Origin of the sequence: Gordonia bronchialis DSM 43247 (assembly GCF_000024785.1) — a bacterium.
Lineage (GTDB): Bacteria > Actinomycetota > Actinomycetes > Mycobacteriales > Mycobacteriaceae > Gordonia > Gordonia bronchialis.
On record NC_013441.1, the window covers coordinates 401,308 to 458,978 of the forward strand.

Sequence of the window (57,671 nt, forward strand, 5' to 3'; positions counted from 1 at the left end):
TCCCGATCAAGCCGAGCTCGCACCCACGAAGCACCATCCGGATCCGGGCACGTGTCAGGTTTCGGAATATCGGCGCCGACACCAATGCCTCGCGGATTTCCGCATCGGTCGGCCAACGGCCCGACTCGGAATCGTTGTTCAGGAAGAACTCTCGGACAACCGGCGCATACGGCTGCTGACTGCGCTTCAACGCCTTCAGCAGCTCCAACAGCATGCGGTTGTAGTTCTTGCTGGTCGAACGCAGTACAGCGCGCCGAACGAGCCATGACTCAATGTAAATAAATGCTTCTGCGCGGTCGCTATCGCCGGCTTCTCGGTCCAGGTAGAGCACCACCGGCGACAACACGGTCGTGTCGAGCGTCTCGGCGGTTTTCAGGAGTCGAGTGTGCGCGTCATCGCCGAGGGGATCGATGATCGCGCGATACAAGTCGCTGCATTCGGCGACCTCTCGTGTCAGGGTCTCCAGCTCTGCCAGAGACATCTGTGCCGAGAGATCCTTGAAACGGTTGAAGAGTCCGGTGGCAAGCACCTCTTCCCCAGTCCGCATAGTGAGATAGTGTGCGAAGAAGGCGTCGACGCGGGTTCGAATGAGTCGACCTTGTCGGACTTCCGCTTGCCAGAACGAGGTCTCGAGTCGTCGCCAGTAGTCATCGAAAATCCGTTCAACGTCCGCGCCGGCGCGCTCCAGCTTTTGAAACAGTGAGTTCTTCACCAGATCGCTGGGCAGGAGAGGTGTCCCGCGGTCGTTGAGGCTCTCGAAGATCACTTGTGCGTTGTCATTTGCGGCGAGTTCGATCACGACCAACTGCAGCCCTATCCGTAGGGCGTGGACGAGCGATTGGATTCGGGCGCGGTCCTGATCGACGTCGGCGAGCCACTCCAGCGCAGCTTCGTAGAAGAACTGGTACGCGTCGAGGAGCCGCGAATCCTGATCTTCGTCGGGACTCCGGCGGTCGACGATCCCCGCGAACACACGTCTATCGCGAAGCGTCGGCCAGACCTTGTACGGAGCGAACTCGGCGGTCGAGAGTTGATCCTCGTTGGTGACGAGTCTGTTCAGCGCCTTGGTGAACGTCTCCTCCACCTCTGCGGTCTGGAACGCATCGCGAATTGCGCAGAGCGCGATCTGGAGCGTGGTGATCCGCTGTTGCCCGTCGATGACCTGGAGCACGCTGATGTCCGCCGCGTCCTTGTCCGTCGAGTCGAGGACAACCGCCCCCAGGAAGTGCGGCTCCGCGGTATGTCCGGCCGCGAACGACTCCGACATGGAGATCACGTCGGCCCACAAGGGCTCCCAGTTCTTCACCCTGTCCCACACGTACGGACGCTGGAACACCGGCACCACCAGACACTGCTCACCCTCGAACAACTCGCGGACAAGTTTGGCCTCGGCCTTCATGCGGTGAACCTCGTCGGTGTCGATTGATCTAATACTTGAAGATCAACGTAGCGGACGGCGACGACAGGGGTAACGGGACGATGCAGTCACTCGGCGAATCGGTGCTCGGCGAGCTCACCAGGGTAGGACCCTTGACCTCCGTCGAACTGGGAGAGCGCCTCTCCCAGCCCGTGACCGCTGTCCAAGAGGTACTGCTCGAGTGCGACCAGGTGTTCGTGCGGCCCCCCGAAGGGTCTGACAAGTGGAGTGTCGTCTCATCAGACGACATGGCGCAGCGACTGGGGATGAATCGTGGTCTGCGGCCGTGGCAGGTCGACGCCTTTCAACGGTGGCTGGTCGCCGGACGAGCAGGGGTCATCGAGGCCGTGACCGGCGCCGGAAAGACTGACGTGGGAGTGGCCGCCATCGCAGACGCGAGAAGACGGGGCGTCCCGACGCTGGTCCTCCTGCCCGATCGCGATTTGGCGGATCACTGGCGTGGCGTACTCGAAACAGCCTTCCCTGGCGTGAAGGTCGGTACACCGCATTCAACACGTGCTATCGCTGTCGCTGAACAGATGGTCGTTACCACAGTCGAGGGGTTGGGCAATAAGCGTCTGACTGCGTTTCGGGAAGCCGGCCTGTTGGTGGTCGACGAGATCCAACGATTCGGTGCCGCCACACTCACCGCGTCCGTATTTCCTCGCGAAGGTTTAACGGAGAAGCTCGGACTGACGGCATCGTACGAAGGGAGCAATGCGCAGATACAGCGGGTCCTGCGTCCCTACTTTGGTGAGCGAATCTCCGGCTGTTCGTACACCCGTGCGGTCGATGAAGGAATTCTGGGAAAGCCGTTGGTTTTGACCGTAGGGGTGAGCTTTTCATCCAAAGAGCGCGACGAGTACGAAGCGTTGTCGCGCCGGATCGAGAGTGCGGAACGCAAGCTTCGCGACACAGGAGCAGATCTGAGTGCCGGGATCTACGAGACCGCGCGGGATATCGACTCTGGGTCGCTTGTGGGTGAGATCAGTTTCTTGGCACATGAGTATCTTGAGGCGGTGGACGCGCGGCGTCGCGTAACGGCAATGTGTCAGTCGAAAATTCAGGCTGTTGCTGAGATTGCAAGAGGTGTTGCCACAGCCCAACGGACAACGGTTTTCACAGACCCAGAGAGCATCTCGGAAAGCATCGCAGAAGTCGTTTCGACCCAGAGTGGTGTCACCGCTGACTTCATATCGTCGAGCAGCAATATCCCGTTTACCATCGGCCGGTTCAGTAGCGAAGCAGTGAAGGTCCTCGCTACCGCGCGATTAATGGACGAGGGCGTTCCGGTCCCCACATCTCAGGTGGGAATCGTGACCGCAGCAGCGAGATCCCGCGCGCAGATGCTACAGCGTATGGGTAGGGTGGTGCATCCTGCGGACTGGGCCCTACGCAGCGCGATCGTGGTGGTGTACGTAAACGCGACCATCGAGGACCCGGACGTGGGCTCGCTGGCCGAGACGCACCTTGACGAGCTTGTGCCGATTGCCGCGCAACGCCGCGACGTCGATCCTCAGGAGGCCGCTGATCGGCTCAAAGACTGGCTCTCCCCGAGGTCAGACGTCGAGGACATTGGTGCAAACGAGATTCCTGTTCCTGTCGTGGAGACGGAGATATGGGATCCCCGAGGCGCAATCCTCGACATCGTGGCTGAGCACGAGGGTCTGCTCACCTGGCGTGAACTACGCGACTTGCTTCCTGATCTCGAAGTCGAAGATGCACTGATGAACGGTCTCGATGAACTCAACTGGATGCGGGTGGGTGGTGTCCTGGCGGGTATTGGCGATGTCAAGGTCCGAGACAGCGATCGGCGAATAGTCGCTCTAGATGCCCTAGCCCGCGCTCGCGACGTGTTGGGCGAAATACCCACATCCGCGCCCCAGATCCGGGCGGAGTTGGGGTCGGCGGCCGAGATTCTGCGGACAGTCTCCAGCGAGCGCCTTGGTGAGTTCTGGCAATCCGTCGGCGGCCGAATCGAGCTCCCTGCCGCGGCCGGACCGGAGTCGCAGGACGCGGCTACCCCCCTGCCAGACACGGGCGACGTGCAGGTTGCCCCAGAAGCAGTGGAGCCGTTGCCAGAACCGCGGGCGCACGTCTCGATGAGTCCGGCGATACGGGCGGTGATTGAGCAGATCGGTGTCGAAGGCGGTGAAGCGTCTCTGGCCTCCGATCATGTGAGCGGGACGCTTGAGATCCGTGATCCAGCAGGACGAACCAAGCTGGTTCGCGTCCACAGCGGCATCGGTGGCAATTGGAGGGTCAGGACCACTGATGGTGATCTCGGAGAACGCACTGCTGAGCACGATGCGATCATCTTTCTGGATCGAGGCACCACGCCGCCCAAGTTTTACATTGCGCCAGTCGGACCTTATGCCAAGCGCGTCAAAGCAGTTGTTGAGGCACGGTGTCAGCGGTCATGTAATTCCCCAGGTTGGTGGGGTTGTCCGTCACGTAATTCCTCACCTGTCCGTCACGTAATTCCCCACCCTGGGGCGTGTCGGGCGGGGTTGGGGTGCTGCTACAGGTTCGCTCCTTGCAGGGCCCCTTCCCGGGCCCCTGGAAGGGGCCTGAGGTGGCACGGAGGACGTTGACGATGACCCAGCTGTTGGAGTTGTTTCGGCATTGGTATGCCGGACGCTCGCAGGTACAGATTTCCCAGGCGTTGGGCCTGGATCGCAAGACCATCCGCAAGTATCTCGCGCCGGCGCTGGCGGCGGGAATGAGCCCGGGCACCGGGGACAAGTTCGACGAGTCGGTGTGGCGGGAGTTGATCGGCGGCTGGTTCCCCGAAGTTGTCGATCCCTCGACGCGGGCGGTGACGTGGCCGCCGATCGCCAAGCATCATAAGTGGATCAGCGGCCAGCTCGATGCCACGGTGACGGTGGCCACGATCGCGCAACGTCTGCGCGACGACCACGGGGTTGATGTGTCGGAATCGTCGGTACGCCGTTATGTGACAGCACATTTCGCTGACAAGATCAACGAGAAACGCGCAACCCCACCACGACCCCCGGTACCTGCAGGCGAGGAAGCCCAAGTCGATTACGGCAAGCTCGGGATGTGGACCAACCCTGAGACCGGGAAGCGGGTGTCGGTGTGGGCGTTCGCGATCATCCTGTCGTGCTCGCGGTGGTTGTTTGTGCAGCCGGTCCTCAAGATGGACCAAACATCTTGGTGCGCTTCGCATGTGGATGCGTTCGAGTTTTTCGGCGGCGTGCCCGAGCGAATCGTTTGTGACAACCTCAAGACCGGGGTCAGCAAGCCTGATCTCTACGATCCGCAGATCAACCGGGCCTACGCCGAACTCGCCTCGTTCTACGAGGTGCTGATCGATCCGGCGCGCGCGTTCACTCCGAAAGACAAACCGCGCATCGAGCGCCCGATGCCCTACATTCGGGACTCGTTCTTCACGGGCCGCGAGTTCACCAGCCTGCCGCAGATGCAACAGGCCGCCCTCGACTGGTGTCTGAACGTGTACGGCCGCCACGCCCACCGCGGGATCGATGGGGTGCCGCCCGCCGAACTGTTCGCGCAGATCGAACGGGATGTGTTGACTCCGTTGCCGCCCAGACGATTTGAACGTGTCACCTACCACGTGGGCAAGGTCGCCCCCGACTGTCATGTCAAGGCGGGCACAGCGTTGTACTCGGTGCCGTGGCGGCTGATCGGCTCACACGTGCGGGTCCGCACGTGCGGGGATATGGTCCAGGTCTTCGCCGACGACCAGGTCGTGGCAACCCACGTACTGCACCTGAGCGGACGAGCAACCAACCTCGAGCACTATCCGCCGCACAAGGTCGCCTACCACTCCCGCCCGGTGGCGTGGTGCCGCAAGCAGGCCGAAGAGATCGGCGAGCACGCGGTCGCAGTCGTCGCTGAACTCTCCGAGGTCAATGCGATCCACCGCCTGCGCGCGATCCAGTCCATCGTCGGCTTGCGCACCAAGTATCCCGATGACCGCATCAACGCCGCCTGCGCCCGCGCGATCGCCGTCGGCGATGTCGGGCCACGCACCATCAAAGGCATCCTGATCGCCGGTACCGAATACGACGACACCATCACCACATCGCCGGTAGCGCCGACACCACCGGCATTTCTGCGTGGCCCGCACGCCTTCGCCGACGACCTCGACACGGCAGCCGGCCAGTAGACCTCACACCCAATCCCATTAACTACCAGCTTATTCCACTAAGGACGTTCTGATGACCATTCATGATCCCAGCCTGCGAGCCGCGTTGAAAACGTTGAAGTTGACCGGCATGCTCGACACCCTCGACGCCCGGCTGGCCCAAACCCGCGCCGGCGAACTGGGTCACCTGGAGTTCCTGCAGGTGTTGTGCGAAGACGAGATCGCCCGCCGTGAGTCCGCCGCCCTGGCGCGGCGCGTGCGCCGGGCCCGCTTCGAACAATCAGCAACCTTCGACGACTTCGACTTCACCGCCAACCCGAAACTGCCCGCCGCGATGCTGCGTGACCTCGCCGCCCTGCGCTGGCTCGACGCCGGCGAATCAGTCATCCTCTACGGACCCGTCGGAGTCGGCAAAACCCATGTGGCACAAGCACTCGGCCACCAAGTCGCGTTACGCGGACACGACATCCGATTCGTCAAATGCGCCCGCATGCTCGCCGACCTCGCCGGCGGCCACGCCGATCGCACCATCGGGCAACGCATGCGCGAATACACCCGCCCCGCCGTCCTGATCATCGACGACTTCGCCATGCGCGAACACACCACCACCGGCTCCGACGACCTCTACGACCTCGTCTCCGACCGCGCCATCGCAGCCAAACCCGTCATCCTCACCAGCAACCGCGCACCCAAAGACTGGTACCCCCTGTTCCCCAACCCCGTCGTCGCCGAATCACTACTCGACCGACTCATCAACACCAGCCACCAGATCCTCATGGACGGCCCGTCCTACCGACCACGCAAACGCCCCGGACGAACACCGAAAACCACCTAACCCACAACCCCAGCTACCCTCAACCCAGCACACCCGAACATGGGGAAATCCGTGACGGACACACCTGGGGAATTACGTGACCGTCGACAGGCACGGGCAAGATCCAATCCTCGAGATCGCCACGCTGATCACATCAACATAGAAGCGTGGGTCGTAGAGGACGGACTCGATCGCTGGGATTTACTTGGCCTTGGTGTTCCTCGGAAGAGGCCGATAGCCGCTGCTGCGTCCGATGAAGTGACAACGGCACAAACCGACATACGCGAAGAGAGGGTCACGGCCACAGCGCCACCAGACCTACAATGGTCAGCTGATAACGAATTGCGGGTCATTCTTGATTTCGACGGCCATCGGATCGTCGGCTTCTTCGACCCGGAAAGCACCAAACTCAGGATAGCCAGAGCGCCTGGAATCAGCTCACTAGCCGGCAAAGAATTCCGTAATCCCGCGGTGGCTGCCGGCACGATAAAGTCGAAGATCGCGAAACGAACGCTATTTGGGGTCGGCTACGATGACTGGGTTGTCGATGAAAACACAAGGGAGACGCTGGCTGGTTACCTGGAAACGACAAACTAGTTGATTTTGTCGGTCACTATGCTTCTCGTGTGGGAATGCAGCCAAACGATCCTGCCCAAGGTCGCCTGACCGCCGCATCGAGATCCCTCCTTTTGAACTCGCGCCCGAGAGCCGCAGCCAATATATGAACTCCCATGCGCGGCGGAATTGCGTTGCCTACCTGTTGAGCCTGATTGCTGCCGCGCCATGGATAGTCGTACGGGAAGGTCTGGAGGACGCCGGCTTCCTGAATGGTAAGACGCCCGTAGTCTTTGCCGCGTATCCCCCTTATCCTGTTTCTGTTTGCTTTGCCGGTGATGGTGTAGGCAGGTAGGGAAGAGTGACGAACGCCACGATTGGTTGAGACTCCACCCGATCCGTAGTTGGAGACGAGTTCAAACTGTTGTGGGCGGTTGTTCTTTGGTATCAAAGACAGTGCCTCACTCATCGATACACACCGCGGGTATGCCGGAGCCTCACTGCCCTGGGGAAGTCCCCGGCGAAAGCGAGCGTGTGATGGTTCGAGTGCAGCCAGACCACCCATGCTCTTGTGACGCGCGATGAGCACGGCGCGTCGACGAGTTTGGGGAACGCCATACTCTTCTGTCCACAGAACCTTTGGAATCGCACGGTATCCAATCTCTTCAAGAGCCTCTGCCATCTGCTCCCAAACTGGGAGGACAGACGGAACCTGTTCGAAGACAAGCGATCCGTAAGGTACACCTGCAGAATAGGCGGCGAATGCCCACTTCAGGGGTTCGAGGACCAAACCAGTACGTTCGTCATCGAACTCGCTCAACGACTTGGAAATGTCCTCCCCTCTTGCCACTTTCTTAACGAGCAAGAGAAGGGTGTTCAACGCCGAGCGTCCCCTGCCTGTGCCGGCGACGGTGAACGTCTGGCAAGGCGGCCCCGCCGTCAGAATGGTTGCCCGGAAGTCCGCAGGTGTGCATCTCTGAACGCTTCTATGATGTGACTTCAAACCGGCGGCGTGCCGGGTGGCAATCGCATCTGCGTCGAGCTCGACGCCGACAACAGGTAAGCCCAGCCAGTGAGCGGCAACGTCTAGGCCCCCAGGGCCGGCGAACAAATCAATTACCGTGTCCTTCGATGTGCTTGGGGTTCCGGCCACAGATGTAGGGTACCGCACTCGCATCACGTACCCAATGCACAGAGGACGGCGGCGTAGGCAGAGCTGAGAAGCGGGGATGCCTGGTGTGCAGAGTTCGCTAGACCGGCGAGCATACGCTTCTGGGTTTCGAGGATCTCTGCAGCGGTAACAGACTCGTGGTTCGCCTTATTGAGAGCGGATCTCGTAATTCTCTCGATCTCAGCCTTGGCGTCTTTGGTGGCCATGTTCGGGTCGTGGCCGTCCACCTCGTGAAGCAGCGCTGCTTCGGGGACGCGACCAGCGATGAAGCGGACGTTGTCCCGGCACCATCGAAGATTTCGGGCGATCTCTTGTATCTCGCGCACGTTCGATCTATGGCTGTCCCCGTCGCGGGTGTGTATGTCGAAGCGAACGCTCTCCCCGAATATTGATTCGACTACCGCGCGCCACCGTTCGACCAGCTCTTCAGCCTCTGCGTCTGACTCCGCCTCCGTGGGAATCTGATCCAGCTCTGACCAGTCCGGAACACTGTCGCGACAGGGGTATACGGGCTCTTCGAAGTTAGCCGGGCACTGCTCAGCAGTGGAATTGCTGGTTGTTGGCCCGCTGGGCGCGGGTGCAGTGGAATCGTATCCGGCGGCGTGAGTTTTCGGTGTTACGAAAGCCGCAGGCCACGCGTTTGACCTGTTTGACCAGCCGGTTGTAGCCCTCGGTGCGGGCGTTGGTCAGGCCGGTGTGCACGAATGCCAGGATCGCCGGCCACCACGTCTCGATGGTGGCGGCCAGGCGGGTGAGTTCGGGGATGTTCGCCTCGGCGCACCAGGTGTAGAAGCGGTACAGACGCCGGCGGACCTCGCTGTCGTCGGCGTCTTCGCGGGCGCAGGCCAGCAGTGCGCGAAGTTCCTCTTTCGCGATGTAGGCGGTGAGGATCTCACTGGTGGGGTCGTTGTCGATAAGAGCGTTCCACATCTTCGCAAATGATCTGTCCGACAATCGTTCTCGCGCAGTGAGCAGGCGCCGTCGGTTGGCCCATTCCGGGTCTTGTTTCCGGCCACGGCGACCGTGGGCATCGAAGGTGACCCGCCGCCGCACCCCAGTGACGGCGTCGTTGGCGAGCTTGATCAGATGGAAATGATCGACAACCAGAGTCGCATTCGCAAGCAGCTCGGTGGTGACCGCGGCCGCATACGCTGCGGACGGGTCGATCACCACATGGGTGATCTCGGTGCGGAACTGCTTACTTTGGGTGATGAGCCAGTCAGTGACCGCCTTGCTGGTGCGGCCCTCGACTTGGCCCAGCAGCTGAATCGCCCCGGGTTTGCTGGAGGCTCGGTTAGTTGGTTCCGGCCTCTGCTGGGACCGGGTTCTCACGGTAGCTGGTGACCGTGTGGGCCGCCCAGTAGGCGGCCTCGTACTCGACCGGCGGGACGTGTCCGATCTCGCCGTGCAGACGGCGGTGGTTGAACCACTCGATGTACTCGGCGACCGCGATCTCGACGTCGCCGACACCGCCCCACCCGCTCTTCGGGCGCATGATCGGGTTGCGGATACATTCCGCCTTGAATAACGAGTTGAACGCCTCGGCCATCGCGTTGTCATACGAATCACCCTTGGAGCCAACCGAAGTCACCGCTTCAGCTTCGGCGAGACGCTCGGTGTAACGAATCGCTCGATACTGCACTCCGCGGTCCGAGTGGTGAATCAGTCCGGCCACATCCTGGCCGGCACGATCACGCGCCCACAATCCCATGTCTAAGGCGTCCAATGCGAGGTCGGTGTGCATCGTGGTCGAGACCTGCCAGCCGACGACCACGCGCGAGTACACGTCGAGGATGAACGCCGCGTACACCCACCCGGAGTGGGTGCGGATGTAGGTCAGGTCCGCCACCCACAAGGTGTTCGGCGCCTCGGCGGTGAACTGCCGGCCGACTCGGTCGGCCGGTTGCGGGGTTTCGGCGCCATCGCTGCGGGTGGTCCTGCGTGTCTTCAACCTCGGTATCCCTTGCAGTCCATCGGCTTTCATCAATCGTTCGACAGTGCAGCGCGCCACGTCGATATCCTTTCTGCGTAGTTCGGCGTGGACCTTGCGGGCACCGTAGACGCCGAGATTGTCGGCGTGCACGGTGCGGATCTCGCCGAGCATCTCCCGGTCACGCACCGTGCGTGGCGCCTCGGTCTTGTTCGCACTCAGGTGGGCTCGTACCGTGGACGGAGCGATCTGGGCGGCCGTGTCGCGTAGGGCCGCGCAGATCGGATCGACTCCGTGTTCGTCGCGAGAAGCGGCGACGAACTCCACGATCAACGCTGTGGGCGGTCGATCTCCGCGGCAAAAAAAGCCGACGCCTGCTTCAAGATCGTGTTCGCCCGCCGCAGCTCGCGGTTCTCCCGCTCGAGCTGCGCGATCCGCTCGGAATCGCTGCTCGTGGTACCCGGCCGCTGCCCGCCATCGATTTCGGCTTGCTTGACCCAGGTGCGTAGCGCCTCCGGGTGCACACCGAGTTGATCGCCGATCCGTTTGAACGCTCCCGGCCGTGTGGCCGGGTCCTTGCGGGCTTCCACCGCCATCCGCGTCGCTCGCTCCTTCAGCTCAATGCTGTACTTCCGAGGTGCTGCCATGCTCTCCATCCTTCACAGGTTCGAGAGCCTCCGACGAACCCGGGGCGGTTCAAGCCCCTGATCACCGCTCAGATCGACGAACCCGGTGTCCCACGGATCGACACGCACCCACCGCCGCCCGTCGACGTCACGAGTCCATCGGGGCTTGCCACGGCGGGTTTCATCAATGCCGAGGACACGCACCGGTTTCGGCGTGGAGAGGACCTTGCTGGCGTGCTCAATGAACGCGGCATGCGCGGTCGGCCACGACACGCCCACGCTGGCGGCGACTTCGCTGACCGAGCGGGCAGCCTCACCGACATCACGGCCGATCTGAGTGCGCAACCGGGTGGTGGTTCGTCGCCGCGGCGGGATCTGCGGTATGAACCGCCCCGGGTTCGTCGGAGGCTCTCGAACCTGTGAAGGATGGAGAGCATGGCAGCACCTCGGAAGTACAGCATTGAGCTGAAGGAGCGAGCGACGCGGATGGCGGTGGAAGCCCGCAAGGACCCGGCCACACGGCCGGGAGCGTTCAAACGGATCGGCGATCAACTCGGTGTGCACCCGGAGGCGCTACGCACCTGGGTCAAGCAAGCCGAAATCGATGGCGGGCAGCGGCCGGGGACCACGAGCAGCGATTCCGAGCGGATCGCGCAGCTCGAGCGGGAGAACCGCGAGCTGCGGCGGGCGAACACGATCTTGAAGCAGGCGTCGGCTTTTTTTGCCGCGGAGATCGACCGCCCACAGCGTTGATCGTGGAGTTCGTCGCCGCTTCTCGCGACGAACACGGAGTCGATCCGATCTGCGCGGCCCTACGCGACACGGCCGCCCAGATCGCTCCGTCCACGGTACGAGCCCACCTGAGTGCGAACAAGACCGAGGCGCCACGCACGGTGCGTGACCGGGAGATGCTCGGCGAGATCCGCACCGTGCACGCCGACAATCTCGGCGTCTACGGTGCCCGCAAGGTCCACGCCGAACTACGCAGAAAGGATATCGACGTGGCGCGCTGCACTGTCGAACGATTGATGAAAGCCGATGGACTGCAAGGGATACCGAGGTTGAAGACACGCAGGACCACCCGCAGCGATGGCGCCGAAACCCCGCAACCGGCCGACCGAGTCGGCCGGCAGTTCACCGCCGAGGCGCCGAACACCTTGTGGGTGGCGGACCTGACCTACATCCGCACCCACTCCGGGTGGGTGTACGCGGCGTTCATCCTCGACGTGTACTCGCGCGTGGTCGTCGGCTGGCAGGTCTCGACCACGATGCACACCGACCTCGCATTGGACGCCTTAGACATGGGATTGTGGGCGCGTGATCGTGCCGGCCAGGATGTGGCCGGACTGATTCACCACTCGGACCGCGGAGTGCAGTATCGAGCGATTCGTTACACCGAGCGTCTCGCCGAAGCTGAAGCGGTGACTTCGGTTGGCTCCAAGGGTGATTCGTATGACAACGCGATGGCCGAGGCGTTCAACTCGTTATTCAAGGCGGAATGTATCCGCAACCCGATCATGCGCCCGAAGAGCGGGTGGGGCGGTGTCGGCGACGTCGAGATCGCGGTCGCCGAGTACATCGAGTGGTTCAACCACCGCCGTCTGCACGGCGAGATCGGACACGTCCCGCCGGTCGAGTACGAGGCCGCCTACTGGGCGGCCCACACGGTCACCAGCTACCGTGAGAACCCGGTCCCAGCAGAGGCCGGAACCAACTAACCGAGCCTCCAGCAAACCCGGGGCGATTCAGTATCGACTCAGTGAACGAACGCCGCTCACACGCCGGATTCACGCAGTAGTATCGGGTTTTGGTCCACCGCAACATGATTGGGTCATCCCCGTATCGGATATCGCGGGGCCGTGTCACCGCGTGGCCCTTCACTGATGACGAAGCAACCTTGCATTGCGGGCAATGTGCCGCCCGCCGATCCGCGGTCACCACATCGACAACCCGACTGCGATCGGTGCCCCTGGTCACCGCGGTGACCTCCAGGCCTTCCAACCCCAACAACAACGACGTAGGCTCGGCCATGCCCCTGGTACTCCTTCAAGAATTCTGATGCTTCGCAACATCCAGATTTCCGGAGACCAGGGGCGTCTCACCTCAACGACACGCCGCGGCCCTGACCAGGCATTGCCCGCTCAACTTCGAAGAGCCGGTTTCACGATCTGATTTCGTTTGACAGATTCTTCCGGTTAGGGTCAAATCGGCCTTTCGCAATGGTGCGATCGGTACCTGTTCGAAGGATGAACGATCGATGGTTTATCCATCCCCACCGCCCGCTGGGTCACAGCCGTTTCAGCCGCAGCTGCCGCGCAGATCCGGGCCTCCATGGTGGGCATGGTTGCTGATCGCCGGTGCGTCCGTCATGGCCTTTCTTATGATGGCTGGTTGCCTTGCCGTCGTGGCCAGCTCGGACTCCTCGACGGAATCGGAGCAGTCGACGAGCCGCTCGGGTATAACCTCGAAGCCGCAACAGTCGTCGGTGGAGAAACGTCCAGCAACGACACCGGGCATGAATGTCGCTGTGCCGGATGGCAGTTCCGCGCGATTCGAAGTGCTGGAATTGCGCACAGGACTGGCCTCGGTTGGCTCCGTCCTGACTGAGACGGCGCAGGGTGTGTTTAACGTGGTCGTCGTTCGAGTGGCGAACACATCGGAACATCCGATCGAGTTCACCACGTCGCAGCAGTTCGTTCGTGACTCCGGCGGTCGCGTCTTCGACGTTGATTCGTCGGCGACCGCGTACGCGAACGACGAGGCGTCCTGGTTCAACAAGATCAACCCCGGCAACGCGATCGTTGTGGAGCTGGTTTTCGACATGCCCACCGGAGTGCAGCCGGCAACGATCTCCCTTCGGGCCTCCGGGGGACGTCCTGTAACGGTGGCACTTCGCTGACGATCTATCGCTGGAGCATCGCGAAATGCGTTCGCCGTCAACGTGTGTGTGCAGAAATGGTTCTCGGTCCGGGCAGATGCGCCCGCACCGCGGTGAGAGAAAGAGTGGCAGATGACTGATCCGAATAATCCAGGACAGCAGTATCCGCAGCAGCCGGGACAGTACCCGCCTCCTGGCCCGTACGTACCGCCGCAGAAGAAGCGCAAGAAGTGGCCCTGGGTGCTTCTGGCGCTGGTCGTCGTCTTCCTAGTGCTCGTCGGAGGCTGCGTCGCACTGATCGGAGGAGCAGCAGAGTCGATCGACGACGAGGCCAAGCGGACTGTTGATGTCACCTATGAGATCACGGGCGACGGCCCGACAGGATCCGCTACCTACACCACCGGCAACCTGGAGACCGCTCAGGACACCGACATCACCATTCCGTGGAAGAAAGAGGTCCAGATCACCGGGCTGGGCAAGTCGGTGAGTCTGTTCGCGAGCAATGGACTTAATAGCAGTGGTTCGATCACCTGCACCATTCGGCAGGGCGACAAGGTGATCTCCACCAACACCTCGTCGGGTCCGGGTGCGAGCGCGAGTTGTTCGGGCACTGCTGACTGAGTGACCGGCGACGTGCACCTAGGTAGCGGCGCTACCTGTGTGTACATGTGCTCAACAACAGGTGACCCCGGTGTTGATCTCGAATCTGCATCGGGGTTACTGCTGTTGACAAATGCCGTCCTTTTTATGGGATCTACTGACCTTCTTGTGGGTGGATTACGACCACGGCAACTCCGGGCACGCGCCGCCGCGGGTGAGTTCGGCCATCGCGATCAGTGCTTCGGGAGTGTGGAATCCGTAGGCCCGCTTGGTCAATGCGCGTAGGTGGGTGTTGGTGGCCTCACTGCGCGCGTTAGAAATGTTGTGGCGCAGGGCGTTGCGGATACGTGTGTTGTAAAGATCCAGAGTCCTTCCCAACGCGGCGATTTCAGGAATATCACTAGCGCGGGCCCACGCCTGCACCCCGGTCAGCAGCACCAACCGCCGACGACCCTTGCTGCGGATGGCCTCGCGGAGTTGCTCTTTGAGCATGTACGCCTCATACAGGTCACTGTTGTCGGCACGTAGTTGCTCGACGATCCCCCGCTGCTCGGGTGACTGATCGCCGTGACTCTTGCGCACCGCCCACATCGCACCCTTGCCGCCACCGTGGGTGGCCACGGTACGCCGGCGCACCTTGTCGACCATGGCCCCGGCCCACTGGATCAGATGAAACACATCCAAACACTGGATGGCGTGCGGAGCGCGGGTGGTGACCGCCGACCAGATCCACTCGGCGCCATCAGCAGAGACCTTCTCGATCATCGCCGCCCGCTCGGCACCCAACGCATCGAAGAACTCGCCCAGCACCGCACTGTCGCGGCCCTCTTTCGCCCACACGATCAGGCCGGTGTCATGGTTGATCACCACCGTCAGATAACGATGGCCCTTGCGATAGGCGATCTCATCGATACCCACGTTGACCAGACCGTCGAGCCGGTCGATGCCGGCGAAATGATCGTCGACGACCCGCTCCACGATCCCCGACACCGTGCGCCAGGCCACCCGCAGGAACTGCGTGACCGCCGAGACGGTGGCATGGGCTGCCAACCACGCCGCCATGTCGTCGAAGGCCCGGGTGAACCGCGCCCGCGGCCGCGCCCACGGCACCGCCTCGGTGACCACGCCATGGACCGTGCAGCGCACCCGACGCAGCGACGCCGCCAGCACGCACCGACGCCCGGCCACATCCAGATGCCGCCACCGCCGCCGCGCACTGACCTGGTCATAGCCCGGACACCGCCGCCCGCATTCGCCACACCGGGACCGATCACGCGCATAGGCACGGACACTGACCACAACCATCCCGTCGGGATCGACAGTTGTCTCCTCGAGCGTGACATCCTCGACGATCGCATCGATGGTCAACACCTTCTGCACTACACTGGACATGCGCAACGCCGGAACTCCTCAGGTTTAGTCTTCGCAAACCAAACCTTAAGCAGGACAACGGCGTTGCGCCCTACGCCACGCCGAAACAACCCACAACTACGTCACAAGTGCCTTTTTATGTGCAGGACAAGAGTGCTAAACATTGTTCGCAGCGGAGTACCGGCAATTTGATAAGGTGCGACAATGAGGTTTGCCGCTTGGACATTGCCGCCTATTCTTGATCCTGCGAATTCCGAGTCCGCCGTTCTGACACTGCAACGGTACTTTTCGATCTCGAAAGGGGGCGATCAGCCCCTATTCAGCGGGTCAAGATTCGAACGGCTTGCTGGTGGCGAACAGAAGGAAGTTGCGGCCGATAGGTTCACGGCCGTTGATCTCGTCGCCGTAACAACACGGCGCAGGTCCCTGCTGACCTCGAACTGATCGACGCCAGCGACAAACACCTTGATACCGGCAACAGACTCTGGAAAATGTTGCGCTCGAATCGTGGTGTGGGACCCACCAAGACCAGCAAACTCCTTGCTCGTAAACGCCCGCACCTGTTTCCGGTTCTCGATAGCATCGTCACCCGCGAACTCAGCCACGGCAACCGCACTGACTTCTACGTGACGCTCCGCGAGCATTTGCGCAACGACGATCGTGCCCTCTGGCGGCACCTCAGGGACGTACGGGAACACGCTGGGGTGGGATCGGACATCAGCGTGATCCGGTGTTTCGACATCCTGGTGTGGATGGCGGGAAGCGGCCGGCTCATCTCGTCATGACCTGACGAGGCTACGGTGACGGCACCAACGGCATCGGGCTGGGGTGTCAAGGCCGCGGTATCAATGTCGTAGGGGTCGCCTACGGTCGCCCCATGAGTCACCTCCAGTGCCACCCCGCGACGGCTCCCGCCCGGCAACTCGCGAGCCGCAAGTGACGAGCGTGAATGAAGTGATCGAGTCGGGAATCTTCTCCGCGGCGACACGCCTAGGGTCGTGGTCGGAGTGGATCACGCCACGTAATCTCGGGCCGGTGACCAGCGCTTCCCTCGACGTCAGCAACGCGCAACTGCACCGTCTGTTCACGGTGAACACGGTGAGTCGTGGACGTGGTTACGCCATGCAGGGAATGGTGGTCGAGCACAAGTGGACCGGCGACGGGTTGCTGCTGACCGGACTGTGCCGCGGCAGCGGCGGGCAACGGTACCGACAGAACATCACCTTCCGCGATCAGCCGACGCTGTTCAATCTCGTGCATGCCATGTGCACCTGCCCGGTCGGGTCGCGGTGCAAGCACTCGGTTGCATTGTTGATCACCGCGGCGCGGTCGATGAACACGACGATGACCGGCCCCGCCGCGCATCTCCAGCTTGTCCGCGACGTACCCGCACCGGCACCCACCTGGCGCACCGCGATCGCGTCGATCCTCGACTGTGACGAGCCGACCTCGGCGTCGGCGCGCGCGGTCCGGCCGTTGGCGTTGTCCTTCGGTGCGTCCGGTCACCGACCGGGTCAGCCGGTACAGGTGCTGACCCTGCGGCCGATGATCACCGGAAGCCGGGACAATTGGATCAAGACCGGGGCGTCGTGGCGCGACGTCGCCGTCGGCTACATGCCCGAGGCCCAGCCCGCGCAGGTGGCCGCGCTGAAGCAGCTGTACCGCCATGTGACAGGCGGTGGATATGCGGCGGCTCGCGACTACCTCACGCTCGTGGCGCCGCCGCTCGGCTGGTTGCAGATTCTCGCCGAGGCAGTCAACGCCGGTGTGACCCTTCTCGCCGACCCGTCGCTGCGTACCCGGCAGGTGCGACTCGGCACCGCCGAGCTGCGTTACTCGGTCAGTGAACATCCCGAGGGCGCCACGCTGGTCAGCACCACCCACATCGACGGCACACCCGTCGCCGCCACCAACTCGGGCACCTTCGGCCGGCCGGAGGTCCACGGCATGTGGAGCCTGACCGAGGACGCCCTCGCGCTGGGCTCCTTCCCAGCCCCGGTCCGTGAACACGAGGTGCAAACCGCCCGTGAGGGAACCGAAATCCTCATCCCGACAGCCGATCTCGATGAGTTCTCGGTCGATGTGCTGCCACGCCTGCAGGTTCGACGCCCGGTGCAGGTCGCCGACGGGGTACTCGCACCGCCGGTCATCACCGGACCAGAGGCGGTGCTCACCGTCACCGACACCAATGGCGGCGCCCGCTACTACTGGAGCGTCGGCTACCGCGTCAACGACACCCATGTGGTGTTCGATCCGACCGCCGACGCCGGGTCCACCTCCTACCGCGACGCCCGCGCCGAAACCGCGCTCTGGGACGAGATCCGCGACGACATGGGTACCCTGACCCTGTTCTGTGGGACGTGGCAACAGCAGGCCACCGCCCACCTCCTGACCGCCCTTGCCCTCAGCATGGACGATGATCTCATCCTCGAGCAGGAGCGAATCTCCCCCGCGCCCAATGCTGCCGACGCTGCACACGCCGCGTCGAACCGCGTCCTGTGTGCGCCGGTGCGGCTCACACCGACCGAACTCGCCGTCATCTGCGGGGAGGCACTGCCCGAACTGCGGCTGCATCCACGCATCCGCGTCGACTACCAGTGCGGCACACAGTATCGCGCGGCGTCGGCGAGCCCGACGGTCGCATTCACCGCCGACGAGACCGCCGGCAACGACTGGTTCTCCCTCGATGTCACCGTCACCGTCGGCGCGGTGGCCATCCCGATCACCGAGCTGATCACCGAATTATCCTGCGGCGCAACACACATGCTGCTCACCAACGGGGAGTACTTCTCGCTCGACAGCCCCGAACTCGCCGCGCTGGCCGAACTGCTCGTCGAGGCGCGATCGCTCGGTGAGATCGAGTCGGGTCGCGTCAACGCCCGCAGCCTCAACGCCACCTTCTGGGAAGAACTTCTCGCCCTCGGCACCGTCGATGAGCAACTGGCGCGATGGCGTAAGCGGATGGCGAAGCTTTCCGCAGCCAAGCCACCGCGGACGGTCGCACCGTCGCGACGACTCAAGGCCGAGCTCCGCGACTATCAGCAGAACGGCCTCAACTGGCTGACGTTCCTGTGGAAGAACAGGCTCGGGGGCATCCTCGCCGACGACATGGGCCTGGGCAAGACCGTGCAGACATTGGCGCTGATCGCACGCGCCGTCGATGCCAAACGGACCAGCCGGTTCCTGGTGATCGCGCCCACCAGCGTGGTCCCCAACTGGGTCGCCGAATGCCAGAAATTCGTTCCGGGACTGCGGGTCTCGTCGATCACCGCCACCGAGGCCCGCACCGGACTGACGGTGGCCGAGCACGTCGGCGATGCGCACGTCGTCGTCACCTCTTACACCCTGCTGCGGTTGCTGTTCGACGACATCGACGCCTACACGTGGGACGGCGTCATCTTCGACGAGGCGCAGTTCATCAAGAACCACAACGGCAAAACCCATCAGTGTGCGCGGCGCATCGACTCCGAGTTCAAACTCGCCATCACCGGCACGCCGATGGAGAACAACCTGATGGAGTTGTGGTCGTTGCTGTCGGTGACCGCACCCGGCCTGTTCTCCTCGCCGACGGCCTTCACCGATTACTATCGCAAACCCATCGAATCCAATCAGGCACCCGAGCGGCTCGAGACGCTGCGTCGTCGGATCAAGCCGGTCATGTTGCGGCGCACAAAATCTCAGGTCGCTGTCGATCTGCCGCCGAAACAGGAGCAGTCGATGGTGCTCGACCTCGCCGGTAAACACCGCAAGATCTACGACACCCGGCTGGCCCGCGAACGGCAGAAGGTGCTCGGTCTGCTCGGTGACTGGGAGAAGAACCGCTTCCAGGTGTTCCGGTCGCTGAGCATGCTACGTCAACTGAGTCTGCATGCCGCACTGGTGGATTCGTCGCACGACTCGGTGAACTCCGCCAAGGTGGACTACCTCATCGAGCAACTGCCGGGCCTGGTCGACGAGGGCCACAGCTCACTGGTGTTCAGCCAGTTCACTGGGTTCCTCGACATCCTGCGCGCCCACCTCGACGCCGAGGGCATCGTCTACAGCTATCTCGACGGCTCGATGAGCGCCAAACAGCGCGCCGCCGCCGTGCAACGCTTCCGATCCGGTGCGGCACAGGTGTTCTTGATCAGCCTCAAGGCCGGCGGCTTCGGGCTCAACCTCACCGAGGCCGACTACTGCTTCGTCTGCGACCCGTGGTGGAACCCGGCCGCCGAGGCACAGGCCGTCGACCGCGCCCACCGCATCGGGCAGCAACGCCCGGTGAACGTCTACCGCCTGGTGTCCGCGGACACCATCGAAGAGCGGGTGGTGCGACTGCAGGAACGCAAGCGTGCGCTGTTCGACGCCGTTGTCGATGACGGGGAGCTCTTCGGCTCGGCGATCAGCGCCGCGGATATTCGGGAGATGCTGGCGTAGCCCGCCGACAATGACTGAAAACGGGCCCCTGAGGTCTCGCCTCGGGAATATTCCAGAGGTGGCGCGTCACGGGCCCGTTTTCAGTCATCTTCCGGTGGCAGTGATGGCCACGGCCACGACTCCGGCCACCAGCACAGTCGTTGCAACCGCGATTCCCGCCGGGTAGTAGACCGCGACCAGCACCGGCGCGGCCAGCGCGACGGTGACGCCGGCCAGCAGCCATTCGACGTGGGAGGCACGCGGGCCGGTGTGCGGATCGGGCAGCAGGCAGCCGACGCCGACCACCAGCACCGTCGAGATGATCACGTCGCTTGGCCGGTGCCAACCGGCGGCGATGAGACCGAACTCGATCACCGCGGCCCAGGTACCCAGCAGCGCGGCCACCCACGGACGGAACCGGCGCGGCGTCGCCAGCATCACCACGACGGCACACGCGGTGACCGCAGCCGCATGCCCGCTCGGCGCCGAGTTGGTCTCGGTGATCCAGTCGTGCAGCTGCGGCCGGGCCAGGACGTGGTCGCGCAGGAACTGCACCACGACCACCGTCACCGGCGGAAAGGCGACCGGCGCGGCCAGCGACCCCCAGCGTCGCGTCGGCGCCACCAGCCCGACCACCACAATGCCCACGACCAGCCACAACAACGGATTGCTGACCGCCTGCGGCACCAGCACCCGCGGGATGCCGGTCACCGGCGTGAGACGTCGGCACAGGTCGAGGATCGTCTGATCGACGAGCTGACCCGGCGACGTCCACACCGCCAGCCCGTAGACACCCGCCGCGACCAGCACCGCGCCGACGACACCCGCGATCCGCGGCAGCGTCGGCAGGGCGGAACGCGCGCGGGTGGGTCGGCTGGTGGTCAGGGTCACCGGTTGAGTTTACGAATCAAGCCTGGGAGGCGGCTGCGGAGAATCTGAGAACTATCCTGAATCGCACCCACGAAACGGAGGCCGACGATGCCCTCAGCCGACGATCTGGCACGCCGCCTAAGCCACCTCGAACAGATCGAGGACATCAAACGTCTCAAGCACCGATACTGGCGGGCCTGTGATGCCAAGGACCCCAAGACTTTCCGCGAGTGCTTCATCGCGTCGGGCGCGCGCATCGACTACGGGCGGCTCGGCGCCTTCGATGACGTCGAACCGATGGCGCGCATCTTCGAGAAGGTCGCGACCGCTCGGATCGGTGGCCGGTTCGTCGTCTACGACATGCATCACGGCATGCACCCGGACATCACCATCACCGGCGCGGGCACCGCTCGCGGCACGTGGAGTCTGCGGTTCCGGCAGGTCAACACCGTCGAGCGCACCGAAACCGTGGTGACCGGCGACTACGACGACGAGTACGTGATCGAGGATGGCCGCTGGAAGATGTCGGTGTGCCGGTTCACCGAGCGGTGGGCGATCCGGCGGCCGTTGGGTGACGCCGAGATCGTCGGCGGGACCTTCGACGTCGGGGACATCGGCACTTAGCGTACCCTTACCTACTCATGGTGAGTGTTGCCGTCGACGAACGGCCACAGGAACGCGCGATCAACCGCTCGGGTGTGCTGGTGGTCGGACTGGTCGCGGTCGTGGCGGCGGTCTTGCGGCTCGGTCCGCTGTTGTTGCGGGGCACGTCGGGCCGGTCGTTCGCGTTCGACGAGTCCGTGTACTTCCTCGGTGCGCAACACCTGTGGTCTGGCTCGCTGCCGTATCGCGACTTCGTCTTCGTCCATCCGCCGGGGCTGCTCGTCGGGCTGGGGCCGGCGACCTGGTTGGCGGCTTGGACCGGCGACGCGACCGCACTGCTGGTGGCGCAGGTCGTCGTCGCCTTGATCGGCGCGGCATGTGCGGGACTCGTGGCGACGCTGCTGCTGAGGTACGGCGCGATGGCCGCGGTCTTCGGCGGTGGGCTGTATGCGGTGTGGTCGGCGACGGTGCTGGCCGAGACCGCCGTCCTGATGGAGTCGGTGCTGAATCTGCTGGTGTTGATCGCGCTGGTGCTGCTGCGCCGACGACGCTGTGCCGCGGCCGGCGTGGCGCTCGGGTTGGCGTTGACGGTGAAGCTGTGGGCGATCGTGCCGTTGGTGGTGCTCGCGGTCTGGGTGGCGGTCCGATATGGGCGGCGTCGGGTGGCGCGATTCGCGCTCGGCGCGGTGGGTGCGGCGTCGGTGGTGACGCTGCCGTTCTTCGTGGCCGCGCCCGGCCGGATGTGGACCGACGTCATCGCCTTCCAGGCCGGCCGTCCACGGTCGGACACGGGCATGTCGCGACGCGCGTTCTTCTTCACCGGCAACGTGATCGGCTACGACCTGCTCTCGGCCGCGGTGTGGTTCACGGTCGGGGTGATCCTGCTTCTTCTCGCCGCACTTCCGTTGGTGCATGCGCTGATTCGACGCCGCTCGCCTGCGCGATGGGACGACCCGGCGTGGTGGTCGGCGCTCACGTTGACGCTGGTACTCGCCTTGCTGTGGTCGCCGACCTTCTACGACCACTACGCGGCCTTCGCCGCGCCACCCGTGTGTCTACTCGCCGGGTACGGGGTTCACGTCGTCGCGGCCAGGATGTCCGGGCGCATCGGTGGTGGTGTTCTCGGCGCCGCGGGTGTGGTGGTGCTGGCGGTCCTGGCGTTGGGCACGTTGTCGGTCAGTGGGGTGCGACCGGAACAACCCACGGGTCTCGCCGACGCGGTGGCCGGCCGCGACTGCGTCTGGTCCTATGACCCGGCACTCCTGATCGCCGCTGATGTGTCCGGCGATCAGATCGCCCGGGACTGCCCGATGTTCGTGGATCGCTACGCGACCGCCATCGCCGAAGTCGACGTCACCGACGCCGATCTCGACGCCAGTCTGCCGTCGGCGACCGATTATCAGCGGCAGATCCTCGACCAAGGGCGGGGTAGCGACGCGGTTCTCATCACCGGCGCGCAACTCTTCGAGCTGGCGCCGGAGACGATTGCCGTTCTACGGGAGGAGTTCTCGTTCGACCGGATGGTTGGCGGGTATCAGTTGTGGGTGCGTTGAGCCGTACCGTGCCGGATTCAGCGGATGGCATCCTCCTGCATGGGCTTCACGATCGCCCGTCCGGATCGACCCGATCGTCCAGGGTCAGTTGCAGAAACGCGAGATCGAGCCAGCGGCCGAACTTGGTACCCACTTGCCGCAGCTCACCGGCCGGAACAAAGCCGAGCTTCTCATGCAGCCGGATGGAGCCGCTGTTCTCGGCGTCGACCGCGGCGATCATCACGTGCTTGTCGAGTTGGCGTGCCCGCTCGATGAGTTCGACCATCAACGACCAGCCGACCTGTCGTCCACGCTGGTCGAACCGCACATAGACCGAGTGTTCGACGGTGTGCCGGTAGCCGTCGAAGGGACGGTAGTCGCCGAAGGTCGCGTAACCCACGATGTCGCCGTCGTCGTCGGCCACCAACACCGGATAGCCGGCCGCCCGACGGTCGACCATCCAGGCGCGACGGTTCTCCACGTCGACGACGCGCTCGTTCCAGATGGCCGTCGTGTTTTCGACGGCGTCGTTGTAGATCGCGGTGATGGCGTCGAGGTCTGCTTGCAAGGCGTCCCGGATGTCCATGCGTCACCTTCTCACACCGGGTGGACGGCGGGCGGGGCATGATGACGGTTGAGCCGATGACGCCGAAGAGAAGGACCACCGCATGAGCACCACCGACCTCACCGGATTCGTCGACGCGATCGTCGCGGGCCACCTTCGGGTCGTCGACCTGACCACGCCGCTGTCCGCGTCGACCCCGTCACTCGTGCTGCCGCCGCCGTTCGCCAATCTCATCGACTTCAGCCTCGAGGAGGTCAGCGCCTACAACGAACCGGGACCGTTCTGGCGGCACAACAACATTCACACCGGTGAGCACATCGGTACCCACCTCGACGCGCCCGTGCACTGGATCACCGGACGCGACGGCGACGATGTCTCGCAGATCCCCGTGCAACGCCTCATCGGACATGCCGCGGTACTCGACCTCACCGCACGCGTGGCCGACGACCCCGATTACCTGCTCAGCGTCGACGATGTGCAGGAGTGGGAGAGTGAGCACCGGCGGCTCGGGGCCGGCGACTGGCTGCTGCTGCGCACCGGGTGGGAATCCCGCGGCGGTTCGCAGAAGGACTTCCTCAACGCCGACGACACCGGCCCGCACACCCCCGGCGTCACCGCCGACTGCGCGCAATGGCTTGCCACCCAACGCGATATCACCGGACTCGGGGTGGAGACGGTCGGCGTTGACGCGGGTCTGGCCGGGGGTTTCGACCCGGCTTTCCCGGTCCACCACTTCTTCCTCGGTAACAACAAGTACGGCATCACCTCGCTACGCAATCTCGGTGAGTTGCCGCCGCTGGGCGCGGTACTCATCGTCACGCCGCTCCCGATCGTCGGCGGAACGGGAAGTCCGTCGCGGGTGCTTGCGGTGGTGGAGAACGCGGCCCGATGACGGCCGGGACCACCGTCGGCGACGTCGTCGGTCAGGTGCTCGCCGGACTCGGGGTCGGGCACGCCTTCGGCGTGGTGGGCAGCGGCAACTTCGTGATGACCAATGCGCTGCGACGAGGTGGTGTCCCGTACATCGCCGCCCGGCACGAGGGTGGCGCGGCGATGATGGCCGACGGCTATTCACGGATGTCGGGACGTGTCGGAGTGCTCACGCTGCATCAGGGTTGCGGCCTGACCAACGCGATGACCGGCATCACCGAGGCCGCCAAGAGTCGCACCCCGATGATCGTGCTTGCCGCCGACAGTCCCGCTGCCGCACTGCGTTCCAACTTTCGCATCGATCAGGAGGCGATGGTGGCCGCGGTCGGCGCGGTCAGTGGCCGCGTGTATTCGGCATCGACGGTGGTCGCCGACGTCACGCGCGCGTACCGCACGGCCGTCACCCAGCGGCGAACCGTGATCCTCAACGTGGCCATCGATGTGGCCGCGGCGCCCGCCGACGCGCCCGGACCGGTGCGCGTGGACCTGACCCCGACCGCGGTCCGGCCGAACCGCGATGCGGTGATGGATCTGGTTGCGCTGCTGCGTAAATCGTCTCGTCCGGTATTCGTGGTGGGGCGCGGCGGGCGCGGAGCGGGACCGCAGATCGCGTCGCTCGCGCAACGCAGCGGAGCTCTGCTGGCGACATCGGCGGTGGCCAACGGTCTGTTTGTCGGCGAGGAGTACGCGCTGGGCATCTCCGGCGGATTCTCCTCTCCCACAACGGCTGAGCTGATATCCGACGCCGACCTCATCGTCGGCTGGGGGTGTGCGCTCAACATGTGGACCATGCGGCACGGCCGGCTCATCGGGGAATCGACCACCGTGGTGCAGGTCGACGACGACGTGGATGCCATCGGCGCGCACCGCGCCGTCGACCTGGGGGTGGTCGGTGACTGCGGACTGACCGCCGCCGACGCACTGATCCTGCTCGCCGAATCCGGTGACCCCGATCCCACCGGCTACCGCACCCCCAAGGTTGCCGAGCGCATTACCGAAAGCGCACGGTGGCAAGATGTTCCGGTCGACGATGTGTCCGACGACCGACGAATCGACCCGCGCAGGTTGACCATCGCGCTGGACACGGTGCTGCCGGCCGAGCGGGTCGTGTCGATCGACTCGGGCAACTTCATGGGTTACCCGGCCACCCATCTGTCGGTGCCCGATGAGCACGGATTCTGCTTCACGCAGGCGTTCCAGTCCATCGGTCTCGGCGTGGGAACCGCGATCGGCGCGGGCATCGCCCAGCCGGGCCGGCTTCCGGTACTCGGCACCGGCGACGGCGGCTTCCTGATGGGCATCTCCGAACTCGACACCGCGGTCCGGATCGGTCTGCCGCTGGTGGTGATCGTCTACAACGACGCCGCCTACGGAGCCGAGGTGCACCACTTCGGCGACGCCGACATGTCCACGGTGACCTTCCCCGACACCGACATCGCGGCCATTGCACGAGGTTTCGGGGCAGTCGGCATCACCGTGCGGAGTCTGGACGATCTTAGTGCAGTCCGTGGCTGGGTTTCCGGGTACGTCGCGACCCGCGCCGCACGACCCCTCGTGATCGACGCCAAGATCGCCGACGACGGCGGTGCCTGGTGGCTGGCGGAGGCGTTCGCCGGGCATTGAGCGGCCCACCATCTGTTGATTGAGCCGTCCCGAGCCCCAACTGCTGGTTGAGCCGTCCCGAGCCCCAACTGCTGGTTGAGCTGATCCACCCCGGCTTTTCCGGAGAGCTCAGGTTGTGAGTGCCCCCTCCGGATTGAGGGTGCGCATGTGATCGTAATGGAGTCGCTCAGCGTGGTCGGGGGTGAGGTCGTCGCAGTAACTGTGTGGGCGTTCACGGTTGTAGAACGCCACCCATTCGGCCGTGCCCAGTGACAGTTCGGTCGCGCCGTGAAATCGCGGCTGGTTGTCGACGAGTTCGTTCTTGTAGTCAGAGTTCACCGACTCCGCGAGCGCGTTGTCGTAGCTATCCCCAACGCTGCCAATAGAAGCCGCGATGCCTTCCTCGGCCAACCGCTGCCCGAACACAATCGCTGTGTACTGCGATCCCGCGTCTGAATGGTGTATGAGTCTCGTTAAATCAACTACACCGCAACGCTTTCGGTTGTCTATCGCGTTGTTGATGGCATCGGTAACCAGGTTCACTGTCATTTCCGAGGCCACTTTCCAGCCGACAATCTTGCGGGCGAACACATCGATGACGAACGCCGTGTACGCCCACCCCGACTTGGTGCGGCAGTAGGTAAAATCGGCTACCCACAACCGATTTGGTGCCGCAGCATAGAACTGTCTGTCGACCAGATCCGCCGGCCGCGACGCTGCCGCATCAGGGATGGTCGTACGCACTCGCTTCTTCTTACTCGCGCCATGCCATCCCATCTCCCGCATCACTCGTTCAACAGTGCATCGAGCAACATCAATACCACTGCTGCGCAATACTATCCATGTCTTGCGTGAACCCAGAACCCGCATCAGCGGTCGCTTCCGGCGCAAAGCGAAGATCGCATCGATGACCTGCGCATCGGCGAACATGCGGGCGCTCGGCCCGCGGTTGATGTGATCATAGTAAGTGGACGGGGCGATGTGGATACCATGCTCGCAGAGCACGGCGCACATCGAATCGACGCCCCAGACAAGGCCATCCGCACCCACCTGGTGTCCCTGGTGAGTGCGGATGAACTCCACAATTAGCGGTGTGGCCGGTCGATCTCGGCCGCGAAGAAAGCCGACGCCGCCTTCAGGATCCCGTTCGCTCGTTTGAGCTCGGCCACCTCGCGCTTGAGTCGTCGAATCTCCTCGCTATCGGCCTTGGCTGGCGCGCTGGCGGCGCCCGACGGCGCCTTGCGCACCCACTGGCGAACCGTCTCCGCCGAGCCGACTCCGAGCAAATCCGCAGTCTTGCCCATCGCCGCCCACTCGGTGGACCCCTGAGCCACCAACTGCTCGACCATGTCCACCGCGTCGCGCTTCAACTCATCCGAGTATCGCTTCGATCCTGCCACTGCCATAGGTTTCATTCTCCCTTGAGACGAACCCTCCGGAAACACCGGGACGGATCAAGCCGTCCCGAGTCCTCACTGCTGGTTGAGCCATGGTTGAGCCGGCACGGGCGAGCGCCCGCGAGTCCGAGCCGCGTCGAAACCACTGGCGAGCCCAACATGTCCGTACCCATCGAAGAGCCTTGTGGTTGCGAACAGTGTTGTCTCGCTAGTGGTTTCGACACGCTGCGGACTCGCAGGCTCGTCCGTCGCGGCTCAACCAGCGGATGGGGCGACCGGCTGGACCAGCGGATGGGGGCGACCAGCTCGGCCAGCGGATGGGGGCGACCAGCTCGGCCAGCGGATGGGGGCGACCAGCTCGGCCAGCGGATGGGGGCGACCAGCTCGGCCAGCGGATGGGGATTGTTCGGTCGGCAGGTGGGTTGGCGCTGGTCGCCTCTACCGGTAACAACCGAAGACGGCCTCGTAGGCCTTGCTGACCGTGTGGGTGTCGGCGTCGACCGCGACGCCGGTGACGGTGTAGGTGTTGCCGTTCACCTCGACCTCGGCGCTTCCCCTGTTGCGGTCCGGTTCGGTGACGTAGCGGACGCCGTCGATCTCGAAGGTGGTGCGCACGAGCTGCGGTGGATTGCTGTTGGTGAGATCGGTGACGAACATTTCGGTGCCGTCGCCCGAGGTGTCGGTGCCCTTGAGGCGGAAGGTGGCGGCGCCGTCCGGGCGGGTGCACCACAGGTTGGTTTCGTCGAGGCCGGGGATCGGTTCTCCTTCGACCCAGACCTGTGCGGGTTCGGGGAGGTCGATGTTGGCGATGGTGGCCGGGGTGCTCGGGGCGCCGACCGAAGCCTCGTCTGAGCAACCGGCGACAAGTAGTGCACCCGCTGTCAGGGTCACAGCAACGCCACACACCGACCGTCGACCGTAGAATCCCCGCCCACCCACGCCAGATATGTTAAGGCACAACCGTTCTCGAGCGCACATTGTGAGTTCTGTACTGAACTCTCTTGCCGATGGGCAATCTCCTGCGCGTTATTCAATTCCGCGTACTGCGTAGCGCCGTTGTTGGTGGACGAGGTCGGTCAGGTCCTGCGCCGTCGTCGGGCCGTGCGCGCGGAGCGGCCAGCCGTGTACCGCGAAGCGCCACTCGTCCGGGATTGCTTTGGCGCCCCAGCGTGCGCCGAGCAGTCCGCCGGCGATGGCGGCGACGGTGTCGGTGTCGTCGCCGATCCGGATGGCGGCGTGCAAGGCGTGGGGCAGATGTGACGGATCGTCCCTCGTGGTGCCGATGATCGCGGACCCGGCCGCTTGCAGAGCAGTCACGGTGTACCCGTTGGGGGAGAAGCTCTTCGGGTCGTCGGAGTGGAGTGAGTCCAGCCATTGCCGCCACCGGCTGCGCCGGTTGTCGTCGATGAGGTCGACTCCGGCGCGAATGTCGATGTGGCCGTCGAGGATCGCGACGCGGATCGCTTCGCACCACAGGACGCACGAGTCGGCCGCGAAGACGTCGGCGTGTGTCAGCTCCGCGATCATGCGGGCCGATCGGGCGAGATCCTCCCGATCGTCGAGGTGGGCGAGAGCGACCGGCGTGGTACGCATCAGCGCTCCGTTGCCCGCCGATCGCGGGTGCGCCTCGGCGAAGGCCAGTGACTCCGCGCGCATGACGACACCGGGCCGCCCGCCGGGTTCGGTGTCCAGGCGGTGCCGGGTGGCGGCCAGCAGCGCGCGAGTCTGGTTGCCGATGTCCGGCGGATCGCCGCTGAAGTCGTCGTACCAGCGCAGGAACCCCGCCGCGACGGCGTCGAGTGCGTCGTCGGAGCTGAGGTCGGCACCGGTGGCGACGACCTCGAGGATGGGCACGGCCATGGAGGTGTCGTCGCTCCACTCGCCGGGTGCGTAGTCGCCGAGGCCACCGCCGATCATCTCGGCATACTCGTTGTCGGCGAGCACGGGACGTCGGAACTCGTAGGGCACGCCGAGGGCGTCGCCCACGGCGGAACCGAGGACGGCGCCCAGCACGCGGTCGAGTTGATCGGGGGTCAGAGTCATGAACGCTTGCGACCTCGCTTGCGGTTGCCCGCATGGTAGGAATCCCGAGACATCTTGGAAGCGTAGGCCGAACCGGCCGTGACGGCCTGCGCCGAGAGGCCGTCGATCATGCTCAACTCGTCGTCGAATGCTGCGTGATCTGCTGCGGGGGCCGCCATCATCGCGGACCGAATCTTGCTGCTCGCGGTGGCGAGCAACGCATTTCCGGCGCCCAGGTCACCCGCCTCGTAGGCGCGTGACGCGCGGAGCTTGTCGGCCTGGCCCTCTTGATACAGCTTCTCGGAGACGACCGTCGGGTCGGGGACGCGGGTGCCGAGCTCGTCACCGGGAACGACGTTCACCGAGATCGGCAGTGTCACCGTGTGTTCGGTGAGGGTCGCCGTTTGCACGTAGCGCAGCTCCAGCATGGCCAGCTGGGCCAGTCCCAGCGATGCGAGGGCATCGACCTTCATGCGCAACAACAGCTTTCGGGCCTCGGCGGCGTAGAGGTCACCCAGTTCGATCATCACCTCGCCGTCGCCGATCTGGTGCGCGGGTAGGTCGTTGTACAACGACAACTCGGTCACCTTCTGGATGTAGCGGACCGTGAGCGTGACCGCCTGCGCCGACTTGGACAGCAAGCCGTCGACCTCGCCGGCGATGGCCGCGCCGGCAGCGTCGGGGTCGTCGGCGAAGACGTGATTTCCGTTGCCGGAACGAGCAATTGCCGATAGCAGTGTCTCGTCGTAGCCACGTCCGTAGCCGAGGGTGGAGGTGATGATGCCGTCGGCGGCGGCCTTGGCGGTGATGCTCGCGAACTCATCGAGGTCGCGGATTCCACGGTTGACGTGGCCGTCGCTGATGACCAGGACGGTCCCGCCTCGAATGCCCGCGGATGCGGTGGCCCGACGCAGTTCCTGGAGTCCGCGCAGGTAGCCCGACGACAGGTCGGTGCACCCACCGGGGACGATGGACCCGACCGCGTCGACTGCCCGCGCCTTGTCAGCGAGCGGGGCGGCGGGCAGCACGACCTGCGCGTCGTCGTCGAAGGTGACGACGCCGAAGACGTCGCGGGGATCGAGCTGGCCGATCACTCCGGCGAGTGCGCGTTGCGCCCCGGCCAGCGGTGGGCCCGACATCGAACCACTGCGGTCGAGGACCACCTGCAGGGCTGCCGGCGCGCGGTCGGTGACCTTCCCCTCGGGGGCAACGATTTCCAGGAGAACCGTCACCTCGTCGGCGGATTCGTGCGCGACGACGTCGACGTCGAGGGCGGCGGTGAACTTCATGGGATTCTCCTTTGCGCGGATCTGCGATTACTACTTTGCGCGATTTCTCGCATACAGTCAACCTGTGGCTGCGAGATCCTCCGATCGACTGACCGACTACCCGCGTCCCAGCGTCGCCGTCGACATCGCTGTCCTCACCGTGCAGAGCGGTGGGTTGCAGGTCGTCGTGCAGCACGATGCGTCGGGCCGTGCCGCGTTGCCGGGCCGGTTCGTCCGCGAACGACGCACCGTCGAGGAGACGGTGCGCGAGGTACTCGAGCTCAAGCTGGGGCTCTCGCCCGATCACATCCGGCCGCATCTGCTCGCGGTCTTCAGTGATCCTGATCGCGATCCCCGGGGGTGGACGATCTCGATCGCGCATGCCGTCGCGATCCCGGCCGGGGACCTGACGGATGTGGTCGGTGAGCTGGTGCCGGTGACGCCGGACGGTCGGTTGGCGTCAGGGGAGCGGTTGCTCTACGACCATGACCACATCATCGCAGCGGCCACCGACAGTTTGCGCGATCGCTATGAGGACAAACCCGACCCGGATAACCTGCTCCGACCCCCCTACACCCTGTCTGAACTGCGGGAACTGCATGAGGCAATCCTCGGACGCAAGCTGATGCGCGACTCGTTCAACCGTCGCGTGCAGCCGCTGCTGGCACCGCAGGTCGACGCCGCGGGCACACCGGTGACCCGCGCAGCCGGCGGCCGGCCGGCCCGGCTCTTCGCCAAGGACGTGCCGCCGACGGCGACCTTCGGATGGCGGTTGCCCAGCGTCGACGAGACAGCGGGTTGAAGCGGCACGAGCCGGCGCCGGCGACGAGTAGCGTCGGTGCGCGGTGCGCGGTGCGCGGTGCGGGGTTTGGATCACCACCGCCCGGCCTGGGACCGACGCGTGCCAAGGCGGCACCCAAAGCGACTCTGCCGGACAGCGTCATCCGCCGCCTAACGGGAGACCACCTGGTCGAGCTGGCGTAGTACTCAGCCGGTCGGGCCAGACGCTGGTGACCGCGGTGGCGGGCTGACGGACCGCGCGCAACGCCAGCGCGACGGTTCCGGTGACGGTCACCTGCGACGGGATCTCGGCATGCACGGTTCGACGATGGCCGGAGGCGTCGACGACGGTCACGTCCATCATGCGCGCTCCGGCGAGTTCGTTTCCGGGGAAGGCGACGTCGCCGATGGCGCAGTGTAGCGGTAGCGTGGCGTCGACGTGCAGGACGGCGCGGTCGGCGGTGATGTGCGCGGCGACGATGCGCGTGACGAGGACCGGGAAGATGCGGTCCGGTGGGCACAATGACTGGCACACGGGTTCGCCCTGGTCGTCGAGATAGAAGGCGACCTTGCGACGGCATGACTCGGCACGCAGGGACACCTCGCCGACGCGGACGTCGGAACCGTTGCAGGAGAGGGCGAGCCGCCACACCTGCGGATCGAATGACTTGTGCATCCAGAGACCTTTCAACGACGGAAGAACGTCCAGCAGTGTCTCAGGACTCGGTCTACCCGCGGTGTGCGTCAAGAAGGAAGGACTCGGGCGCTAAGGTTTTGTCAAGATCCGTCAGCGCACGGGCGCGGGCAGCGGCATGCCGCGCTCACGCAGGATGGTGCGAAGCCGGGTGGGGTAGTCGGTGATGAGGCCGTCGACACCGAGATCGATCTGGGCGTTCATCGCCGCGGGATCGTTGACCGTCCACGGAATGACCTTGAGTCCCAGCCGATGTGCACGTGTCACGAGCACCTTGGTGGACAGGTCGTAGTCCGGGGACAGGATCGATGCGACCTGACGCGCGCCGTTGATGACGTCGCCACGCACGCCGGCGTACGAGACCGGACCCAACCAACGTGACCCCGGCTTCCAGGTGGTGGTGTCCCACAGAGCAACTCGCGGAAGGTCGGGAGCGATGCGCGCGACGATGGGCAGAGTGCGCCAGTCGAAGCTCTGGATCGTCGCCCGAATGGGTGCACCCTGCGCCGATGCCGCGGCGCGTACCGAGGCGACGATGACACCCACATACTGTTCGGGAGTTGCTGACTGCCAGCGTTTCTCGGCCTCGATCTTGGTCTCGATGTTGTAGCCGATGTGCTTGGCGCCCAGCTTCCGGGTGAGCGCGAACAGATCGCCGAGGCGCGCGATCCGGTTCCCGACAACGGGTTTCGCATCGGGATAGTCGGCGAGATTCTTGTCGCAGTGCAAGGTGGCGATCTGAGCGTACGTCAGATCGTGTACGACCTTCCCGACGTAAGGGAACTGCCGATCGCCGGGCGTCGCCGGAGCGGTGTCACGGCACTTGTCGGCCTGAATGGTCGGATCGTGCCAGATGATGGGCTGGAGGTCGCGGGTGAGCACGATGTCGAGTTCGAGGGTGCTGACGCCGAGTCGTAGTGCGGACTCGAAGCCACGCAAAGACTCCTCGGTGTGTTCACCCCGACCACCGCGGTGGGCTTGCAGGTCGAACGACGCCGCGGTGGGACCAGGTGCGGCGACGGCCGACGGCGGTGGTGCACCCACGAGAGTCGCGGCGGCGACGCCGGAGAGCAGGATCGTGGAACGGCGGACGAGCCGCATACCCCAGTGCATGGGCTGAACGTAAGTGACGCTGGCGCCCAACGCAATCCGGGGTCACGCGGTGCTCACCGGTTGTTCATACACAGTTTCACTGCGGCGGTTCTTGGAAGGCTCGGACCTCGATGGCGCCTCCGACAGCGGCGGAGCAACGCTCCGCCCACTGGAGTGCCGCCGCCTCGTCGGCGACGTCGATGATCCAGAAGCCACCGACGTACTGGTCCGCCTCGACGAACGGTCCGGGGGTGTGGGTGGGCGGTGTCGACGTGGCGTCCACCATGATGGCCGACGACGGCGGGTGCAGTCCGCCGGCATGGACGAGCACCTTCGACTCGGTGAGATCATTGTTGAGCTTGGTGGTCTCGGCCATGAGTCGTTCCAGGTCGGTCGGGTCCATCTCCTGCATCGACTCCATGGTCGGCTCGTCGGCGCTGTCGTGGGGAACGGTGAGGAAGTATTGCGGCATTGTGCTGTCCTTCTTCGTAGCGTGGCTACGTCGGCAATCAGGTAGACCGTGGGCGTCGGTGGAACTCATCGGTGGTGTGCCGATTGTGTGCGATGCCTGTCGGGTGGTTGCGGACATTGTTGGGTCGCTGGTGGTTTCGATACGCGTCGGGCTCGCAAGCTCGCTCGTCGCTACTCAACCAGCAAAGGGGGTCGGGCTCGCAAGCTCGCTCGTCGCTACTCAACCAGCAAAGGGGGTCGGGCTCGCAAGCTCGCTCGTCGCTACTCAACCAGCAAAGGGGGTCGGGCTCGCAAGCTCGCTCGTCGCTACTCAACCAACGGGGAGGGTGGGTTGAGGGGAGCGGTCAGCGCAGGAAGGTGGCGGCGTGTTCGGTGAGGTCGAGGAGCGGCTGGGGGAACACGCCGAGGGCGATGGTGACGACGGTGCAGACGGCGATGCCGGTGGTGGTGAAGATGCTCGGTTTCACCACGTGCGGGGCGTCGACGGGGACGTCGTGGAAGAACATGGCGACGATGATGCGGACGTAGAAGTAGGCTGCGATGGCGCTGCTGATGACGCCGATCACCACCAGCACACCCCCGCCGGTGCCGGCGACCGCGGCGAACACGTCGAACTTGGCGATGAAGCCACTGGTGAGCGGGATGCCGGCGAAGGCCAGCAGGAACATCGAGAACATCGCGCCCACAAGGGGATAACGTCTTCCGAGGCCCGCCCACTGGGACAGGTTGGTGGCCTCGCGGCCGGACAGATGCGGACTGCGCGACACCGGGAGCCGTGCCTGCTGGCCGTGGCTGATCTGCGAGCGCAGGGAGGTGGGATTGTCTGCGGCGGTGTTGTCCGGCTCGCGGACCACGGCGATGGTCGCAAACGCGCCGAGCGTCGAAAAACCATAGGCGGCAAGGTAGAACAGCGTGGCGGCCAGCCCGGCGTCGTCGAAGGCGATGACGCCGAGCAGGATGAAGCCGGCGTGCGTGATCGAGGAGTACGCGAGCATGCGTTTGACGTCGGTCTGGGTGACCGCCATGACCGCGCCGACGAGCATCGTCGCGATCGCCACCGCCCACAGGGCCGGCTTCCACTGGTCGTGCAGTGCCGGGAACGCCACGTAGAACACGCGTAGCAGCGCGCCGAAGGCGGCGATCTTGGTGGCCGCGGCCATGAACGCGGTCACCGGGGTGGGAGCGCCCTGATAGACGTCGGGAATCCACGCGTGGAACGGGACGGCCCCCACCTTGAACAGCAATCCCACCGCCAGCATGCCGAGGCCGATGAGGGCAAATGTGTTGTCGCCACCGGATGCGGTGGTGGCGGTGACCGATTCGCCGATGCGTGACAGGTTCAGCGAACCGGATGCACCGTAGGCCAAGGCTGCGCCGAAGAGGAAGAAGGCCGACGAGAAGGCGCCCAGGAGAAAGTATTTGAGTGACGCCTCCTGGGAGATGAGGCGCCGGCGTCGCGCCAATCCGCACAGCAGGTACAGCGGCAGGGAGAACACCTCGAGTGCGATGAACATCGTCAGCAGGTCGCCACACGCCGGGAACAGCATCATGCCGCCGACGGTGAGCATCGTCAGCGGAAAGACCTCCGTGGTCACCGCCCCGGCGCGGGTGGCCTCGAACTCCGCCTCGGTGTTGGGTACCGACGCGCCCGACGGGGTGAACATGTCGGCGTCGGTGCCCGCGCCGGTACCGACGGTCTGAAGCGCGGGCGCGACAACGCGTTCGAGTCGGCGTTCGGCCATGAACGCGACACCGGCGACGGCGACCAGCAGCAGGAGTCCCTGGAGGAATAGTGCAGGACGGTCGACGACGACGGCCCCCGACATCGCGAACTGTCCATCGCCGCCGGAACTCTCGGAGTCGGCGACCGCGACGAGCGCTGCGAAGGCGGCGACCAGACCGCCGAGCGAGAGCACCACCTGTGCCGGGTAGCGGACCTTGCGGGAGGCGAAGGCCTCCACCAGCACGCCGACGACACCGACGCCGAAAACGATGAGCATCGGTGACAGCGCAGCATATTCGACGCTGGGTGGGGTGATGGCGGCGAGCGCGCTCTGGGTCATCGCGGTCCTCCCGGGGGCGAGTCGGCTACGGCGGGTGGGGGATCATGCACCCCGACGGTGGTCAAGGTGTGCCCGACCGCCGGATCGACGATGTCCAGCAGGGGTTTTGGATAGACGCCGAGCGCGATGAGCAGAGCGATCAGTGGAACCACCACCACCAGTTCACGTCCGGCGAGGTCACGCATCGACGAGGCGCGCACGTCAGACAGCTTCGGCGGGCCGCCCATCATCCGCTGGTAGGTCCACAGGATGTAGATGGCGGACAACACCAGTGCGCCAGAGGCGATGATCGCGGCGATCGGGTAGCGGGTGAACGTGCCGATCAGCACCAGGAATTCGCTGATGAACGGGGCAAGACCGGGCAACGACAGCGTCGCCAGGCCCGCGACGAGGAACGTTCCGGCCAGCACCGGAGCGACCTTCTGTACACCGCCGTAGTCGGCGATGAGGCGGCTTCCTCTCCGCGACACCAGGAATCCGGCGATCAGGAACAGCGCGGCCGTCGACAGGCCGTGATTGACCATGTACAGCGTCGAGCCGGTCTGGCCCTGGCTGGTGAGCGCGAAGATGCCCAGGATGATGAACCCGAAGTGTGAGATCGAGGTGTAGGCGATCAGCCGCATGACATCGGTCTGCCCGATGGCGAGCACGGCGCCGTAGATGATGCCGATGACGGCCAGCGCGCAGATGAGCGGCGCGAAGTACTGCGACGCATCGGGAAACAGTTGCAGGCAGAAGCGCAACATCGCGAAGGTGCCGACCTTGTCGACCACCGCCATCATCAACACCGCGCTGGCCGGGGTGGCCGCCACCGCGGCGTCGGGCAGCCACGAATGGAACGGCCACAGTGGCGCTTTGACCGCGAAGGCGAACATGAAGCCGAGGAACAAGAGCTTCGCCAGGCCGGTGCCGGAGTCGATGTCGCCGGCGGCCACCGCGTCGGAGATGGTGCGCAGTGAGAAGGTGCCCGCACCGTTGTGACCGACCCCCTGCTGCACCGTCACCACATACAGGCCGATGACTGCGGCCAGCATGATCAGCCCACCGAACAGGTTGTACAGCAAGAACTTCACTGCTGCGGCGGATCGTCGGGGCCCGTTGCCGAAGCCGCCGATGAGGAAGTACATCGGGATCAGCATGGCCTCGAAGAAGATGTAGAAGAGCAGGATGTCGAGGGCGACGAAGCTCATCAGCACCATGGCCTCGACCGCAAGGGTGAGCGCGAAGTAGGTGTGTGGCGTCTTCTGCACGCGGCCGCCGGCTGCGTCGAGCGATCCGGCCTCGTCGGCGTCGCGCCACCCGGCGAGGATCAGCAGCGGCAGCAACGCGGCGGTGAGCAACACCAGGACCAGACCGATCCCGTCGAGCCCCAACGCGTATCGGGTGCCGAAAGCGGGTATCCAACTGTGGTCTTCGACGAACTGATAGCGCGCACCGTTCGGGTCGAATCCGACGGCGAGGCCGATCGCGAGTACCAGGACGAGCACGCTGACGGCGAGAGCGATGTCCTTGGCGATCTCCGGGCGCCGGTTGGGGATTGCCAGCACCAGTAGCGCACCGATCGCCGGGGCGACCCACAGAATCGTCAACCATGGTGTGTTCACAGCACATTCACCACCATCACGAGAGCCGTGATCACCGCGGCACCGGCGAACATGGACAGTGCGTAGGACCGCACGTAGCCGCTCTGCCAGCCGCGTATTCGCTCCGACAGCCCGGCGATCCCCGCCCCCACCCCGCTGGTGAGACCGTCGACACCGGAGTTCTCCACCTCCACCAGCCCGGCGGTGACGTGCTGCCCGGGACGCATCAGCAGGGCCTCGTTGGCGGCGTCACCGTACAGGTCGCGGCGAGCGGCGACGGTGAGCGCCGAGACGTCGTCGGGCGCGATCTCCGGGACCGCGCGGGTGGCGTACTGCCAGTAAGCGATTCCCACCCCGACGGCCACGACGACGAGGATGATCACGGTCATCGCCCACACCGGTATCCCGAGTTCCGCGTGATCTTCACCGGTGACACCGGCCCCGCTCGCTTCGCTCCCGGCGGCCACAACAGGCTCCAGCCAGTGTTCCAGCGCCCCACCGAAAGCCAGGAAGAAGCCGGAAGCTACCGATCCGATCGCGATGAGCACCATCGGCGCCGTCATCACCGACGGCGACTCATGCGGATGCGGCGCGGGGGCGTCGGTGCCGTCGTGCCAGCGCTTCTCGCCGAAGAACGTCAGGATCACCACCCGGGTCATGTAGAAGGCGGTGATGCCGGCACCCAGCAGGGCGGCGCCACCGAGCAGCAGACCCTTGACCCCGCCGGAGGCGAACGCCACCTCGATGATGTGGTCCTTGGAGTAGAAGCCGGCAAACGGCGGCACCCCGATGATCGCGAGATAGCCGACGCCGAAGGTGATGAATGTGATCGGCATGAGCTTGCGCAGACCGCCGTAGCGGCGCATGTCGGTCTCGTCGTTCATCCCGTGCATCACCGACCCGGCGCCGAGGAACAGCCCGGCCTTGAAGAAGCCATGCGTGAGCAGGTGCATGATGGCGAATGCGTAACCGGCAGGCCCCAACCCGGCCGCGAGCACCATGTAGCCGATCTGACTCATCGTCGACGCGGCGAGAGCCTTCTTGATGTCGTCCTTCGCGCAGCCGATGATCGCGCCGAACAGCAGTGTCACCGCCCCGACCACCACCACACCGACCTGCGCGTGTGGGGCGAGATCGAAGATGGGTCCGGACCGGACGATCAGATAGACGCCTGCGGTCACCATGGTGGCGGCATGGATGAGCGCCGACACCGGGGTGGGGCCCTCCATCGCGTCGCCCAGCCACGACTGCAGCGGCACCTGCGCCGACTTGCCGCACGCCGCGAGCAACAGCATGAAACCCAGTGCGGTGAGCGTGGTCTCGCCCGCCTGACCGGCGCCGTCGAAGACCGCGGTGAACGACACCGCCCCAAAGGTGGCGAACATGATCATCAGCGCGATCGCCAGTCCGATGTCGCCGACGCGGTTGACCACAAACGCCTTCTTGGCGGCGGTGGCCGCACTCGGCTTGTACTGCCAGAAGCCGATCAGCAGATACGATGCCAGGCCAACACCCTCCCAGCCCAGGTAGAGACCGAGGTAGTTGTCGGCCAGGACCAACACGAGCATGGCGGCGAGAAACAGGTTGAGGTAGGCGAAGAATCGCCGCCGGTCGGGGTCGTCGGCCATGTAGCCGATGGAGTAGACGTGGATCAGCGACCCGATACCGGTGATCAGCAGGACGAAACACATGGACAGCTGGTCGAGCTGAAACCCGAAGTCCACGTGCAGTTCTGCGACGGGAATCCAGGTGAACAGGGTGTGGCTCACGGCGCGCTCGTCGGTCGACCGGGACAGCATCCCGACGAACATGACCAACCCCAACACAAAGGAGGCGAGGGCCAGCGCCGTGCCGAGCAGGTGGCCCCACCGGTCCGAGCCGCGGCCGGCAATGAGCAGCACCACCGCACCGAGCAACGGCAAACCGGGCAACAACCAGAGCAGTGACGCCGTCTGATCGATGGTCACCGGGCCTCCTAATCCCTCACCGTTTCAACAGATCCGCGTCGTCGACAGACGCCGACCGTCGGGACCGGAAAATCGTCATGATGATGGCCAGCCCGACGACCACCTCCGCGGCGGCGACCACCATCGTGAAAAAGGCGATCACCTGACCGTCGTACGATCCGTGCATGCGGGCGAAGGTCACGAACGACAGGTTCGATGCGTTGAGCATCAGCTCGACGCACATGAACACCACGATCGCGTTGCGGCGCAGCAGGACCCCAGCGGCGCCGATGGTGAACAGCAACGCCGAGAGATACAGATAGTTCTCCGGATTCATCGCTGCACCTCGTCGGAGGCAGGTGGGGTGGTGGGGTTCGAGGACGGGTCGATACGCAGACCCAGATCGTGGTCGCGGGTCACCAGGGTGGCGTTGACCGACAGCCGGGCCGGTGACCCGTCGGGCAGCCGCGCGGGCACGTCGACGGCATTGTGCCGGGCATACACGCCGGGGCTGGGCAGCGGCGTCATGTCGATGCCCTGACGGAACCGCGCCACCGACAGTTCGCGCTGACTCATGCGCGGGCCGAAGCGTTCCCGGTGCGCAAGCACCATCGCACCGAGTGTCGCGGTGATCAGCAGGGCGCCGGTGAGTTCAAAAGCCCACAGGTACTGCACGAAGATCAGTTCGGCGATCGCCTCGACGTTGCCGTCGCCGGCCGTGCTGGAACCACCTGCCGCGGGTGCGCCGGCGAAGGTGGCCACACTCGCGGTACCGATACCGGCGATGAGCAGGATGCCGAAGCCCAGCCCGATGACCGCAGCCGCCAACCGCTGTCCCCGAAGGGTTTCGACGAGCGAATCCGACGAGTCGACGCCGATCAGCATGAGCACGAACAGGAACAGCATCATCACCGCGCCGGTGTAGACCACCACCTGCACGACGCCGAGGAACAGCGCCCCCTGCGCGACATAGAAGATCGCCAGGATGATCATGGTGGTGGCCAGGAAGATGGCCGAATACACGGCCTTGGTGGCGAAGACGACGCCGAGCGCGCCGAGGACGGCCACGCCGCCGAGCACCCAGAACTGCACGGCCTCACCGGTGGAGGTGCGGGTCAGTTCGGCGGCCAGCAGCGCCGTCATCGGGGTGCCACCTGGCCGTCGGGGGTGATCTCGCCGCGGTAGTAGTTCTCCTCGGTGGAACCGGGCGCCATCGCGTGCGGGGGTGGCTGCGCGTCGTCGGGCATCGGGGCGAGCAGACGGTCCTTCTCATAGATGAGGTCGGCGCGGTTGTCGTCGGCGAGTTCGTAGTCGTTGGTCATCGTGAGAGCACGGGTGGGACAGGCCTCGATGCACAGGCCGCAGCCGATGCAGCGTAGATAGTTGATCTGGTAGACGCGGCCGTATCGTTCACCGGGAGAATAACGTTCGTCGTCGGTGTTGTCGGCGCCCTCGACGTAGATGGCGTCGGCCGGGCATGCCCACGCGCACAACTCGCAGCCGATGCACTTCTCGAGCCCGTCGGGATGGCGGTTGAGCTGGTGGCGACCGTGATAGCGGGGGGCGGTGGGTTCCTTCTGCTCCGGGTACTGCTCGGTGATGGTCGGGGAGAACATCCCGCTGAAGGTGACTCCCAGTCCGCTGACCGGCTTGAGGAAATCAGGCATCGGTCATCTCCTTGTGTGTCGGGGGTTTGCTCCCGGACGGGCGGGTGGCCACCTGGCCGGGCAATGGCGGCACCGGGAACCCGCCGGCCATCGGGTCGAACGTCTCACCGGCCGAATCGATCTCGTCGGGCTGATCGGGCAGTCGCATGGACCGCCAGATGGCGTAACAGATGAGTGCGGTGACGACGATCCCGGCGCCGGCCGAGATGAGCGCGCGGGTCAGCTCGCTCGCGTCGGTGGTGGCCGCGCGGATGACGGCGACCACCATCACCCAGGCCAGCGAGATCGGGATGAGGACCTTCCACCCGAGATTCATGAACTGGTCGTAGCGCAGCCGGGGCAGGCTGGTGCGCAGCCAGATGAACACGAACATGAAGACCCAGACCTTGAGGGTGAACCAGAGGATCGGCCACCAACCGGAATTGGCCCAGTCGAAGGCGCTCAACGGCCACGGCGCCATCCATCCGCCGAGGAACATCGTGGTGGCCAGCGCCGACACCGTCACCATGTTGATGTACTCGGCGAGCATGAACATCGCGAACTTCAACGACGAGTACTCGGTGTGGAAGCCACCGACCAGCTCGCCCTCGGCCTCCGGCAGATCGAAGGGCGCACGGTTGGTCTCGCCGACCATCGAGATCGCGTAGATCACGAAGGACGGCAACAGGATCAGCACGTACCAGTGCCGGTCCTGGGCGGCGACGATCCCCGACGTGGACATCGTCGTGGCGTCGAGGAACATGGCGGCAAAGGTGAGGCCCATCGCGATCTCGTAGGAGATCACCTGTGCCGTGGACCGCAGACCGCCGAGCAGCGGATAGGTGGAGCCCGATGACCAGCCGGCCAGCACGATGCCGTACACACCGATCGAGGTGATGGCCAGGACGTAGAGAACTCCGACGGGAAGGTCGGTGAGCTGCAACGGGGTTCGATGACCGAAGACCGAGACCATCGGGCCGAACGGGATCACCGCGAACGCCATCACCGCGGGTACCACCGCGATGATCGGTGCCAGCACGTAGATGATCTTGTCGACGCCGCTGGGGATGATCCCTTCCTTCAGAGCGAGTTTCACACCGTCGGCAAGACTTTGCAGCGCACCGCGCGGGCCGACCCGGTTGGGACCGATGCGCGATTGCATGCGCGCCATGATCTTGCGTTCCAGCAGGATCGCGACCAGTGGGTTGGCGACGAGGAAGGCGAAGACCGCGACCGCCTTGATCAGGATCAGCCACCAGGGATCGTGGCCGAAGTCGGCAAGGGTGGGGAAGTCGGCGGCGAGTGGTGCGGTCACCGGACACCTCCGGCGGGGGAGAGGGCCACCAGGTCGCCGGCCCGGGCCCGCAGGTTCGGGTACACCTGGGAGCCGGGTGAATTGGTAGGCACCCAGACGACGCGGTCGGGCATGTCGGTGATGGCGACCGGCAGGGCGATGCTGCCGTCGGTGGTGGAGATCCGCAGATCACCGCCGTCGGCGACACCGGCCTCCGCGGCGGTGGTCGCGGAGAGGCGGGCCACGGGGCGACGCGCGGTGCCGGCGAGGTGGGGTTCGCCGTCCTGCAAGCGGCCCAGGTCGAGCAGTTGGTGCCAGGTGGCCAGTACGGCCTGCCCGGATGCCGGTGCCCGTGACGGTTGCGCCGCTACCCGGTCGATCAGCGGACGATGTCCGGTCCAGGCGCCGATCCGGCTCAGATCCAGATGGATCGTTTCGGGGGTGTCACACCGCAATTCGACGTCGAGCCGGGCGGCGAGCGCATCCAGGACCCGATGGTCGGCGAGGTGCCCGGTGTCGGCGAGGGCCGTGGTGAAGGCCCGGGGCCGGCCCTCCCAGTCGACATAGGTGCCGGACTTCTCCGGGACGGCCGCGACCGGGAACACGACGTCGGCGAACCGCGTGACGCTGCTGTGGCGCTGTTCGAGGCTGATCACGAAGGGTGCGGCCTCCAGTGCGGCAGCGGCATCGGCCGGATCGGGTAGGTCGTCGAGGTCGACGCCACCGACCAGCAGCGAGAGGCCATGGTAGCGGGCAGCTTCCAGGATTCCGGCGGTGTCGCGGCCGGGCTGCGCGGGCAGTTCGTCGACGCCCCAGGCGGAGCAGATCTGGGCGCGGGCATCGTCGTCGGCGACGGGCCGCCCGCCCGGCAGGATCCCGGGCATTGCGCCCACCTCGAGGGCGCCACGCTCACCCGCGCGCCGCGGAATCCAGGCGAGGCCGGCACCGGTCCGGGCGGCGAGATCAGCGGCCGCACGTAGCGCCCCGGGAGAGCCGGCGAGTCGCTCGCCGGCGAGGATGACCGAGCCGCGTGCGGAGACCGCGTCGGCAACGGCGTCTGCCGCGAGATGATCGGCTTCGGCGCCGGGGGTGGTGTAGAGGATCAGACCGTCGAGTTTGGTAAGACCGCGAGAAGCGAACGGCGCCAGCGCGTACACCTTCTGCCCGGCGGTGCGGACCGCACGCCGCAGCCGCAGGAACACGATCGGCGACTCCTCTTCGGGTTCGAAACCGACGAGCAGGACCGCGGGAGCCGCGGACAGGTCATCGTAGGTGATGCGCATCGGCGACCCGGCGACCACCGCGCCGAGGAACTCGGCCTCTTCCGCCGAATGCGGCCGGGCGCGCAGGTCGATGTCGTTGGTGCCGAGCACCGTTCGCGCGAACCGGGAATAGGCGTAGGCGTCCTCGACGGTGAGCCGGCCCCCGGTGAGCACCCCGGTGCCGCGGGCGGCGTCGCGAATCCCCTGGGCCGCGGCGCCGAGGGCCTGCGCCCACGACACCTCACGGAGGTCACCGTCGCGGTGGCGCAGCAGTGGCGAGGTGATCCGGTCGGCGGACGTCGTGTAGGTGAACGCCCAGCGACCCTTGTCGCAGTTCCACTCCTCGTTGACCTCCGGATCGTCGCCAGCCAGGCGCCGCAACACTTTTCCGCGTCGATGATCGGTACGCTGCGAACAGCCGCTCGCGCAGTGTTCGCAGACGCTGGGCGTGGAGACGAGATCGAAGGGGCGCGCCCGGAATCGGTAGGCGGCGCCGGTCAGCGCGCCGACCGGGCAGATCTGCACGGTGTTGCCGGAGAAGTAGGAGTCGAAGGGCTCGTCGGCGTAGATGCTGACCTGTTGCAGCGCACCGCGATCGGCGAGTTCGATGAGCGGGTCGCCGGCCACCTGGGTGGAGAACCGCGTGCAGCGGGCGCAGAGGACGCAGCGCTCACGGTCGAGTAGGACCTCTGACGACAGCGGAACCGGCTTGGTGAAGGTGCGTTTGATGCCGTCGAAACGGGACTCCGAGCGTCCGGTGGACATCGCCTGGTTCTGCAGCGGGCATTCGCCACCCTTGTCACACACCGGACAATCCAAGGGATGGTTGATGAGCAGCAGTTCCATGACGCCGCGTTGCGCCTTCTCGGCGACCTCGGAGCTGCGCTGGGTGTGGATGATCATGCCGTCGGCGACGGTGGTGGTGCACGATGCCAACGGTTTACGCTGTCCCTCCACCTCCACGAGGCACTGTCGGCATGCGCCGACCGGGTCGAGCAGCGGGTGATCGCAGAACCGGGGGATGGTGACGCCGATCTGCTCGGCGGCCCGAATGATCAACGTGCTCTTCGGGACCCGCATCTCCTGGCCGTCGATGGTGATACCGACGAGGTTGTCGGCCTCGGTGGTGGGCTCGTTGCCGTGGGTGAGGGTCATCGCTGACCTCCCTGCGATCCGCTCCCTGAGGTGCGAGCGAAGCGAGCCTCGAAGGGACAGCCGCTCGCCAGGTGGGCGTCGTACTCGTCGCGGAAGTATTTCAGGGAGGAGACGATCGGGCTGCCCGCGCCGTCACCCAGGGCGCAGAACGACTTGCCGACGATGCTGTTGGTGACGTCGGCGAGGGTGTCGAGGTCGGCGGTGGTGCCGCCCTCGGTTTCCAGTCTCTTCAGTAGTTGCACCAGCCAGTAGGTGCCCTCGCGGCAGGGGGTGCATTTGCCGCAGGATTCGTGGGCGTAGAACTGCGTCCAGCGCAGCACCGCCCCCACCACACAGGTGGTCTCGTCGAAGATCTGTAAAGCCTTGGTGCCCAGCATCGATCCGGCGGCACCCACGCCCTCGTAGTCGAGCGGGACGTCGAGGTGCTCGGCGGTCAGCAGCGGCGTCGATGACCCGCCCGGTGTCCAGAACTTCAACTGATGTCCGGCCCGGACGCCGCCGGCGCGGTCGAGGAGCTCACGCAGGGTGACGCCGAGCGCGGCCTCGTACTGTCCCGGACGTTCGACGTGTCCGGACAGCGAGTACAGCGTGAATCCGGGTGACTTCTCGGTGCCCATCGACCGGAACCAGTCGACGCCGTTGCGGATGATCGGCGGCACGCTCGCAATGGATTCGACGTTGTTGACCACCGTCGGGCTGGCATAGAGACCCGCTACCGCGGGGAATGGTGGCCGCAGCCGGGGCTGCCCACGCCGGCCCTCCAGGGAGTCGAGCAGCGCGGTCTCCTCTCCGCAGATGTAGGCGCCGGCACCCGCATGCACCACCAGCTCGAGATCGAAACCGGAGCCGAGGATGTCACGACCCAAATAGCCTGCGGCATAAGCGTCGTCGACGGCGGTCCGCAGCCGACGGATCACCGAGGCAACCTCCCCGCGGACGTAGATGAAGGCGTGGTGCGCCCGGATCGCGTAGGCGGCGATGATCACGCCTTCGACCAGCGAATGCGGGCTCGCCAACATCAACGGCATGTCCTTGCAGGTACCCGGCTCGGACTCGTCGGCATTGACGACGAGGTAGTGCGGTGGGGCGTCGGGATCGTCGGATTGGGGTATGAACGACCACTTCATCCCGACCGGGAATCCTGCGCCACCGCGGCCACGTAGGCCCGAGGCCTTGATGAGTTCGATGATGTCGTCGGGTGGGGTGTCGAGGGCCTTGCGCAGACCCTGATAGCCGTTGTGCTGCAGGTAGTTGTCGAGGGTCCAGGAGTCGGGCTCCTGCCAGTGGCGGGAGAGGACGGGGATGGTTTCCGGCTCTGCGGCTTGGGTGGTGGGGGTGGTTTGGTTGCGGGGCCCTTCGAGGCTCGTCGCTAGCGCTCCCTTCGAGGCTCGTTCCTCGCTCCTCAGGACGGCGCCTCGCACCTCAGGGAGCGTAAGGGGGCTCGTTGGGCCCTCGGGCAGACCCGCGAGAGTACGCGCCGTCTGCCGGAAGGAGCAGAGGCTACCGGTACCCCGGGATGGTTCGGTGGGTACGCCGGCGCGCAGGTCCTCGACGAGTTCGATGGCGGTGTCCGGGGTTTGGTTGTCGAAGAACTCCCAGTTGACCATCACGACGGGGGCGAAGTCGCAGGCGGCGTTGCATTCGACGTGTTCGACGGTGATGCGGCTGTCGGCGGTGGTGTCGCCGGGGTCGATGCCGAGATGCTCACACACCGATCCGAGGATGTCGTCCCCGCCGAGGGTGGCGCACAGGGTGTTGGTGCACACTCCGATGAGGTATTCGCCGGTCGGGTTGCGGCGATACATGGAGTAGAAGGTCGCGACCGAGGCCACCTGTGCGGCGGTGAGATCGAGTTGGGCTGCGCAGAAAAGGATTCCGGCGCGGGTGATGAACCCGTCCTCGGACTGTACGAGATGCAGCAGCGGGAGAAGGGCAGAACGTGATTGGGGATAGCGGGCGATGATGGCGGCGGCCTCGGCGGCGAGGCGTTCGTGGACATCCGGCGGGTACTCGACCGGACCGTCGAAGGTGATCGTCGGCGCCGGCGCGGGCAGGGTCGGGGCGGGCCGCTCGACCGGCGGGTCCACGCTCAGCTCGACGAATACGGGTTCGCTCATCGGTCCACCCCTCCCATCACCGGGTCGATGCTGGCTACGGCGGTGATGACGTCGGCCACCATGCCGCCCTCGCACATCGCCGCCACCGCTTGCAGATTGGTGAACGACGGGTCGCGATAGTGCACCCGGTACGGGCGGGTGCCGCCGTCGGAGACCATGTGCACGCCGAGTTCCCCGCGCGGGGATTCCACCGCCACATAGCACTGGCCGGCGGGCACGCGCATGCCCTCGGTCACCAGCTTGAAGTGGTGGATCAACGCCTCCATCGAGGTACCCATGATGCGGGCGATGTGCTCCGGCGAGTTCCCGAGACCGTCGGGCCCGAGGGCCAGGTCGGCCGGCCAGGCGATCTTGCGGTCGGCCACCATCACCGGTCCGGGCCGCAGCCTCTCCAGACATTGGCGCACGATCTTGATGGATTCGCGCATCTCCTTGACCCGAATCAGGTAGCGGCCGTACGAGTCACAGGTGGTGTCGGTGATGACGTCGAAGTCGTAGTTCTCGTATCCGCAGTACGGCTGCGACTTTCGCAGATCATGCGGGAGGCCGGTGGACCGCAGGACGGGTCCGGTGATGCCCAGCGCCATGCAGCCGGTGAGGTCGAGGTATCCGACGCCCTGGGTGCGTGCCTTCCAGATGTAGTTGTCGTTCAACAGGTCCCCGAGTTCGTCGAGGCGTCCGGGCAGGATCTCGAGCACCTCGGCCACCTTGTCGACCCCGTCGGACGGGAGGTCCTGTGCGACCCCACCGGGCCGGATGTAGGCATGGTTCATGCGTAGTCCGGTGATGAGCTCGAAGAGGTCGAGGATCATCTCGCGTTCGCGGAACCCGAGGAACATCGCGGTCACCGCGCCGAGTTCCATCCCGCCGGTGGCCAGTGCCACCAGGTGGGAGGTGATGCGGTTGAGTTCCATCATCATCACCCGGATGACGGTGGCGCGCTCGGGGATGTCGTCGGTGATGCCGAGCAACTTCTCCACACCCAGGCAGTACGCGGTCTCGTTGAAGAACGGCGACAGATAGTCCATCCGGGTCACAAAGGTGACACCTTGCGTCCAGTTGCGGAACTCGAGGTTCTTCTCGATCCCGGTGTGCAGGTAGCCGATTCCGCAGCGGGCCTCGGTGACGGTCTCGCCCTCGATCTCCAGGATCAGGCGCAACACCCCGTGGGTGGAGGGGTGCTGCGGTCCCATGTTGACCACGATGCGCTCGTCGCCGGGCTGTTGTTCGGCGCGGGTGCGGACGTCGGAGACGATCTGTTCCCAGTCCTGCCCGGTCACGGTGTACGTGCGGGTCGCCTTGGGACCGGGCGCATGCCCGGTGGTGGTGTCGGTCATCAGTTGTAGGACCTCCGACGATCCGGGGGAGCCACGCGGGTTCCCTTGTATTCCACCGGAACCCCACCCAGCGGATAGTCTTTACGCTGCGGGTGACCCTCCCAGTCGTCGGGCATCTCGATGCGCGTCAGGGAGCGGTGGCCGTCGAAGATGATGCCGAAGAAGTCGTAGGTCTCGCGCTCATGCCAGTCGTTGGTGGGGTAGATGTCGCAGATGCTCGGAATGTGCGGATCCGCGTCGGGCGCAGACACTTCCAACCGGAGTCGACGTTTGTGGGTGATGGATGTCAGCGGGTAGACGGCGTGGAGTTCGCGGCCGGCGTCATCGGGGTAGTGCACCCCGTTGACGCCGAGACACAACTCGAAGCGCAGGTCGGGATGGTTGCGCAGCAGCAGGGCTACTTGCCGTAGATGGGTCCGGCTCACGTGCAGTGTCATCTCGTCACGGAAGACGACGACCTTCTCGATCGCGTCGGAGTAGTCGTCGGAGAGTTCGGTCTCCAGGAGATCGGCAATCTCGTCGAAGTAGCTGCCGTATGGGCGGGAACTGTTGGCGTCCAGGGTGATCGGTGCGATGAGGCCGCCGTATCCGGAGGTGTCGCCGGTGCCGAGGGCGCCGAACAAGCCGTGTCGGACGCCGATGACCTCGGGATCGTCGGGGGAACCATCGCGGGGGCCGGTCATCGCAGCAGCCCCTTCATCTCGATCGTCGGGGTGGCCTGCAGGGCGGCGCGTTCGGCGGCCCAGATGGCCTCGTCGCGGTTGACGCCGAGCGGCATCTCCTGGATCTTCTCGTGCAGTTTGAGGATCGCGTTGAGCAACATTTCCGGGCGCGGCGGGCAACCGGGCAGGTAGATGTCGACGGGCACCACGTGGTCGACGCCCTGCACGATCGCGTAGTTGTTGAACATGCCGCCCGACGAGGCGCAAACTCCCATCGCCAGAACCCATTTCGGCTCGACCATCTGGTCGTAGATCTGCCGCAACACCGGAGCCATCTTCTGGCTGACCCGCCCGGCGACGATCATCAGGTCGGCCTGTCGGGGTGATGCGCGGAAGGCCTCCATGCCGAATCGGGCCAGGTCGTAGCGTCCGGAGGTGGTGGCCATCATCTCGATGGCACAGCAGGCGAGCCCGAACGTGGCCGGCCACAGCGACCCTTTGCGCATGAACCCGGCGAGCTCCTCCACGGTGCTCAGCAGGAATCCGCTGGGAAGTCTTTCCTCGAGTCCCATCGCGTACCTCCTTGCCGTGGTTGATAAGTCGCGTCCCCTCCGGTCAGTCCCAGCTCAAACCCCCGCGTCGCCACTCGTATGCGTAGGCGACGGAGACGTTGACGATGAACAGCGTCATGGCGAGCAGACCGAACCAGCCCAGGGCGTCGAAAGCGACCGCCCAGGGGTAGAGGAAGACGATTTCTATGTCGAAGATGATGAACAGCATCGCGGTCAGGTAGTACTTCACCGGCACCCGGTGGACCGGGCCGGTGACCACCGCGCCGGCGCTGCGTTGGCGGGCGCCCGACGACGCGACGCTCGTCGACACCAGGCTCTGTTCGACGGGTTCGATCCCGCATTCGTACGGCTCGAGTTTCGCGCGGTTGTACCGCTTGGGGCCGATGGCGACCGCGATGAACACCGAGAACACCGCGAAGGCCGCACCGATCGCCCCCAGCACCATGATCGGTACGTAAGCGTTCATAGGCGGATGGCCTCCCCGTAGCCGAGGCTGTTGTGAGCTACACCACAAGCCTACAGACGGTGTGATGCAGGTTGCGACTTTTCGACGACATGTCGCCGGGACCCGGTGAGCAGAAATGGGTCGGGCGTCCCAAGACGCCGGGTCAGGACAAGAACTTCTTCACCATGGCGACGAAGGTTGCAGGCAGTGCAATCGGGTCGACGGGCAGGGTTGCCGTCGCGTCGGCGCGTGACCAGTCGGCCAACCACCGATCGTCGGCGCGGCCGAGCAGGACCAGCGTCGGCGGGCACGGATCGAGTTCATCCTTCATCTGTTTGGCGACACCCATCCCGCCCGATGGCGTGGCCTCCCCGTCGGCGATCACGGCGTCGACGACGCCGGCGTCGAGCTGGGCGAACACCATCGGCGCGGTGGCCACCTCGATGAAACTCAGCTCGGGTATCGCCGGGTCGGGACGGGTGCCGAGTGCGCCGATGACCTGCGCACGCGTGTCGGCGTCATCGGAATAGACCAGCACACGCAGCGCACGTGAAACGGTGGCGTCGGTCACGCGGTCGATGCTACGTCACGGGGTGTCGACGACCGACGAGGCTAGCGGTCATGATTCGCGGCACCGGATCATAGGTTCAGTGTGCCCTCGATTGCCGTGGCAATCCGTCGGGCAGAGTCGTTATCGGTGTTCTCGTAGCGGGCGGCTGCCGCGCGGGTGGTGGATTCGAGATGATCGAGGCGGCTCGACAAGGCTGCCGTGAAGTCGGCCAGCTGCGTTGTGAAATCGGCGTACCCGACTGCCGAGCGCGTCGCCCAGCCGGCTGCACACGTCGCCAACACGCCGTCCTGATCACGCAAGGTGGTATGCGAGAGATCGTTGATCGCCGAAAGAGCTCGCGCAGTTGCCCACAGTTGGGCGGGCTCGACCTCGACGTGGTCTGCACTCATGGTCGGTCTCCGTGGTCATCGAACTAGTTGTTGTCGGTTTTGATAGGTTTGGCTGATTCTTCACTCAGGGTAGGGGGAAGTCGGCGTGGGGGGTCGGTATGCGCGCGCGTCTGTTGAGTGCAGTGGCGCTTGTCGTCATTGGAATCGGGGGGTGTTCGGCTGTCAATGAGTCGACGTTTGGTGAGACGGAGGACGTGTCGCCGCAGCGGCTGACGGAGCTCAACGACGAGCTGCGTGGGCTGCCCACTCTGGATGTGACGCTCGAGGACTATCGCCGGCTACGGGAGCGACTCACGCTGCGGATTCGGGAGGTGGCACCGGAGACGTACTGGAGATCGTCCGCGATCGAGGGTGATCGCTATCCCGATCATCGGCAGTCTTGCTCAGGGGAGTGGGCCGACACCGACGGGCGTCAGGTGCAGTTGGACCGGCGTGTGTCGGCGGTTCCGATCGGCGAAGCTCACTGGTCGGAGGCGTTGGCGGTGGTGCGCGAGACCGTGGCCGAGTACGGATTGAAACAGATTGGCGCATATCGCGATCTGCCGGATGACCGAGATATCAGGTTCAGCGGCCCTGGTGGTAGCGCCCTGATGTTCGGCACCTTCAAGGCCGCAGTGCTCTCGATTCAGACGCCGTGTCGACTTCCAGCCGGTCCGCCGGCGCCGATCAGTCCGCCGAATCCGGTCACATCGCAAGCCAGAGGGAACTGATCCGTCGTGGACCTGGCGACAATCGACACGTGGAACACGGGTGCGCTCGACACCATGGCCGACACCCTGGGCAAGAGGGTGAGCACGTCGCCGAGGTCGAGGCTGCACTGCAGACCGCGAGCCAGTTGCCCGGGTGGTTTGGCGACGGTGCAGCAGGAGCCCGCGGTATCTATCAGGTCACTGCCGACGACCTACGCGACGAGGCTGCGGTTCTGGGCGCCGCACGTCAACTGGCAGTAGAGACTTCGGCAGCCGTCAAGCACCTCCAATCGCGCTTGGCCACTTTGCGAGGTGAGGCCGCCGCTGCGCGCATGAGAATCCATCCAGATGGAGTGGTCACCGCAGACGTAACGGAGAATCCCGACGACGATGCCGCGCGCGAAGAACAACGACAGGGTCTCGAGATCGCCGCGAAGGCATTGATCGCCCAGGCGGCCGACGTCGACGGTGACGCCGAGCGTGTCTTCAATGCCATTCGCAATGGCCACATCTCAACGAATGGTGCCGCGAACACCGAGGATGCGATGCGTGCGGGCGCCGGGCAAGGCGGACTGACACCATTCGAACCACCCGAAGGCAAGAGCCCAGCGGAGATCAAGGCGTACTGGGACGCGCTGCCACCAGATCAACAGCACAACCTGCTCCAGCACCGACCCGACCTCCTGGGCAACCTCGACGGAATACCGTCGTCGGTCCGACACGATGCCAACATGCGCAGGCTGGGCGGCGTGCTGAGTGCGCTGGAAGCACGACGAAAGCAGCTGGAGAAGCAGATCGACGACCACGTCTTCGGTGGGTTGTTGACCAATGAGGACGCCGAACTCGAACAGGTCAAGCGCAAGATCGCGGACGCAGGGAAGCTGAAGGAGTTGATGAATCAAGACGCCTGGAGTGAGATCAATCCGAATGGCCGGATGCTGCTCGTACTCGACATGACGACCGGGGAACAGGGTAAAGCAGCGATCTCGATAGGCAACCCGGACGACGCCGACCATATTGCGGTGACGACACCGGGTATGAACACGAACATTCGCGGCAGCATGACCGACATGCTGAGCGAGTCGAATGCCCTTCGTGCCGAAACCGTTAGCCAGCTAGAACGAGCGGGAGCCCCGGGCCAGAAAGTGGCGACCATCACCTGGCTCGACTATGAGCCGCCCGACAAAGGAAACACGCGACCGTTCGCCGATCAGTATTCGTGGGCGGAGGCGATGCAGCAGGACCGTGCCGTCGTGGGTGCCCGCGATCTCGCGCGGTTCTACAACTGTCTCGAGGCCACGTCGACACGTGACGACCCGCATATCGTCGCTCTAGGGCACTCGTACGGTTCGCTGACGCAGGGGTTGGCACTGCAGGAGTCCGGCGGGCATCCCGTCGACGACGCGGTCTTCTACGGTTCACCGGGTTTCGAGGCGAGTGACGAGCCTGAACTCGGGCTCCGGCAAGGTCATGGATATGTCATGCAGGGCGACGACGACGACATTCGGCACGTGACATCGAAGGGAGGGGTCGGTCCGAATGGGCCGGCTCCGACGTCGACTCAACTCGAGCAACTTGACGTCAATGCGCGGACCACCGCCGACGGGGTGGCTCGAGAAGGTGCGCACACGCACGCCGACTATCCGCGGATGGGGGATCGTGTGGGACCCGATGGGGAGAAGACACTTCGGGTGTCGGGATATCTGATGGCCCGGATCCTCGCTGGGTTGCCGCCGGAATGATGACGAAGATGTGTTGCGGGTGAGCGAGGTTGCGCCGGAACCCGGTGATACTCCGACGCGATCGAGGACGATCACTTCCCCGATGATCGGCAGTCCTGTTCGGCTGAGTGGACCGATACCGACGGGCGGGTGGTGGGCATGGATCGGCGGGTGTCGCCGGCGCCGACGAACTAATCGCAGTAGATAGGCTGGCGAAATGCCGCTCGTCGAATCGTCAGTGGTGGTGCCGGTGTCCCCGGAGGTGGCGTTCGCGGTCTCCCAGACCTCCGGCGACATCCGGTTGCGGTGGGACCCGTTTATCGCGAAGCAGCACTTTCTCGACGGCGCGACCGAACCCGGGCGGGGCGTGCGGACCTTCACCCGTCACCGGATGGGATTCACCATGGTCAGCGAGTATGTCTCGTATCGTCCGCCGACGACCGTCGGCATGAAGATGGTGCGCGGTCCATGGTTCTTCGCCAAGCTCGGCGGCGGGTGGCGGTTTGCCGACCACGGCGACGGCCAGACACTCGCCACATGGCGGTACAACTTCGGCTGCCGGCCGTCGTGGCTGGCTCCGGTCGCCGAGCGCATCGGTGCCTGGTGGCTGGGCCGCGACATCGACGAACGGATCGCCGGATTCGCGAAGGGATGCGCCGATCCGGTGGTGTTAGCAGCGGTCGGCGACTGACGTGCTGGCGCTCAGTGCTCCGTCGAGAACCCCACCCGACGCCGGTGCACCCCGAGAGCGAAGGTGACCAGCTGATCGATCAGATCGGGGTAGCTGATGCCCGTTGCCTCCCACAGTTTGGGATACATCGAGCCGGGGGTGAACCCGGGAATGGTGTTGACCTCGTTGAGAAGCCAGCCCCGGCCGGACTCCTCGTAGAAGAAGTCCACCCGGGCCATGCCAGTGCAGCGCATCGCGGTGAACGTCTTCGAGGCCAGTTCGCGCACCTGCGCGGTGGCCTCTTCGCTCAGCGGAGCCGGGATGACCAGCTTGGCGGCGCCGGTGATGTACTTGTCCTCGTAGTCGTAGAACTCGCTACCCGGTTCGATCTCGCCGGGCACCGACGTCTCGGGTGCGGTGTCGCCGAGGACGGCCACCTCCACCTCTCGGCCGGTCACCGCCTCCTCGAGGATCACCACGTTGTCGTAGCGCAGTGCGACGTTGATCGCGGTGTCGAGTTCGGCTTCGTCGTGCGCCTTGGTGATGCCCACCGACGACCCCAGGTTTGCCGGTTTGACGAAGATGGGCAGCCCGAGCTGCCCGACAGCGTCGGCGACGATGGTGTTCGGGTCGTCGACGCCGTCGCGGAATTCCAGCCAGCGGCATTGGGGGATACCGGCTTGCGCGGCAACCACTTTGGCCATCGCCTTGTCCATGCACAGCGCCGACGACAGCACCCCTGCCCCCACGTAGGGGAGCTTGAACAGCTCGAGCATGCCCTGGATGGTGCCGTCCTCGCCGTGTGGACCGTGCAGTAGTGGCAGCACGACGGTCGGGGTGTCGGCGGCGTGGGCCGCAAGCTCGGTGAGCGGGTCGACGACGGTGCCGGCCACGTCCAGCGCATCGGGTAGCGGTGTGCCGTCGGTGAGAGCGGCGATGGCCTTGTCGTTGCGCAGCCAGGTCCCGTCCTTGGCGATACCGATCGGGACGAGCTCGTACTTGCCGCGGTCGGCGGCGGCCAGCACGTGTGCGGCGGTGACCCGGGAGACGTCGTGCTCGGCGGACACACCGCCGAACAGCACGACCAGACGCAGCAGAGGGGTTGGCATGGGTGTCACGATACGGGCGAGGCGGAGGCGCTGCGACGGTCGGCTAGCGTTGACGCGTGCAATTCATGGCGAGCGAGATCGCAGAAGTGGTCGGCGGACAACTCGTGGGCGATGACGTCGCCGTCAACGGGGCGACCATCGATTCGCGCAGCGTGTCGACCGGGCAGCTGTTCGTGCCGATCGTCGCGGCCCGCGACGGACACGACTTCATTTCTGCTGCCCTCGACGCCGGGGCGCCGGCGTATCTGACGTCCGCGGGTGCCGTCGATGGCGCGGCGGGCGCGGCCATCATCGTCGACGACACCGCACGCGCCCTCGCGGCGCTGGGGGCCGCGGCCCGTGACCGGCTGCCCGGCCGGGTGGTCGGCGTGACGGGGTCGGTGGGCAAGACCTCCACCAAGGATCTGCTGGCCGGGTTGCTTGCCACGACGTTCCGGACCGCGGCCAGCGAGAAATCCTTCAACAACGAGCTTGGTTTGCCGTTGACGCTGGTCAACGCACCCGACGACACCGAGGCCGTGGTGCTGGAGATGGGTGCGCGCGGCATCGGCCACATCGACCTGCTGTGTTCCATCGGCAAACCGACCGTCGGGATCATCACCCGCGTCGAAGGTGTGCATCTGGAACTGTTCGGCAACATCGAGGCGGTTGCGCGGGCGAAGGGCGAACTCGTCGAGGCGCTGCCCGACGACGGCATCGCGGTCCTCAACGCCGACCACAAACATGTCGCGGCGATGGCCGACCGCACGTCGGCGCGGGTCATCACCTTCGGGCTCACCCCCGAATCAGACGTGCACGCCTCGGCGGTGGTGATCGACGATGAGCTGCGCGCCTCATTCCGGCTGCATTCGCCGTGGGGGGAGACCGACATCCGGCTCGCCGCGCGTGGGGAGCATCAGGTGCCCAACGCACTGGCTGCGGTCGCCGCGGCCGGTGGGCTCGGGGTGCCGCTGGAGAAGTTCGCCGAGGGTCTGCTCGGTGCCGCGTTGTCGGGGCTGCGGATGGAACTGGTCACCTCCGAGCGCGGTGTCACGATCCTCAACGACGCCTACAACGCGAACCCCACGTCGATGTCGGCCGCGTTGCAGTCGCTTGCGGCACTGGCGGCGGGTCGTCGGATCGCGGTACTCGGCACGATGGCCGAGCTCGGCCATGATTCGGCGTGGCAGCACGAGGCGATCGCGTCGCAGGCGCGGGAACTCGGGATCGAGGTGATCGCCGTCGGTGAGCCCACCTACGGCGCCGACGTCCGGCACGTCGCCGACGTCGCGGCGGCCTCCGCCGAGCTGAGCGACCTCGGAGCGGGCGACGCGGTGCTGGTCAAGGGCAGCCGTGTCGCCGAACTCGAGCGGGTCGCGCAGGCGTTGCTGAACTGAGGCCACAGCAGAAACCGCGTGTCGCGTCAGAAACCGCCTTCACGAGACAGGTTTCTGGCGGGACACGCGGTTTCTGCATTGCGACACACTGACGCGGGTCAGTGCTTGGCCGCGTTGGCCCGGATCACCTCGCGCAGGTAGACCGCGAGGCCGCTGGCGATCCCGTCGTAGTGCGCGGTGAACCGCGGATCGGCGACGTACATGTCGGCCAGGCATACCTGCATCTCGTGGCTGCAGTCGTAGAACTGCTCGATCGATGCCCGGTGCGCCTCGGCTAGCTCGTCGGCCTCGGCGCTACCCGGGTCGACGCCGCGTCGCATCGCGTCGGCGATCCGCGCCTCGAAGGCGTCGGTCTCGTCCTTGATGCGCTGCCAGTCGGCCTTGGTGTACTGCGCCGTGCGCTGTCGGCTCTGCTTCCACGCATCGGTGTCACCCCAGCGCTGCTCGGCCTCGGTGGCGTACTCGTCGCCGGTCCAGTCGTCGCCGAAGATATCGGCCTGCTCGGCGGCGGTCAGCTGGATTCCGGTCTTCTTGGCGGTCATCATGTCCTCCACTGCGGCGACCATCCGATGTAAGCGGTCGATTCGTTCGCGCAGCAGGTCACGCTGAGTCTCCAGGTGCCGATGCGGGTCGGGATCGTCGAGCAGGGTCGCGATCTGCTCGAGCGGAAAGCCCAGTTCCCGGTACGTCAGGACCTGGTGGAGACGTTCGACGTCGGCGTCGTCGTAGACGCGGTACCCGGCGGGCGTACGACCCGACGGCACCACCAGACCGATCTGGTCGTAGTGGTGCAGGGTACGCACGCTGACGCCGACGAGACCGGCTACGGCGCCGACCGTGAGGTCACCCGTCTGCTTTCCGTTGCTCACACAGATCACCGTCGGCCATCACGTCGCGTGAGGGTCAAGCGCTGCTACGGGGTGAAGCCGATCACGTCGCTGCCCTTGACGCAGGCGGCGAGCATCCCTTCGATGTCCGACGGTCCGCACGTCCAGCCCGAGACCTGCTGCTGTGAGCCGGTGGCGATCTTGGGTCCGTACTCGTTCGCGACTTCGGTGGCCGTGGCGCACGAGACATTCCCGGCAACGATGATGACGCGCAGCGCGCCGTCGGGGCCGGGGATCTTGCGGCATACATGACCGGCTTCGGCTGCCGAGGAGGACACCGACTCGGCCGACGATGTGGTGGCCGGCGACTGCGGGCGCGGACCGCCGACGACGGGAGCGCTCGAGGACAAGGCGAGTGGTTCCGAGGTGGCGCTCGAGCCCACCTCCTGCTCGCTGCCACAGCCGGCGAGCGAGAGCGCCAACGCGCCGGTGGCCAGGGTGCCGATGCCGAACGAGACGAGT

General features: G+C 65.3%; 54 protein-coding genes and 2 other annotated features (2 of these 56 only partly in view). Of the genes, 19 read left to right on the forward strand and 35 right to left on the reverse strand.

Going from position 1 to position 57,671, the window contains the following annotated elements; genetic code table 11:
* A protein-coding gene (locus GBRO_RS01745; RefSeq protein ID WP_012832283.1) for a GmrSD restriction endonuclease domain-containing protein crosses the window boundary here: on the reverse strand, positions 1-1,399 show its 5' portion. The gene continues 959 nt to the left of window position 1, outside the view; only the first 1,399 of its 2,358 coding nucleotides appear in the window; it begins with the start codon at positions 1,397-1,399; its stop codon lies off the left edge, out of view.
* A 35-nt stretch (positions 1,400-1,434) separates the two neighbouring features.
* Here GBRO_RS01745 and GBRO_RS01750 point away from each other — a divergent pair, with 35 nt between their 5' ends.
* From GBRO_RS01750 to GBRO_RS25885, 4 genes are read left to right on the forward strand one after another with little or no spacing between them, the layout of a single operon-like run.
* A complete protein-coding gene (locus GBRO_RS01750; RefSeq protein ID WP_227892836.1) occupies positions 1,435-4,011 on the forward strand; it encodes a DEAD/DEAH box helicase in 2,577 nt (858 codons plus the stop codon).
* Positions 4,012-4,013: 2 nt separating this feature from the next.
* Entirely contained in the window at positions 4,014-5,570 is a 1,557-nt protein-coding gene (istA, locus tag GBRO_RS01755) for an IS21 family transposase (protein WP_012832285.1), read from the forward strand.
* A gap of 52 nt (positions 5,571-5,622) precedes the next feature.
* On the forward strand, positions 5,623-6,384 hold the full coding sequence (gene istB, locus GBRO_RS01760; RefSeq protein ID WP_012832286.1) for an IS21-like element helper ATPase IstB: 762 nt from the start codon (positions 5,623-5,625) through the stop codon (positions 6,382-6,384).
* A 51-nt stretch (positions 6,385-6,435) separates the two neighbouring features.
* Complete coding sequence (locus tag GBRO_RS25885) at positions 6,436-6,960, forward strand: hypothetical protein (protein WP_147290617.1); 525 nt, start codon at positions 6,436-6,438, stop codon at positions 6,958-6,960.
* Positions 6,961-6,976: 16 nt separating this feature from the next.
* Here GBRO_RS25885 and GBRO_RS25035 read toward each other — a convergent pair whose 3' ends face one another.
* The 5 genes from GBRO_RS25035 to GBRO_RS26735 all read right to left on the reverse strand — a co-directional run bounded on the left by GBRO_RS25035 (position 6,977) and on the right by GBRO_RS26735 (position 11,197).
* Positions 6,977-8,071 carry a DNA cytosine methyltransferase gene (locus tag GBRO_RS25035; RefSeq protein WP_041919671.1) on the reverse strand — a complete coding sequence of 365 codons (1,095 nt, stop codon included), beginning with the start codon at positions 8,069-8,071 and terminating at the stop codon, positions 6,977-6,979.
* Positions 8,072-8,094: 23 nt separating this feature from the next.
* Positions 8,095-8,415 (reverse strand): hypothetical protein, encoded by a 321-nt coding sequence (locus GBRO_RS01770; protein WP_041919672.1) that lies wholly within the window; start codon positions 8,413-8,415, stop codon positions 8,095-8,097.
* A gap of 211 nt (positions 8,416-8,626) precedes the next feature.
* Positions 8,627-9,421: a transposase gene (locus GBRO_RS01775; RefSeq protein ID WP_083775505.1), complete on the reverse strand. Its 795-nt coding sequence runs from the start codon at positions 9,419-9,421 to the stop codon at positions 8,627-8,629.
* A protein-coding gene (locus GBRO_RS01780) for an IS3 family transposase (protein ID WP_370452859.1) occupies positions 9,384-10,666 on the reverse strand; the annotation gives its coding sequence in 2 pieces (ribosomal slippage) (positions 9,384-10,384 and positions 10,384-10,666; 1,284 coding nt in all). Before GBRO_RS01780 ends, GBRO_RS01775 begins: the two co-directional genes overlap by 38 nt.
* Positions 10,260-10,388 (reverse strand) — a sequence feature (AL1L pseudoknot). (Overlaps the previous gene by 129 nt.)
* A 12-nt stretch (positions 10,667-10,678) precedes the next feature.
* A complete protein-coding gene (locus GBRO_RS26735) occupies positions 10,679-11,197 on the reverse strand; it encodes a helix-turn-helix domain-containing protein (RefSeq protein WP_147290618.1) in 519 nt (172 codons plus the stop codon).
* Here GBRO_RS26735 and GBRO_RS01800 point away from each other — a divergent pair.
* Positions 11,081-12,363, forward strand: a protein-coding gene (locus GBRO_RS01800) for an IS3 family transposase (protein ID WP_370452859.1) whose coding sequence is annotated in 2 segments (ribosomal slippage) — positions 11,081-11,363 and positions 11,363-12,363 — 1,284 coding nt in all. Because the reading frame shifts where the segments join, the coding sequence is not laid out codon by codon here. The genes GBRO_RS26735 and GBRO_RS01800 overlap by 117 nt on opposite strands.
* Positions 11,359-11,487, forward strand: a sequence feature (AL1L pseudoknot). (Overlaps the previous gene by 129 nt.)
* Here the strand turns inward: GBRO_RS01800 and GBRO_RS27650 are convergent.
* Positions 12,314-12,676, reverse strand: coding sequence for a transposase family protein (locus GBRO_RS27650; RefSeq protein ID WP_012832291.1), 363 nt, complete (start codon positions 12,674-12,676; stop codon positions 12,314-12,316). The genes GBRO_RS01800 and GBRO_RS27650 overlap by 50 nt on opposite strands.
* A gap of 313 nt (positions 12,677-12,989) precedes the next feature.
* Here GBRO_RS27650 and GBRO_RS01805 point away from each other — a divergent pair, with 313 nt between their 5' ends.
* Positions 12,990-13,544, forward strand: coding sequence for a DUF4352 domain-containing protein (locus tag GBRO_RS01805; RefSeq protein WP_227892837.1), 555 nt, complete (start codon positions 12,990-12,992; stop codon positions 13,542-13,544).
* Between the two features lie 111 nt (positions 13,545-13,655).
* Positions 13,656-14,144, forward strand: coding sequence for a hypothetical protein (locus GBRO_RS01810; RefSeq protein WP_012832293.1), 489 nt, complete (start codon positions 13,656-13,658; stop codon positions 14,142-14,144).
* Positions 14,145-14,300: 156 nt separating this feature from the next.
* Here GBRO_RS01810 and GBRO_RS01815 read toward each other — a convergent pair whose 3' ends face one another.
* Positions 14,301-15,521, reverse strand: coding sequence for an ISL3 family transposase (locus tag GBRO_RS01815; protein ID WP_012832294.1), 1,221 nt, complete (start codon positions 15,519-15,521; stop codon positions 14,301-14,303).
* 177 nt (positions 15,522-15,698) lie between these two features.
* On the opposite strand from GBRO_RS01815, the gene GBRO_RS27655 reads away from it, so the two are divergent.
* From GBRO_RS27655 to GBRO_RS01825, 3 genes are all read left to right on the forward strand, one after another.
* Positions 15,699-15,938: a DUF6308 family protein gene (locus GBRO_RS27655; RefSeq protein ID WP_370452860.1), complete on the forward strand. Its 240-nt coding sequence runs from the start codon at positions 15,699-15,701 to the stop codon at positions 15,936-15,938.
* Positions 15,938-16,279 carry a DUF6308 family protein gene (locus GBRO_RS27335; protein WP_269205533.1) on the forward strand — a complete coding sequence of 114 codons (342 nt, stop codon included), beginning with the start codon at positions 15,938-15,940 and terminating at the stop codon, positions 16,277-16,279. Before GBRO_RS27655 ends, GBRO_RS27335 begins: the two co-directional genes overlap by 1 nt.
* A gap of 250 nt (positions 16,280-16,529) precedes the next feature.
* Positions 16,530-19,910: a DEAD/DEAH box helicase gene (locus GBRO_RS01825; RefSeq protein WP_041920139.1), complete on the forward strand. Its 3,381-nt coding sequence runs from the start codon at positions 16,530-16,532 to the stop codon at positions 19,908-19,910.
* Between the two features lie 84 nt (positions 19,911-19,994).
* Here the strand turns inward: GBRO_RS01825 and GBRO_RS01830 are convergent, their stop codons facing one another.
* Entirely contained in the window at positions 19,995-20,780 is a 786-nt protein-coding gene (locus GBRO_RS01830; protein ID WP_012832297.1) for a phosphatase PAP2 family protein, read from the reverse strand.
* 87 nt (positions 20,781-20,867) lie between these two features.
* Here GBRO_RS01830 and GBRO_RS01835 point away from each other — a divergent pair, with 87 nt between their 5' ends.
* Positions 20,868-21,383 carry a nuclear transport factor 2 family protein gene (locus GBRO_RS01835; protein ID WP_012832298.1) on the forward strand — a complete coding sequence of 172 codons (516 nt, stop codon included), beginning with the start codon at positions 20,868-20,870 and terminating at the stop codon, positions 21,381-21,383.
* A gap of 17 nt (positions 21,384-21,400) precedes the next feature.
* Complete coding sequence (locus GBRO_RS01840; RefSeq protein WP_012832299.1) at positions 21,401-22,915, forward strand: glycosyltransferase 87 family protein; 1,515 nt, start codon at positions 21,401-21,403, stop codon at positions 22,913-22,915.
* A gap of 46 nt (positions 22,916-22,961) precedes the next feature.
* Here the strand turns inward: GBRO_RS01840 and GBRO_RS01845 are convergent, their stop codons facing one another.
* Positions 22,962-23,480 (reverse strand): GNAT family N-acetyltransferase, encoded by a 519-nt coding sequence (locus GBRO_RS01845; RefSeq protein ID WP_012832300.1) that lies wholly within the window; start codon positions 23,478-23,480, stop codon positions 22,962-22,964.
* A gap of 82 nt (positions 23,481-23,562) precedes the next feature.
* On the opposite strand from GBRO_RS01845, the gene GBRO_RS01850 reads away from it, so the two are divergent.
* On the forward strand, positions 23,563-24,351 hold the full coding sequence (locus tag GBRO_RS01850; RefSeq protein WP_012832301.1) for a cyclase family protein: 789 nt from the start codon (positions 23,563-23,565) through the stop codon (positions 24,349-24,351).
* Positions 24,348-26,012 carry a thiamine pyrophosphate-binding protein gene (locus tag GBRO_RS01855; RefSeq protein WP_012832302.1) on the forward strand — a complete coding sequence of 555 codons (1,665 nt, stop codon included), beginning with the start codon at positions 24,348-24,350 and terminating at the stop codon, positions 26,010-26,012. Before GBRO_RS01850 ends, GBRO_RS01855 begins: the two co-directional genes overlap by 4 nt.
* A 108-nt stretch (positions 26,013-26,120) precedes the next feature.
* Here the strand turns inward: GBRO_RS01855 and GBRO_RS01860 are convergent.
* The 4 genes from GBRO_RS01860 to GBRO_RS01880 form a co-directional block, all read right to left on the reverse strand.
* Positions 26,121-27,391 (reverse strand): IS3 family transposase gene (locus GBRO_RS01860; RefSeq protein ID WP_085950389.1). Its coding sequence is split into 2 segments (ribosomal slippage): positions 26,121-27,115 and positions 27,115-27,391, totalling 1,272 coding nucleotides; the frame shifts between segments, so codons are not numbered across the junction.
* A gap of 435 nt (positions 27,392-27,826) precedes the next feature.
* Entirely contained in the window at positions 27,827-28,279 is a 453-nt protein-coding gene (locus GBRO_RS01870) for a lipoprotein LpqH (RefSeq protein WP_012832305.1), read from the reverse strand.
* A 135-nt stretch (positions 28,280-28,414) separates the two neighbouring features.
* Entirely contained in the window at positions 28,415-29,431 is a 1,017-nt protein-coding gene (locus GBRO_RS01875; RefSeq protein ID WP_012832306.1) for an ADP-ribosylglycohydrolase family protein, read from the reverse strand.
* A complete protein-coding gene (locus GBRO_RS01880; protein ID WP_012832307.1) occupies positions 29,428-30,699 on the reverse strand; it encodes a vWA domain-containing protein in 1,272 nt (423 codons plus the stop codon). The genes GBRO_RS01875 and GBRO_RS01880 overlap by 4 nt, the downstream gene beginning before the upstream one ends.
* Positions 30,700-30,763: 64 nt before the next feature.
* Between GBRO_RS01880 and GBRO_RS01885 the strand changes: the two genes are divergently transcribed.
* Entirely contained in the window at positions 30,764-31,480 is a 717-nt protein-coding gene (locus GBRO_RS01885) for an NUDIX hydrolase (RefSeq protein ID WP_012832308.1), read from the forward strand.
* Positions 31,481-31,618: 138 nt separating this feature from the next.
* Here the strand turns inward: GBRO_RS01885 and GBRO_RS01890 are convergent, their stop codons facing one another.
* From GBRO_RS01890 to GBRO_RS01975, 18 genes are all read right to left on the reverse strand, one after another.
* A complete protein-coding gene (locus tag GBRO_RS01890; RefSeq protein WP_012832309.1) occupies positions 31,619-32,134 on the reverse strand; it encodes a hypothetical protein in 516 nt (171 codons plus the stop codon).
* Between the two features lie 111 nt (positions 32,135-32,245).
* Positions 32,246-33,253 carry a glycerophosphodiester phosphodiesterase family protein gene (locus GBRO_RS01895; protein ID WP_041919673.1) on the reverse strand — a complete coding sequence of 336 codons (1,008 nt, stop codon included), beginning with the start codon at positions 33,251-33,253 and terminating at the stop codon, positions 32,246-32,248.
* An 88-nt stretch (positions 33,254-33,341) separates the two neighbouring features.
* A complete protein-coding gene (locus GBRO_RS01900) occupies positions 33,342-33,716 on the reverse strand; it encodes a YciI family protein (RefSeq protein ID WP_012832311.1) in 375 nt (124 codons plus the stop codon).
* 343 nt (positions 33,717-34,059) lie between these two features.
* Positions 34,060-35,778, reverse strand: coding sequence for an NADH-quinone oxidoreductase subunit NuoN (gene nuoN / locus GBRO_RS01905; protein WP_012832312.1), 1,719 nt, complete (start codon positions 35,776-35,778; stop codon positions 34,060-34,062).
* A complete protein-coding gene (locus tag GBRO_RS01910) occupies positions 35,775-37,382 on the reverse strand; it encodes an NADH-quinone oxidoreductase subunit M (RefSeq protein WP_012832313.1) in 1,608 nt (535 codons plus the stop codon). Before GBRO_RS01910 ends, nuoN begins: the two co-directional genes overlap by 4 nt.
* Entirely contained in the window at positions 37,379-39,328 is a 1,950-nt protein-coding gene (gene nuoL, locus GBRO_RS01915; RefSeq protein WP_012832314.1) for an NADH-quinone oxidoreductase subunit L, read from the reverse strand. The genes GBRO_RS01910 and nuoL overlap by 4 nt, the downstream gene beginning before the upstream one ends.
* Before the next feature lie 16 nt (positions 39,329-39,344).
* Complete coding sequence (gene nuoK, locus GBRO_RS01920) at positions 39,345-39,644, reverse strand: NADH-quinone oxidoreductase subunit NuoK (protein ID WP_012832315.1); 300 nt, start codon at positions 39,642-39,644, stop codon at positions 39,345-39,347.
* Positions 39,641-40,450 carry an NADH-quinone oxidoreductase subunit J gene (locus GBRO_RS01925; protein WP_012832316.1) on the reverse strand — a complete coding sequence of 270 codons (810 nt, stop codon included), beginning with the start codon at positions 40,448-40,450 and terminating at the stop codon, positions 39,641-39,643. The genes nuoK and GBRO_RS01925 overlap by 4 nt, the downstream gene beginning before the upstream one ends.
* Positions 40,447-40,974 carry an NADH-quinone oxidoreductase subunit NuoI gene (gene nuoI / locus GBRO_RS01930; RefSeq protein WP_012832317.1) on the reverse strand — a complete coding sequence of 176 codons (528 nt, stop codon included), beginning with the start codon at positions 40,972-40,974 and terminating at the stop codon, positions 40,447-40,449. The genes GBRO_RS01925 and nuoI overlap by 4 nt, the downstream gene beginning before the upstream one ends.
* Positions 40,967-42,268 carry an NADH-quinone oxidoreductase subunit NuoH gene (gene nuoH / locus GBRO_RS01935; protein WP_012832318.1) on the reverse strand — a complete coding sequence of 434 codons (1,302 nt, stop codon included), beginning with the start codon at positions 42,266-42,268 and terminating at the stop codon, positions 40,967-40,969. Before nuoH ends, nuoI begins: the two co-directional genes overlap by 8 nt.
* Positions 42,265-44,664: an NADH-quinone oxidoreductase subunit G gene (locus tag GBRO_RS01940; RefSeq protein WP_012832319.1), complete on the reverse strand. Its 2,400-nt coding sequence runs from the start codon at positions 44,662-44,664 to the stop codon at positions 42,265-42,267. Before GBRO_RS01940 ends, nuoH begins: the two co-directional genes overlap by 4 nt.
* The gene (gene nuoF, locus GBRO_RS25045) at positions 44,661-46,781 is read right to left on the reverse strand and encodes an NADH-quinone oxidoreductase subunit NuoF (protein WP_012832320.1); all 2,121 of its coding nucleotides are present in this window, start codon (positions 46,779-46,781) and stop codon (positions 44,661-44,663) included. The genes GBRO_RS01940 and nuoF overlap by 4 nt, the downstream gene beginning before the upstream one ends.
* Positions 46,778-48,118 (reverse strand): NADH dehydrogenase (quinone) subunit D, encoded by a 1,341-nt coding sequence (nuoD, locus tag GBRO_RS01950; RefSeq protein ID WP_012832321.1) that lies wholly within the window; start codon positions 48,116-48,118, stop codon positions 46,778-46,780. The genes nuoF and nuoD overlap by 4 nt, the downstream gene beginning before the upstream one ends.
* On the reverse strand, positions 48,118-48,801 hold the full coding sequence (locus GBRO_RS01955) for an NADH-quinone oxidoreductase subunit C (RefSeq protein ID WP_012832322.1): 684 nt from the start codon (positions 48,799-48,801) through the stop codon (positions 48,118-48,120). The genes nuoD and GBRO_RS01955 overlap by 1 nt, the downstream gene beginning before the upstream one ends.
* Positions 48,798-49,352, reverse strand: a complete 555-nt coding sequence (locus GBRO_RS01960) for a NuoB/complex I 20 kDa subunit family protein (protein WP_012832323.1) — start codon at positions 49,350-49,352, stop codon at positions 48,798-48,800. Before GBRO_RS01960 ends, GBRO_RS01955 begins: the two co-directional genes overlap by 4 nt.
* A gap of 43 nt (positions 49,353-49,395) precedes the next feature.
* A complete protein-coding gene (locus GBRO_RS01965) occupies positions 49,396-49,818 on the reverse strand; it encodes an NADH-quinone oxidoreductase subunit A (RefSeq protein ID WP_012832324.1) in 423 nt (140 codons plus the stop codon).
* A 142-nt stretch (positions 49,819-49,960) separates the two neighbouring features.
* Positions 49,961-50,368 (reverse strand): hypothetical protein, encoded by a 408-nt coding sequence (locus GBRO_RS01970; RefSeq protein ID WP_012832325.1) that lies wholly within the window; start codon positions 50,366-50,368, stop codon positions 49,961-49,963.
* Positions 50,369-50,436: 68 nt separating this feature from the next.
* Positions 50,437-50,757, reverse strand: coding sequence for a WXG100 family type VII secretion target (locus tag GBRO_RS01975; RefSeq protein WP_012832326.1), 321 nt, complete (start codon positions 50,755-50,757; stop codon positions 50,437-50,439).
* A gap of 98 nt (positions 50,758-50,855) precedes the next feature.
* Between GBRO_RS01975 and GBRO_RS01980 the strand changes: the two genes are divergently transcribed.
* From GBRO_RS01980 to GBRO_RS01990, 3 genes are all read left to right on the forward strand, one after another.
* A complete protein-coding gene (locus GBRO_RS01980; protein ID WP_012832327.1) occupies positions 50,856-51,467 on the forward strand; it encodes an LppA family lipoprotein in 612 nt (203 codons plus the stop codon).
* Positions 51,468-51,778: 311 nt separating this feature from the next.
* Positions 51,779-53,188: an alpha/beta hydrolase gene (locus tag GBRO_RS01985; RefSeq protein ID WP_012832328.1), complete on the forward strand. Its 1,410-nt coding sequence runs from the start codon at positions 51,779-51,781 to the stop codon at positions 53,186-53,188.
* 196 nt (positions 53,189-53,384) lie between these two features.
* On the forward strand, positions 53,385-53,858 hold the full coding sequence (locus GBRO_RS01990) for an SRPBCC family protein (RefSeq protein ID WP_012832329.1): 474 nt from the start codon (positions 53,385-53,387) through the stop codon (positions 53,856-53,858).
* An 11-nt stretch (positions 53,859-53,869) separates the two neighbouring features.
* On the opposite strand, the gene GBRO_RS01995 is transcribed toward GBRO_RS01990, so the two are convergent.
* Positions 53,870-54,946 (reverse strand): D-alanine--D-alanine ligase family protein, encoded by a 1,077-nt coding sequence (locus GBRO_RS01995; RefSeq protein ID WP_012832330.1) that lies wholly within the window; start codon positions 54,944-54,946, stop codon positions 53,870-53,872.
* A 65-nt stretch (positions 54,947-55,011) separates the two neighbouring features.
* Between GBRO_RS01995 and GBRO_RS02000 the strand changes: the two genes are divergently transcribed.
* Entirely contained in the window at positions 55,012-56,322 is a 1,311-nt protein-coding gene (locus GBRO_RS02000; RefSeq protein WP_012832331.1) for a UDP-N-acetylmuramoyl-tripeptide--D-alanyl-D-alanine ligase, read from the forward strand.
* Between the two features lie 98 nt (positions 56,323-56,420).
* Here GBRO_RS02000 and GBRO_RS02005 read toward each other — a convergent pair whose 3' ends face one another.
* Both GBRO_RS02005 and GBRO_RS02010 read right to left on the reverse strand, forming a co-directional pair.
* On the reverse strand, positions 56,421-57,200 hold the full coding sequence (locus tag GBRO_RS02005; RefSeq protein WP_012832332.1) for a MerR family transcriptional regulator: 780 nt from the start codon (positions 57,198-57,200) through the stop codon (positions 56,421-56,423).
* Positions 57,201-57,235: 35 nt separating this feature from the next.
* Positions 57,236-57,671, reverse strand: partial view of a hypothetical protein gene (locus GBRO_RS02010; protein ID WP_052298208.1) — the 3' portion only. The gene runs 20 nt beyond the window's last position; the window shows 436 of its 456 coding nt (coding positions 21-456); its start codon lies beyond the right edge, outside the window — the gene reads right to left on this strand; its stop codon occupies positions 57,236-57,238.

Bases quoted from the DNA above. Each gene is read 5' to 3' on its own strand.
- istA (WP_012832285.1), top strand. From the start codon at position 4,014: ATGACCCAGCTGTTGGAGTTGTTTCGGCATTGGTATGCCGGACGCTCG.
- istB (WP_012832286.1), top strand. From the start codon at position 5,623: ATGACCATTCATGATCCCAGCCTGCGAGCCGCGTTGAAAACGTTGAAG.
- GBRO_RS27650 (WP_012832291.1), bottom strand. From the start codon at position 12,676: ATGGCCGAGCCTACGTCGTTGTTGTTGGGGTTGGAAGGCCTGGAGGTC.
- GBRO_RS01810 (WP_012832293.1), top strand. From the start codon at position 13,656: ATGACTGATCCGAATAATCCAGGACAGCAGTATCCGCAGCAGCCGGGA.
- GBRO_RS27655 (WP_370452860.1), top strand. From the start codon at position 15,699: ATGAGGTTTGCCGCTTGGACATTGCCGCCTATTCTTGATCCTGCGAAT.
- GBRO_RS01835 (WP_012832298.1), top strand. From the start codon at position 20,868: ATGCCCTCAGCCGACGATCTGGCACGCCGCCTAAGCCACCTCGAACAG.
- GBRO_RS01840 (WP_012832299.1), top strand. From the start codon at position 21,401: ATGGTGAGTGTTGCCGTCGACGAACGGCCACAGGAACGCGCGATCAAC.
- GBRO_RS01845 (WP_012832300.1), bottom strand. From the start codon at position 23,480: ATGGACATCCGGGACGCCTTGCAAGCAGACCTCGACGCCATCACCGCG.
- GBRO_RS01850 (WP_012832301.1), top strand. From the start codon at position 23,563: ATGAGCACCACCGACCTCACCGGATTCGTCGACGCGATCGTCGCGGGC.
- GBRO_RS01855 (WP_012832302.1), top strand. From the start codon at position 24,348: ATGACGGCCGGGACCACCGTCGGCGACGTCGTCGGTCAGGTGCTCGCC.
- GBRO_RS01875 (WP_012832306.1), bottom strand. From the start codon at position 29,431: ATGACTCTGACCCCCGATCAACTCGACCGCGTGCTGGGCGCCGTCCTC.
- GBRO_RS01880 (WP_012832307.1), bottom strand. From the start codon at position 30,699: ATGAAGTTCACCGCCGCCCTCGACGTCGACGTCGTCGCGCACGAATCC.
- GBRO_RS01890 (WP_012832309.1), bottom strand. From the start codon at position 32,134: ATGCACAAGTCATTCGATCCGCAGGTGTGGCGGCTCGCCCTCTCCTGC.
- GBRO_RS01895 (WP_041919673.1), bottom strand. From the start codon at position 33,253: ATGCGGCTCGTCCGCCGTTCCACGATCCTGCTCTCCGGCGTCGCCGCC.
- GBRO_RS01900 (WP_012832311.1), bottom strand. From the start codon at position 33,716: ATGCCGCAATACTTCCTCACCGTTCCCCACGACAGCGCCGACGAGCCG.
- nuoN (WP_012832312.1), bottom strand. From the start codon at position 35,778: ATGACCCAGAGCGCGCTCGCCGCCATCACCCCACCCAGCGTCGAATAT.
- nuoK (WP_012832315.1), bottom strand. From the start codon at position 39,644: ATGAATCCGGAGAACTATCTGTATCTCTCGGCGTTGCTGTTCACCATC.
- GBRO_RS01925 (WP_012832316.1), bottom strand. From the start codon at position 40,450: ATGACGGCGCTGCTGGCCGCCGAACTGACCCGCACCTCCACCGGTGAG.
- nuoI (WP_012832317.1), bottom strand. From the start codon at position 40,974: ATGCCTGATTTCCTCAAGCCGGTCAGCGGACTGGGAGTCACCTTCAGC.
- GBRO_RS01940 (WP_012832319.1), bottom strand. From the start codon at position 44,664: ATGACCCTCACCCACGGCAACGAGCCCACCACCGAGGCCGACAACCTC.
- nuoF (WP_012832320.1), bottom strand. From the start codon at position 46,781: ATGAGCGAACCCGTATTCGTCGAGCTGAGCGTGGACCCGCCGGTCGAG.
- nuoD (WP_012832321.1), bottom strand. From the start codon at position 48,118: ATGACCGACACCACCACCGGGCATGCGCCCGGTCCCAAGGCGACCCGC.
- GBRO_RS01955 (WP_012832322.1), bottom strand. From the start codon at position 48,801: ATGACCGGCCCCCGCGATGGTTCCCCCGACGATCCCGAGGTCATCGGC.
- GBRO_RS01960 (WP_012832323.1), bottom strand. From the start codon at position 49,352: ATGGGACTCGAGGAAAGACTTCCCAGCGGATTCCTGCTGAGCACCGTG.
- GBRO_RS01965 (WP_012832324.1), bottom strand. From the start codon at position 49,818: ATGAACGCTTACGTACCGATCATGGTGCTGGGGGCGATCGGTGCGGCC.
- GBRO_RS01975 (WP_012832326.1), bottom strand. From the start codon at position 50,757: ATGAGTGCAGACCACGTCGAGGTCGAGCCCGCCCAACTGTGGGCAACT.
- GBRO_RS01980 (WP_012832327.1), top strand. From the start codon at position 50,856: ATGCGCGCGCGTCTGTTGAGTGCAGTGGCGCTTGTCGTCATTGGAATC.
- GBRO_RS01985 (WP_012832328.1), top strand. From the start codon at position 51,779: ATGAGAATCCATCCAGATGGAGTGGTCACCGCAGACGTAACGGAGAAT.
- GBRO_RS01990 (WP_012832329.1), top strand. From the start codon at position 53,385: ATGCCGCTCGTCGAATCGTCAGTGGTGGTGCCGGTGTCCCCGGAGGTG.
- GBRO_RS01995 (WP_012832330.1), bottom strand. From the start codon at position 54,946: ATGCCAACCCCTCTGCTGCGTCTGGTCGTGCTGTTCGGCGGTGTGTCC.
- GBRO_RS02000 (WP_012832331.1), top strand. From the start codon at position 55,012: ATGGCGAGCGAGATCGCAGAAGTGGTCGGCGGACAACTCGTGGGCGAT.